Origin of the sequence: Pseudomonas sp. TH41 (genome assembly GCF_016650695.1) — a bacterium.
Classification (GTDB): Bacteria; Pseudomonadota; Gammaproteobacteria; order Pseudomonadales; family Pseudomonadaceae; genus Aquipseudomonas.
Map to the genome: position 1 here is coordinate 400,630 of NZ_JAEKFH010000005.1, position 56,729 is coordinate 457,358.

General features: G+C 58.8%; 52 protein-coding genes and 4 tRNA genes (1 of these 56 running past the window's edge). 18 read left to right on the forward strand and 38 right to left on the reverse strand.

Annotated elements, in window-relative coordinates; genetic code table 11:
- Positions 1 to 24 precede the first annotated feature (24 nt).
- Positions 25 to 183 carry a metallothionein gene (locus JFU37_RS20340; protein ID WP_201117945.1) on the reverse strand — a complete coding sequence of 53 codons (159 nt, stop codon included), beginning with the start codon at positions 181 to 183 and terminating at the stop codon, positions 25 to 27.
- Positions 184 to 396: 213 nt separating this feature from the next.
- On the opposite strand from JFU37_RS20340, the gene JFU37_RS20345 reads away from it, so the two are divergent.
- The gene (locus JFU37_RS20345; RefSeq protein WP_201117947.1) at positions 397 to 837 is read left to right on the forward strand and encodes a CBS domain-containing protein; all 441 of its coding nucleotides are present in this window, start codon (positions 397 to 399) and stop codon (positions 835 to 837) included.
- 122 nt (positions 838 to 959) lie between these two features.
- Here the strand turns inward: JFU37_RS20345 and JFU37_RS20350 are convergent, their stop codons facing one another.
- Positions 960 to 1,583: a glutathione S-transferase N-terminal domain-containing protein gene (locus JFU37_RS20350; RefSeq protein WP_201117950.1), complete on the reverse strand. Its 624-nt coding sequence runs from the start codon at positions 1,581 to 1,583 to the stop codon at positions 960 to 962.
- A 302-nt stretch (positions 1,584 to 1,885) separates the two neighbouring features.
- Between JFU37_RS20350 and JFU37_RS20355 the strand changes: the two genes are divergently transcribed.
- Positions 1,886 to 2,248, forward strand: a complete 363-nt coding sequence (locus JFU37_RS20355) for a hypothetical protein (RefSeq protein WP_201117952.1) — start codon at positions 1,886 to 1,888, stop codon at positions 2,246 to 2,248.
- 336 nt (positions 2,249 to 2,584) lie between these two features.
- Here the strand turns inward: JFU37_RS20355 and JFU37_RS20360 are convergent, their stop codons facing one another.
- Positions 2,585 to 3,676: a DUF1615 domain-containing protein gene (locus JFU37_RS20360; protein WP_201117954.1), complete on the reverse strand. Its 1,092-nt coding sequence runs from the start codon at positions 3,674 to 3,676 to the stop codon at positions 2,585 to 2,587.
- Between the two features lie 220 nt (positions 3,677 to 3,896).
- On the opposite strand from JFU37_RS20360, the gene JFU37_RS20365 reads away from it, so the two are divergent.
- Positions 3,897 to 5,426, forward strand: coding sequence for an FAD-dependent oxidoreductase (locus JFU37_RS20365; protein ID WP_201117956.1), 1,530 nt, complete (start codon positions 3,897 to 3,899; stop codon positions 5,424 to 5,426).
- Positions 5,427 to 5,523: 97 nt separating this feature from the next.
- Here the strand turns inward: JFU37_RS20365 and hemB are convergent, their stop codons facing one another.
- The 3 genes from hemB to JFU37_RS20380 form a co-directional block, all read right to left on the reverse strand.
- A complete protein-coding gene (hemB, locus tag JFU37_RS20370; RefSeq protein ID WP_201117958.1) occupies positions 5,524 to 6,498 on the reverse strand; it encodes a porphobilinogen synthase in 975 nt (324 codons plus the stop codon).
- A gap of 250 nt (positions 6,499 to 6,748) precedes the next feature.
- Positions 6,749 to 7,591 (reverse strand): PhzF family phenazine biosynthesis protein, encoded by an 843-nt coding sequence (locus JFU37_RS20375; protein ID WP_201117960.1) that lies wholly within the window; start codon positions 7,589 to 7,591, stop codon positions 6,749 to 6,751.
- 18 nt (positions 7,592 to 7,609) lie between these two features.
- Positions 7,610 to 8,323, reverse strand: a complete 714-nt coding sequence (locus JFU37_RS20380) for a glutathione binding-like protein (RefSeq protein ID WP_201117963.1) — start codon at positions 8,321 to 8,323, stop codon at positions 7,610 to 7,612.
- A 339-nt stretch (positions 8,324 to 8,662) separates the two neighbouring features.
- Between JFU37_RS20380 and JFU37_RS20385 the strand changes: the two genes are divergently transcribed.
- Entirely contained in the window at positions 8,663 to 9,337 is a 675-nt protein-coding gene (locus JFU37_RS20385; RefSeq protein ID WP_201117965.1) for a histidine phosphatase family protein, read from the forward strand.
- 92 nt (positions 9,338 to 9,429) lie between these two features.
- Entirely contained in the window at positions 9,430 to 10,485 is a 1,056-nt protein-coding gene (locus JFU37_RS20390) for a permease (protein WP_201117967.1), read from the forward strand.
- 118 nt (positions 10,486 to 10,603) lie between these two features.
- On the opposite strand, the gene mnmH is transcribed toward JFU37_RS20390, so the two are convergent.
- Complete coding sequence (gene mnmH / locus JFU37_RS20395) at positions 10,604 to 11,707, reverse strand: tRNA 2-selenouridine(34) synthase MnmH (protein WP_201117969.1); 1,104 nt, start codon at positions 11,705 to 11,707, stop codon at positions 10,604 to 10,606.
- Positions 11,707 to 12,741 (reverse strand): selenide, water dikinase SelD, encoded by a 1,035-nt coding sequence (gene selD, locus JFU37_RS20400; RefSeq protein ID WP_201117971.1) that lies wholly within the window; start codon positions 12,739 to 12,741, stop codon positions 11,707 to 11,709. The genes mnmH and selD overlap by 1 nt, the downstream gene beginning before the upstream one ends.
- 189 nt (positions 12,742 to 12,930) lie before the next feature.
- Between selD and zapE the strand changes: the two genes are divergently transcribed.
- Entirely contained in the window at positions 12,931 to 14,061 is a 1,131-nt protein-coding gene (zapE, locus tag JFU37_RS20405) for a cell division protein ZapE (RefSeq protein ID WP_201117978.1), read from the forward strand.
- A 197-nt stretch (positions 14,062 to 14,258) separates the two neighbouring features.
- A complete protein-coding gene (locus JFU37_RS20410; protein WP_201117979.1) occupies positions 14,259 to 15,572 on the forward strand; it encodes a leucine-rich repeat-containing protein kinase family protein in 1,314 nt (437 codons plus the stop codon).
- Between the two features lie 88 nt (positions 15,573 to 15,660).
- On the opposite strand, the gene JFU37_RS20415 is transcribed toward JFU37_RS20410, so the two are convergent.
- Positions 15,661 to 16,368, reverse strand: a complete 708-nt coding sequence (locus tag JFU37_RS20415) for a YebC/PmpR family DNA-binding transcriptional regulator (RefSeq protein ID WP_059406548.1) — start codon at positions 16,366 to 16,368, stop codon at positions 15,661 to 15,663.
- A gap of 233 nt (positions 16,369 to 16,601) precedes the next feature.
- Here JFU37_RS20415 and JFU37_RS20420 point away from each other — a divergent pair, with 233 nt between their 5' ends.
- A complete protein-coding gene (locus tag JFU37_RS20420; protein WP_201117980.1) occupies positions 16,602 to 17,924 on the forward strand; it encodes a type VI secretion system Vgr family protein in 1,323 nt (440 codons plus the stop codon).
- Between the two features lie 6 nt (positions 17,925 to 17,930).
- Here the strand turns inward: JFU37_RS20420 and JFU37_RS20425 are convergent, their stop codons facing one another.
- A complete protein-coding gene (locus tag JFU37_RS20425; RefSeq protein ID WP_201117981.1) occupies positions 17,931 to 19,322 on the reverse strand; it encodes an FAD-dependent oxidoreductase in 1,392 nt (463 codons plus the stop codon).
- A gap of 10 nt (positions 19,323 to 19,332) precedes the next feature.
- Entirely contained in the window at positions 19,333 to 20,658 is a 1,326-nt protein-coding gene (locus JFU37_RS20430) for an MFS transporter (RefSeq protein WP_201117983.1), read from the reverse strand.
- Positions 20,659 to 20,924: 266 nt separating this feature from the next.
- On the opposite strand from JFU37_RS20430, the gene JFU37_RS20435 reads away from it, so the two are divergent.
- Positions 20,925 to 21,797, forward strand: coding sequence for a LysR family transcriptional regulator (locus JFU37_RS20435; RefSeq protein ID WP_201117986.1), 873 nt, complete (start codon positions 20,925 to 20,927; stop codon positions 21,795 to 21,797).
- 103 nt (positions 21,798 to 21,900) lie between these two features.
- Here JFU37_RS20435 and JFU37_RS20440 read toward each other — a convergent pair whose 3' ends face one another.
- On the reverse strand, positions 21,901 to 22,764 hold the full coding sequence (locus JFU37_RS20440) for a LysR substrate-binding domain-containing protein (protein WP_201117988.1): 864 nt from the start codon (positions 22,762 to 22,764) through the stop codon (positions 21,901 to 21,903).
- A gap of 109 nt (positions 22,765 to 22,873) precedes the next feature.
- On the opposite strand from JFU37_RS20440, the gene JFU37_RS20445 reads away from it, so the two are divergent.
- The 3 genes from JFU37_RS20445 to JFU37_RS20455 all read left to right on the forward strand — a co-directional run bounded on the left by JFU37_RS20445 (position 22,874) and on the right by JFU37_RS20455 (position 25,823).
- Positions 22,874 to 23,983, forward strand: coding sequence for a 2-aminoethylphosphonate--pyruvate transaminase (locus tag JFU37_RS20445; protein ID WP_201117990.1), 1,110 nt, complete (start codon positions 22,874 to 22,876; stop codon positions 23,981 to 23,983).
- A 194-nt stretch (positions 23,984 to 24,177) separates the two neighbouring features.
- Positions 24,178 to 25,005 carry a phosphonoacetaldehyde hydrolase gene (gene phnX, locus JFU37_RS20450; protein WP_201117992.1) on the forward strand — a complete coding sequence of 276 codons (828 nt, stop codon included), beginning with the start codon at positions 24,178 to 24,180 and terminating at the stop codon, positions 25,003 to 25,005.
- Positions 25,006 to 25,262: 257 nt separating this feature from the next.
- Entirely contained in the window at positions 25,263 to 25,823 is a 561-nt protein-coding gene (locus tag JFU37_RS20455; protein WP_201117994.1) for a cytochrome b, read from the forward strand.
- 117 nt (positions 25,824 to 25,940) lie between these two features.
- Here JFU37_RS20455 and JFU37_RS20460 read toward each other — a convergent pair whose 3' ends face one another.
- A complete protein-coding gene (locus tag JFU37_RS20460; RefSeq protein WP_201117996.1) occupies positions 25,941 to 26,867 on the reverse strand; it encodes a 1-aminocyclopropane-1-carboxylate deaminase/D-cysteine desulfhydrase in 927 nt (308 codons plus the stop codon).
- Between the two features lie 149 nt (positions 26,868 to 27,016).
- A complete protein-coding gene (locus JFU37_RS20465) occupies positions 27,017 to 29,056 on the reverse strand; it encodes an oxidoreductase (RefSeq protein WP_201117997.1) in 2,040 nt (679 codons plus the stop codon).
- Between the two features lie 427 nt (positions 29,057 to 29,483).
- On the opposite strand from JFU37_RS20465, the gene JFU37_RS20470 reads away from it, so the two are divergent.
- Together JFU37_RS20470 and JFU37_RS20475 are read left to right on the forward strand one after the other, a co-directional pair.
- Positions 29,484 to 30,614: a carbon-nitrogen hydrolase family protein gene (locus tag JFU37_RS20470; RefSeq protein WP_201117998.1), complete on the forward strand. Its 1,131-nt coding sequence runs from the start codon at positions 29,484 to 29,486 to the stop codon at positions 30,612 to 30,614.
- Between the two features lie 3 nt (positions 30,615 to 30,617).
- Positions 30,618 to 31,658, forward strand: coding sequence for an AraC family transcriptional regulator (locus JFU37_RS20475; RefSeq protein WP_201117999.1), 1,041 nt, complete (start codon positions 30,618 to 30,620; stop codon positions 31,656 to 31,658).
- Positions 31,659 to 32,009: 351 nt separating this feature from the next.
- On the opposite strand, the gene JFU37_RS20480 is transcribed toward JFU37_RS20475, so the two are convergent.
- The 11 genes from JFU37_RS20480 to JFU37_RS20530 all read right to left on the reverse strand — a co-directional run bounded on the left by JFU37_RS20480 (position 32,010) and on the right by JFU37_RS20530 (position 42,484).
- Positions 32,010 to 32,840 carry a DUF2242 domain-containing protein gene (locus JFU37_RS20480; protein WP_201118000.1) on the reverse strand — a complete coding sequence of 277 codons (831 nt, stop codon included), beginning with the start codon at positions 32,838 to 32,840 and terminating at the stop codon, positions 32,010 to 32,012.
- A gap of 200 nt (positions 32,841 to 33,040) precedes the next feature.
- On the reverse strand, positions 33,041 to 34,912 hold the full coding sequence (locus JFU37_RS20485) for a SurA N-terminal domain-containing protein (RefSeq protein WP_201118003.1): 1,872 nt from the start codon (positions 34,910 to 34,912) through the stop codon (positions 33,041 to 33,043).
- A 234-nt stretch (positions 34,913 to 35,146) separates the two neighbouring features.
- The gene (locus JFU37_RS20490) at positions 35,147 to 35,419 is read right to left on the reverse strand and encodes an HU family DNA-binding protein (protein ID WP_002552737.1); all 273 of its coding nucleotides are present in this window, start codon (positions 35,417 to 35,419) and stop codon (positions 35,147 to 35,149) included.
- 151 nt (positions 35,420 to 35,570) lie between these two features.
- Positions 35,571 to 37,967 carry an endopeptidase La gene (gene lon, locus JFU37_RS20495; RefSeq protein ID WP_007946894.1) on the reverse strand — a complete coding sequence of 799 codons (2,397 nt, stop codon included), beginning with the start codon at positions 37,965 to 37,967 and terminating at the stop codon, positions 35,571 to 35,573.
- A gap of 198 nt (positions 37,968 to 38,165) precedes the next feature.
- Entirely contained in the window at positions 38,166 to 39,449 is a 1,284-nt protein-coding gene (clpX, locus tag JFU37_RS20500; protein WP_007946893.1) for an ATP-dependent Clp protease ATP-binding subunit ClpX, read from the reverse strand.
- 111 nt (positions 39,450 to 39,560) lie between these two features.
- A complete protein-coding gene (gene clpP / locus JFU37_RS20505) occupies positions 39,561 to 40,196 on the reverse strand; it encodes an ATP-dependent Clp endopeptidase proteolytic subunit ClpP (RefSeq protein WP_201118005.1) in 636 nt (211 codons plus the stop codon).
- Between the two features lie 93 nt (positions 40,197 to 40,289).
- Complete coding sequence (tig, locus tag JFU37_RS20510; protein ID WP_201118007.1) at positions 40,290 to 41,600, reverse strand: trigger factor; 1,311 nt, start codon at positions 41,598 to 41,600, stop codon at positions 40,290 to 40,292.
- A gap of 402 nt (positions 41,601 to 42,002) precedes the next feature.
- Positions 42,003 to 42,078 (reverse strand) — tRNA-His (locus JFU37_RS20515).
- Positions 42,079 to 42,156: 78 nt separating this feature from the next.
- Positions 42,157 to 42,241: transfer RNA gene (locus tag JFU37_RS20520), tRNA-Leu, on the reverse strand.
- Between the two features lie 58 nt (positions 42,242 to 42,299).
- Positions 42,300 to 42,375: transfer RNA gene (locus JFU37_RS20525), tRNA-His, on the reverse strand.
- Between the two features lie 32 nt (positions 42,376 to 42,407).
- Positions 42,408 to 42,484, reverse strand: a tRNA-Arg gene (locus JFU37_RS20530).
- A 274-nt stretch (positions 42,485 to 42,758) separates the two neighbouring features.
- Here JFU37_RS20530 and folD point away from each other — a divergent pair.
- A complete protein-coding gene (gene folD / locus JFU37_RS20535; RefSeq protein WP_046032567.1) occupies positions 42,759 to 43,613 on the forward strand; it encodes a bifunctional methylenetetrahydrofolate dehydrogenase/methenyltetrahydrofolate cyclohydrolase FolD in 855 nt (284 codons plus the stop codon).
- A 236-nt stretch (positions 43,614 to 43,849) separates the two neighbouring features.
- Positions 43,850 to 44,788 (forward strand): D-alanyl-D-alanine endopeptidase, encoded by a 939-nt coding sequence (gene pbpG, locus JFU37_RS20540; RefSeq protein WP_201118010.1) that lies wholly within the window; start codon positions 43,850 to 43,852, stop codon positions 44,786 to 44,788.
- 158 nt (positions 44,789 to 44,946) lie between these two features.
- Here pbpG and JFU37_RS20545 read toward each other — a convergent pair whose 3' ends face one another.
- The 3 genes from JFU37_RS20545 to JFU37_RS20555 form a co-directional block, all read right to left on the reverse strand.
- Complete coding sequence (locus tag JFU37_RS20545) at positions 44,947 to 45,162, reverse strand: hypothetical protein (protein ID WP_201118012.1); 216 nt, start codon at positions 45,160 to 45,162, stop codon at positions 44,947 to 44,949.
- A 19-nt stretch (positions 45,163 to 45,181) separates the two neighbouring features.
- A complete protein-coding gene (locus tag JFU37_RS20550) occupies positions 45,182 to 45,388 on the reverse strand; it encodes a DUF6021 family protein (RefSeq protein ID WP_201118014.1) in 207 nt (68 codons plus the stop codon).
- Between the two features lie 95 nt (positions 45,389 to 45,483).
- A complete protein-coding gene (locus JFU37_RS20555; RefSeq protein WP_201118016.1) occupies positions 45,484 to 46,212 on the reverse strand; it encodes a peptidase C39 family protein in 729 nt (242 codons plus the stop codon).
- Between the two features lie 166 nt (positions 46,213 to 46,378).
- Here JFU37_RS20555 and JFU37_RS20560 point away from each other — a divergent pair, with 166 nt between their 5' ends.
- The gene (locus tag JFU37_RS20560) at positions 46,379 to 46,540 is read left to right on the forward strand and encodes a hypothetical protein (protein WP_207201683.1); all 162 of its coding nucleotides are present in this window, start codon (positions 46,379 to 46,381) and stop codon (positions 46,538 to 46,540) included.
- 147 nt (positions 46,541 to 46,687) lie between these two features.
- Here the strand turns inward: JFU37_RS20560 and JFU37_RS20565 are convergent, their stop codons facing one another.
- Both JFU37_RS20565 and JFU37_RS20570 read right to left on the reverse strand, forming a co-directional pair.
- Entirely contained in the window at positions 46,688 to 47,437 is a 750-nt protein-coding gene (locus tag JFU37_RS20565) for a TerC family protein (protein WP_201118018.1), read from the reverse strand.
- Between the two features lie 29 nt (positions 47,438 to 47,466).
- Complete coding sequence (locus tag JFU37_RS20570; RefSeq protein ID WP_201118019.1) at positions 47,467 to 47,709, reverse strand: hypothetical protein; 243 nt, start codon at positions 47,707 to 47,709, stop codon at positions 47,467 to 47,469.
- A 344-nt stretch (positions 47,710 to 48,053) separates the two neighbouring features.
- Here JFU37_RS20570 and nhaR point away from each other — a divergent pair, with 344 nt between their 5' ends.
- Positions 48,054 to 48,953 (forward strand): transcriptional activator NhaR, encoded by a 900-nt coding sequence (gene nhaR / locus JFU37_RS20575; protein ID WP_201118020.1) that lies wholly within the window; start codon positions 48,054 to 48,056, stop codon positions 48,951 to 48,953.
- A gap of 6 nt (positions 48,954 to 48,959) precedes the next feature.
- Here nhaR and JFU37_RS20580 read toward each other — a convergent pair whose 3' ends face one another.
- The 8 genes from JFU37_RS20580 to JFU37_RS20615 all read right to left on the reverse strand — a co-directional run.
- Positions 48,960 to 50,114, reverse strand: a complete 1,155-nt coding sequence (locus JFU37_RS20580) for an MFS transporter (RefSeq protein WP_201118021.1) — start codon at positions 50,112 to 50,114, stop codon at positions 48,960 to 48,962.
- Positions 50,115 to 50,419: 305 nt separating this feature from the next.
- A complete protein-coding gene (locus JFU37_RS20585; RefSeq protein WP_201118022.1) occupies positions 50,420 to 50,929 on the reverse strand; it encodes a DUF1993 domain-containing protein in 510 nt (169 codons plus the stop codon).
- Positions 50,930 to 51,040: 111 nt separating this feature from the next.
- The gene (locus JFU37_RS20590) at positions 51,041 to 52,561 is read right to left on the reverse strand and encodes an ArnT family glycosyltransferase (RefSeq protein ID WP_201118024.1); all 1,521 of its coding nucleotides are present in this window, start codon (positions 52,559 to 52,561) and stop codon (positions 51,041 to 51,043) included.
- 3 nt (positions 52,562 to 52,564) lie between these two features.
- Positions 52,565 to 52,843, reverse strand: a complete 279-nt coding sequence (locus JFU37_RS20595) for a lipid-A-disaccharide synthase N-terminal domain-containing protein (protein WP_201118026.1) — start codon at positions 52,841 to 52,843, stop codon at positions 52,565 to 52,567.
- Positions 52,840 to 53,580 carry a glycosyltransferase family 2 protein gene (locus JFU37_RS20600; protein WP_201118027.1) on the reverse strand — a complete coding sequence of 247 codons (741 nt, stop codon included), beginning with the start codon at positions 53,578 to 53,580 and terminating at the stop codon, positions 52,840 to 52,842. The genes JFU37_RS20595 and JFU37_RS20600 overlap by 4 nt, the downstream gene beginning before the upstream one ends.
- A 46-nt stretch (positions 53,581 to 53,626) precedes the next feature.
- Positions 53,627 to 54,604 (reverse strand): NAD-dependent epimerase/dehydratase family protein, encoded by a 978-nt coding sequence (locus JFU37_RS20605; RefSeq protein ID WP_201118028.1) that lies wholly within the window; start codon positions 54,602 to 54,604, stop codon positions 53,627 to 53,629.
- Between the two features lie 288 nt (positions 54,605 to 54,892).
- A complete protein-coding gene (locus JFU37_RS20610) occupies positions 54,893 to 55,768 on the reverse strand; it encodes an SDR family oxidoreductase (RefSeq protein WP_201118029.1) in 876 nt (291 codons plus the stop codon).
- Positions 55,769 to 55,929: 161 nt separating this feature from the next.
- Positions 55,930 to 56,729 carry the 3' portion of an acetyl-CoA C-acetyltransferase gene (locus tag JFU37_RS20615; protein WP_201118030.1) on the reverse strand. Its footprint extends 349 nt past the window's final position, so 800 of the gene's 1,149 nt are visible here — the last part of the coding sequence; its start codon lies off the right edge, out of view; the stop codon is at positions 55,930 to 55,932.

Sequence of the window (56,729 nt, forward strand, 5' to 3'; positions counted from 1 at the left end):
GCTCGCTCCTACAATAGCCCCCCGTCAGCCGTGGGCACATTTGCAGCCCTTGCTGGAGCATTCCTCACCGTGTTCGTGGTGCTTGGCGCAACCTTCGCAGCAATAGTGCTTACCGTGGCGCACAATCGGATGTTCGCCCAGTTTGCATGAGCATTTGGGGCAGTCGCAGGTACGGTCGGTCATGGGTCAGACTCCAGTAGTGTGGTCGTCCGGTGCGACGGATGCGCACCGTAATATCAGTGTAGATACCGTCTCGTGCCCACCCGATAAAACGATGAAAGGCGAAGAAAAACCGCCAAATGGCGTTTTTTGAGCGTTATCTGCCGCTTTCTCCCTTGCCCTCAGCGCTCGGGTCTACGATTCTTCAAGGACAACGACAACACCTGAGAAACCGCCATGAAAACCGTCGCCCAACTGCTCAAGTTGAAAGATCAGAAGAATCAGGAAGTGCACCAGATCAAACCCGATCACATGGTGCTGGAAGCTCTGATGAAGATGGCCGAGAAAAACGTCGGCGCCTTACTGGTGGTGGAGAATGATGAAGTGCTAGGCATCATCAGTGAGCGAGACTACGCCCGCAAATTGGTGCTGCATGGACGTTCTTCGGTCGGCACGCCGGTTCGCGACATCATGGTGTCCCCGGTGATCACCGTGGACACCCATCAAACCGTCGATACTTGCCTGGGCATCATGTCCGATAGACGTCTGCGCCACCTGCCGGTGGTGGAAAACGGCAAATTGCTTGGTTTGCTCTCCATCGGTGACCTGGTCAAGGAAGCCATCGCCGAACAGGCCGAGCTGATTCGTCAGTTGGAGCAGTACATTCGCGGCGAGTAATGCCCCTCTCCTGTGGGAGCGAGCCTGCTCGCGATGGCGGCCTGACATTCGTCATTGATGTCGGCTGTGATGACCCCATCGCGAGCAGGCTCGCTCCCACATTGATGGATTGGCGGTGTTCTTCAGGCGGGCCAATGCCGGGCAAAGACCGGTGCCAACGTCGGGTGCCGGTCGATTCGCTCAAGCCATGCCGAAAAACCGGGTCGGGCACTGCGTAAATGCTCGCGACTGCCGGCCCACCGCGTGATCACTGCCGCCAACACATCCAGTGCCCCCGGCGTCTCATCGCCCAGATACAACTCGCCCGAAAACTGATCGGCAAACACCTCCCAACTCCGATGCAGGCGCCCACGGGTACCGGCCATGAGGTTCTGCCTGGACGACTCGTCCGCCTTGACCAGCCAGCGCTCGGGGTAATCGATGATGCCGATGGCCGGATAGCAATTGCTGACGATGTACACCAGGCCGCGAATCGCCTGATCGCGCTCGGCGGGCAGTTTTGGCAACAACTTCGATTGGGGAAACGTCAGCCCCAGGTGAATCAGGATTGCCGCGCTCTCGGTCAAAATGCTGCCGTCGGGCAATTGCAGCGTCGGAATCTGCTTGAGCGGGTTGAGTTTCTCAAGGGTTTGAGCCGCCTCCAGGGACGCTTGCGCGTCGATGAAGCGGTAAGGAATCTCGCAGAGTTCAAGGGCCGCTTCTATCGCCGCAGCGCCGGAGTTCTTGTGTCCGTAAAGCTGGTACATAAACACTTCCTTGGGACCACGAAGTGGAAAAGATCAAAAGACCGGAACCTGCGGCAACACCTACCCAAGCGCAGCAATCAACTGCGCCGTCGTGACAAGGCACCCGCCAGCTAACCAGTGTAGAAGCCGTGGCCGACCACACCGTCGCCACCCGACGACCGAACCATCACGCTCGCGTGGGATTCCTTCCACGCCCTATCATTGCTGTCGATGTTCACCATCACGTCAATGAAGTTCTCATAAAAAATCCGCGGCGTAACATCGGCTCCATACAAACCAACAACACCCCGGAGCACACTCTCATGAAACGCCAAACCCTTCTCAGCATCGCTTTCTCGGTTTTTGCAGTTAACGCTTTTGCCGCTGCCCCTGCTCACCCGGTTGTCGCTGAAGGCGGCTCGGATCGTCTGATTGAAAGTCGTGTGGTTGAAGGTGGTTCGGATCGTCTGATCGAGAGCCGTGTGGCTGAAGGTGGTTCCGATCGTCTGATCGAGAGCCGTGTGGCTGAAGGTGGTTCCGATCGTCTGATCGAGAGTCGTGTGGCTGAAGGTGGCTCGGATCGTCTGATCGAAAACCGTGTGGCTGAAGGTGGTTCCGATCGTCTGATCGAGAGCCGTGTGGCTGAAGGTGGCTCGGATCGTCTGATCGAGAGCCGTGTTGCATGAATGAATAGCTTGCAAGCAGCACTCAACGAGAAAGCCCGGCCTAAACAGCCAGCGAAAATTGTAGGAGCGAGCTTGCTCGCGATGGACTCAAGAGCGCCGCGCTTAGCCAGTAAACACGCATCATCGTTAACGACCATCGCGAGCGAGCTCGCTCCTACACGAAAAACCCGGCCTCATCAGCCGGGTTTTTTTATGCCTGTAATAATCTGGAACTCATGCAGTGTTCGGGCATGCGCCAAGATCGCAGCCTGCGGCAGCTCCTACAGGGATCGCGTACGACCACGCGGTTGTACCCCGCCCTTGTAGGAGCTGCCGCAGGCTGCGATCTTTTGATCTTCAACGCGCCTTCACCATGCACCGCTGATAACGCTCATCGACCCGTTTGGCAAACCACGCCGTGGTGAGTTTGCGGGTAATTTTCGGGCTCTCCAGCACGATCCCCGGCAGCACCGCACGAGGCAATGGCCGGCCTTCAGCCTTTTCGGCCAACTCGAAGACCCGCCGATAGAGTGTGCTGTCCTCGAAATCGATGCTTTTGCCTTCTTCCAGCTGATCCCGGATTGTCGGATTGCGCATGCCCAGTTGCTTGCCAAGGGTGCGCACTGCCAGCTCCGTGGTGCCCGGCATGATCGAGTCATAGCGGATCAAATCACCGTCCAGCGCAAGCGGTATGCCCGAGGCCCGACTCACTGCGTTCTGAAACGCGGCATTACGGCTGGCGTACCAACCGGCATTGAAATCGGCAAAACGATAAAGCGGCTGGGTGTAGCTCACCGGATAACCGAGCAAATGGGCGATACCGAAATACAGGCCACCGCGCCGCGTAAACACTTCATGACGGATCGAACCCTCCACCGGGTACGGATAATCCTTTGCGTGTTGCTCGGCAAATTCAATGCTGACCTGCATCGGCCCGGCGGTGTGCACCGGGTTGAAACCTGCGAACAACGTCTGGCCCATGGGCACCATGCCAATAAAGTCATCGAAAATCGCGCTGAGTTCTTTTTCACTGCGCGCCGCACTCAGTCGATCGCTGTAGCTTTTGCCGTTGGGTGAACGCACCTGCAATGCGCCGCTCACCAGCAGGCCGGGAATGTGAGCTTTGGCGGCCCGACGGTCGATCTCGTCGCGGGCGATCTTGCCCAGGCCCGGCACCGCTGGGTCTACCTGAAAAGTGGACTCTTGCTCGGAGACCGCCAATACCGAGCACAGGTTTTGCGTGGTCGGTGAGATTTTCTGGGCAGCAAATGCCGCATAAATGTCCGTGGCCCAGCCTTGGCGATCGACAGTCTTGGCGGGCAACAGGCGCACGATCTCCGCCTTGACCTCGTCGGGCTTGCGCGCCGCCGCTTCCTGAGGACGCTGAGTGCCGCAACCGGCCAGAACCATCAGCGCGGCGACACTCATGATCAATCGATTGGCTTGCATGTTGCTCCATCTAATCCGCTTAACCGGGGTCACCATACGTTTAATGCCATGACGCAGGCTATGACTGCTGGCGGTCTCCGGATGTTCCAGCCCCCCCTTTTCACAGCAGGTCTTCGTTCCCTTCGAGCACGCCCGCAAGGTCTTTTTCCGTTGGGCAGTCAGCCTGACCGTCCTCTGCGAGTGAACCATACTTGCTCCACAAACCGAGGAGGACGAGCGCATGAACCGTAGCGACGTATTGATCATCGGCGCCGGCCCCACCGGGCTGGTGCTGGCGCTATGGCTGAGCAAACTGGGGGTACGCGTGCGGATTATCGACAAGACGTCGACCGCCGGCACCACGTCCCGGGCACTGGCCGTCCAGGCACGGACGCTGGAACTCTACCGTCAGCTCGACCTCAGCGATGCCATTGTGCGCGACGGCCATCGCGTGGCAGCCGCCAATTTCTGGGTCAAGGGCGAACCCGTGGCGCGGCTGCCGCTCACCCGCATCGGCGAGGGTTTGACGCCCTATGCGTTCCTCGAGATTTTCCCCCAGGACGAGCACGAACGGCTACTGATAGACCGCCTGGAAGCCTTTGGCATCAGGGTTGAGCGCAACACTGAACTGGAAAGCTTCGAGGAAACCGGCGACGGTATCACTGCCCATCTGCGTCTGCCCGATGGCCAGCAGGAAACCTGCCAGGCCTGTTACGTCGCGGGTTGTGACGGTGCCCGGTCGATTGTGCGCAAGACCCTCGACACGGGATTTCCCGGCGGCACCTACCAGCAGATTTTCTACGTGGCGGATGTGCAAGCCAGCGGCCCGGCGTTCAACGGCGAACTGCACGTGGACCTCGATGAAGCGGATTTTCTCGCGGTGTTTCCATTGGCGGGCGACGGTCGTGCGCGGCTGATCGGCACCGTGCGCGATGAACGTGCCGAGCATGCCGAAGCCCTGCGATTCGAAGACGTCAGCAGTCGCGCTATCGAGCATATGAAGGTGCACATCGAACAGGTGAACTGGTTCTCGACCTACCGGGTGCATCATCGGGTGGCGGATCACTTTCGCAAAGGGCGCGCATTTCTGTTGGGCGACGCTGCGCATGTCCACAGCCCGGCGGGTGGCCAGGGCATGAACACAGGAATCGGCGATGCCATCAACCTGGCGTGGAAACTCGCCGCCGTATTGAGCGGTGGTGCCGAGGCTAAATTACTCGACACCTACGAAACCGAGCGCATCGCTTTTGCGCGAAAACTGGTGGCGACGACCGACCGGGTGTTCAGTTTCGTCACCGCCGAAGGCCGCATGGCCGATGTACTGCGCACTCGCCTGGCACCGTTCGTGATCCCCAAAATGGCCTCGTTCGAGACGACCCGCGAGTTCCTGTTTCGCACGGTGTCGCAGGTCACCCTGAATTATCGCGGGACGCCCTTGAGCACCGGCGTTGCCGGTCACGTTCATGGCGGTGATCGATTGCCCTGGGCGCACGACGGTGAAGGGGACAATTTCGAATCGCTGAGGTGTCCGACCTGGCAGGTGCATGTGTATGGCGACACCAGCGACGAAATGATCGCCTGGTGCGTCGAGCACCATTTGCCGCTGCATGTGTTTGACTGGCGGCCGGCGTTTGATGCAGCAGGCCTGGGGCGTAACGGGTTTTATCTATTGCGGCCGGATACGTACGTGGCGATTGCCGAAACGTGCTCGGACCCGAAAGTGATCGAGCGGTATTTCCGGGCTCACGGGATCAGGCCTTTTTTTGGCTGAACAGAACGTCAAAAGATCGCAGCCTGCGGCAGCTCCTACAGGGTGAACACCCTTCCCATGCAGGAGCTGCCGCAGGCTGCGATCTTTTGATCTTTTTTTAGATCCCTGCCAACGCCAGGTCCATCGCAAAGTAGGTAAAGATCAAATCCGCCCCTGCCCGCTTGATTGCGCCAAGACTCTCGCGGACCACACGCCCCTCATCAATCGCCCCCGCCTGCGCGGCGAACTTGATCATCGCGTACTCGCCGCTCACCTGATACGCCGACAGCGGCAAACGCGACACTTCACGAATATCGCGGATGATGTCCAGATACGCACCGGCCGGTTTGACCATCAGCGCATCGGCGCCTTCCTGCTCGTCCAGCAGTGACTCGCGCACTGCTTCGCGGCGGTTCATCGGGTTCATCTGATAGCTTTTGCGGTCGCCCTTGAGCGCACTGCCGCCGGCTTCACGGAACGGGCCGTAGAGTGCCGAGGCAAATTTGGTCGAATAGGCCATGATCGCGGTCTGGCTGAAACCGGCGTCATCGAGCGCCCGACGAATCGCCTGGACCTGGCCATCCATGGCGGCCGACGGGGCAATCACGTCAGCACCGGCACGGGCGGCGGCCACGGCTTGTTTGCCGAGGTTGATCAGGGTCTGGTCGTTGTCGACTTCGTGGTGGTGCAACACGCCGCAATGGCCGTGGTCGGTGTACTCACAGAAACACGTGTCGGACATCACGATCATCTCCGGCACCGCGTCCTTGGCGATACGCGACATGCGCGACACCAGGCCGTTGTCGCTCCAGGTGTCGCTGCCGTTGCTGTCCAGGTGATGGGACACACCGAACGTCATCACCGACTTGATACCGGCCCGGGCATAACGTTCGATCTCGCCGGCCAGTTTCGACTCTGGAATGCGCACCACGCCGGGCATGCTCTTGATCGGCACGAAATCGTCGATTTCTTCTTCGACGAAAATCGGCAGGACCAGGTCGTTCAGACTGAATTCGGTTTCCTGGAACAGGCTGCGCAGGCTCGCATTGCGGCGCAGACGGCGTGGACGTGCTTCGGGGAACTGACTGGACATGAAATTTCCTGAAAAACGGAGGACGAGACAAAAGTGGCAGGGGCGAAGCTTATGCCCGGTTCGCCGTCAGGTACACATCTCAAGTGCGGAACAAACCCTTACCGCTTTGGCAATAATCGATACTGTGTAGGAGCGAGCTTGCTCGCGATGGACGTCAACGATCACGCGTGCGATCTGGATAACCGCGTTGCTCTTACATTTCTCGCGAGCAAGCTCGCTCCTACACGGTCGAACGCAGGCTCGGCAGCTGCTACAAGGTTAACGTGCCGGTAATACACGTCACCACAGAACCGCCGATCCAGATCTCATCCCCCACCTGATCGACCTGAATTCGGCCGGCGCGGCCCATGGTCAGGCCCTGGCTGACAACGTACGACGCCGGCGCCAACCCTTCGCTGAGCAGCCATTGGGCGATTCCGGCGTTCAAGCTGCCTGTGGCGGGGTCTTCCGGCATGCCGTCGCCGGAGATGAACGCCCGCACTTCGAATTGCGCGTCATCGCCATCGCGTTCGGCATTCCACGGTGCAATCACCCCCACCGCGAGGCCCAGCATTTGCGAATGATCCGGCTGCAAGCCGAGTACCTGATTCCGATCCTCGACCATCACCGCCAGCCAGCCGGCGCCATTATCGACCCACTGCGCCCGGACAATCGCGCCCGACTCCAGCCCCAGTCCACGGCGCACACGCTCCACCACGTCAACCTCCACCGGCCCGGTTCTGATCAGTGGCGGCGCAAGAAACGCCAGTTCCGCGCCTTGCCTGCGGACTCGTACCAGCCCCACACCGCACTCCTGAATGATCTCTGCGCCCTTGGGCACACCACCGGCTTCCAGCCAGGCGTGGCAAGTGCCCAAGGTCGGGTGTCCGGCGAATGGCAACTCGTTCAGGGTCGTGAATATTCGTACCCGATAGTCGGCCCGGGGATCACGCGGTTCGAGCACGAAGGTGGTTTCACTGAGATTGCTCCAGGTGGCAAACGCCGCCATGCGCTCATCGCTGAGCTCATCGGCGCCGAACACTACCGCCAGCGGGTTGCCCCCGAGTGCAACGCGGCTGAAGACATCGACTTGCTTGAAATCAAAGCTACTCATGGCCGTCCCTGGTCCTGATCAAATGGAATCGTTTGGCTTGGGGATTTCCAGCCCGCGCTTCACCGCCGGCCGCGCCAGGAAGCGTTCCAGCACCCGCGTGACATTGGGGAAATTCTGAATACCCACCAGATCGCCGGCCTCATAGAAGCCGATCAAGTTGCGTACCCAGGGAAAGGTCGCAATGTCGGCGATGGTGTAACGCTCGCCCATGATCCAGTCGCGACCTTGCAGGCGCCCATCAAGAACGCTCAACAACCTTTTACTTTCATCGACGTAACGATCACGGGGACGTTTGTCCTCGTAGTCCTTGCCGGCGAATTTGTTGAAGAACCCGAGCTGGCCGAACATCGGCCCGATCCCCCCCATCTGAAACATCAGCCACTGGATCGTCTCGTAACGCGCCGCCGACTCCTGAGCCAGCAGTTGTCCGCTTTTGTCAGCGAGGTAAATCAGAATCGCCCCCGACTCGAACAATGCCAGGGGTTGGTCGTCCGGGCCATGAGGGTCGAGGATGGCCGGGATCTTGTTGTTGGGGTTCAGCGACAGAAACGCGGGAGACATTTGATCGTTGGTGTCAAAACCGACGCGATGCGGCTCGTAGGGCAGGCCGATCTCTTCGAGCATGATCGAGACTTTGACGCCGTTGGGGGTCGGCAGGGAGTACAGCTGAATCCACTCCGGGTACTGGGCCGGCCATTTTTGGGTGATGGGGAACGCAGACAGATCGGTCATGGGAGAATCCACGAAGAAATTGGAGAGTGTCGATCATAATGTAGGAGCTGCCGAAGGCTGCGATCTTTTGTCTTTATCAATGTTGCTGATGAGAAAGATCAAAAGATCGCAGCCTTCGGCAGCTCCTACACGTGTACTGTGTCCATAAATGCGCAATATCATGTCGATAACCTCTGCTGCACATTTTGCGGAATCGAACCAAACGGGCTTCAGAGGACTCTGAGTACCGCCCTTTAGGAAACGGACCGGCTTAACGACATGGAAAACACCCAGTGCTCGGAGCTTGCGGTGTAAAGGTTTGTCAGCCTTAATCGAATGCGCCGAAGAACCCTTTATTCAATGAAGAACCCTTTGAACTTCGTCCAACACTTCAAACATCGCGCGTATGTTGTCCTGTCTGCCCTGTTGGCTGCCGGCGCACTTTTCCTGTTCCTGGAATCCAGTGACAGTCGCGCGCAACCGGTAGACGGCACCCAGACGCTGGTATTCCTGCGCCACGCGGAGAAACCCGCCGGAGGCCTGGGCCAGCTCAATTGCCAGGGATTCAATCGCGCCATCGACCTGGCCACCTTGCTGCCGGAAAAATTCGGCAAGGCCAATTACGTGTTCGCGGCCAACCCGACGCGCAATGTCGAGGAAGGTGAACTCGACAATTCCTACAGTTACATCCGGCCTTTGATGACCATCAGCCCCAGCGCGATCAAGCTCGGGTTGCCGGTGAACATCAATTTCTCGGCCAACGACACCAGCGACCTGGCCGAGGAACTGCTGCTCGACAAGTATCACAACTCGGTCATCTACACCGCGTGGTCCCACGGCTATTTGCCGGAGCTGATCAACAAGGTCGCCGGGGAAGCCGTCGGCAAGAAACAAAACATCACCGACGACTGGGCGTCCAGCGATTACGACTCGCTGTACGTGCTTACCCTGACGTGGCACAACGGCAAGGCCAGTCTGGTCAGCCATAGCTACAAACAGGGCCTGGATAATGGTTCGCAGGTCTGTCCGACATAAGTCTCGGCCGCGTCCCACAAATGGTGGCGACTACGGGTTCCGGGGGCTGGACTATCCTGTACGCATCTCCCCCTCTCGAGCGGAACCTCTCCATGTCACTTTCAAGCGCAGCTGTCCCCTCCAGGGGTTGGTCGTTCTGGTGGAAACCCGCCCTGTTTATCCTGGTGGCCTGTATCGGCCTCTACTACGTCAAATGGTCGCCTTATTACGCGAAAGCATTCCTCGCGGCTGACAACCACAGCATCGGCGCCTCTATTCTCAACGATGCACAAACCGCTCCCCTGACTGCCGCGCTGACCTACGCCAAGGTGTATTTCCTGGCGATCTGGAAAGCTGCCGTGCTGGCGGTGATCCTTGGTTCTCTCCTGCAAGTACTGGTCCCGCGAGACTGGTTGCTGCGCCTGTTTGGCCGAGCCGGTTTTGCGTCGACCCTGCGCGGAGGTCTGTTCGCCCTGCCGGGGATGATGTGCTCGTGCTGCGCCGCCCCGGTGGCCGCCGGCATGCGCCGTTCGAATGTATCGGTCGGCGCGGCGCTGGCGTTCTGGATCGGCAACCCGGTGCTCAACCCGGCCACCCTGGTGTTCATGGGCTTCGTGCTGGGTTGGGGCTTCACGGCGTTGCGTCTGGTGGCGGGGATTGTTCTGGTGTTTGGTGTGTCGATGATCGCTCAGCGCATCGCCGGCCCTGAGGTGTTGCCGGAAGCCGCTGTCGAAGCAGTGGCCGACGCCAGCGAAAAGGATACGCAACCGTTCCTGACCCGCTGGGGCCGGACATTGTGGCAATTATTCTGGAGCACCATCCCTATCTACATCCTGGCAGTCCTGGTGCTGGGCGCAGTGCGGGTCTGGGTGTTTCCGCACATTGATGGCGCCATGGCCAACAGCCTGTTGTGGCTGGTGCCGCTGGCGATCATCGGCACGCTGTTTGTGATCCCCACCGCCGCTGAGATCCCCATCGTGCAAACCATGATGACGCTGGGCATGGGCATCGCCCCGGCGGTCGCACTGTTGATGACCCTGCCGAGCATCAGCCTGCCGTCACTGCTGATGCTGCGTAAGGATTTCGATGCCAGGGTGCTGGTGAGCGTGGCGTTGATGACCATGGTGATTGGTGTGGTCAGCGGGGTGATCGGGGCTGCGTTGCTCTAGATTTACTGCGCCTGTAAGGGCCCCTTCGCGAGCAAGCCCGCTCCCACACTGGTTTTGTGAACACCACAGAACCAGTGTGGGAGCGGGCTTGCTCGCGAAGGGGCCAGCAAAAACAACATCACCCTCGCTGACTAACACGCTCCCGAAGGTACTCAAGAACAGCACCCCGCTCCCCGGAAAACTCGATCCGTGCCCCCTTCTTCTCCCGCTGGAACGCATACATCGGGTCGTAATACTCGCAGAGTAACCCTTCAATCCAGCCCCGGTGCAGGTCCACTGCCCCGCTGCTCGCCTGTTCCGCCAGCGCGTCTTCCATCAAAATCAGCATCCGCCGATGACGTTCGCCGCCCAGTCGTTTTTGAACATTGTTCAGACTCGCCAACAAGCGCTCGGAAAATAGCGAGAAGCCTTCATCGCCATAGACGCCAATGAACTCGGCACACAAATCCACCACGTAATCGCGCAAGATCCTCTCGACTCGCCCTTCCAGGCTGTCTTCAAGCCAGACCATCGGAAACTGCTGCATGCCCTGAAACAGTGGCAGCGGCAAGGCGCAACTGCCGACCATGCGACTCTCGTCTTCCAGTACAAACTGTTCGATGCCGTGGTTGCGCTTCTTCAGCACGTCCACCGCCAGCCGGTTTTCAAAGTCGATGTTGGAAGGTTGGCCCGTCGCGCGTTTGCCGAAACTGGAGCCTCGATGATTGGCGTGACCTTCAAGGTCCAGCCCGTTGCTCAACTGCGTGAGCACTTCGGTCTTGCCGGTGCCGGTCATGCCACCCAGCAACACGAATTCGCATTGGGCAACCGCCTGATCGATCGTCTCCAGCAAGAAAGTGCGCATGGCCTTATAGCCGCCACCAACCCGCGGGTAGTCGATACCCGCCTCGTCCTTGAGCCACTGCTGGACGATCTGCGAGCGCAAGCCGCCGCGAAAACAATACACATAACCCTCAGGATGCGCCCGGGCAAAATCGGCCCAGGCCTGAATACGTCCGGCCTTGATTTCACCCGACACCAATTGATGCCCCAGCGTAATGGCTGCTTGCTGACCGTGGTGTTTGTAACACGTGCCAACCCGTTGTCGCTCCAGATCGTTCATGAGCGGCAGGTTGATCACGCCGGGGAAAGCGCCTTTGTGAAACTCGACCGGCGCGCGGGCATCCATCATCGGCCGATCGTTGAGAAAGATGTCGCGGTAATCGGTGAATTCGATGGGCATCAGAACACCTCGACCGCGCGGCTCTGTCGCTCAACCAATTCGCCGATCGGCGCCAGGGTCAGACCCAACTCGGCGGCCACCTTGAGGAATTGCTCATTGCCCTCAGGGGTGACGGCGATCAGCAACCCACCGCTGGTCTGGGGATCGCAGAGCACTTGTTTATGCAGCTCCTGGAGACCACCGACCTTGCTCGCGTAGCTGTCAAAATTGCGCAGCGTCCCGCCCGGAACGCAACCCTGCTCAAGGTAATACTCGACACCCGGCAGGCGCGGCACACGGTCATATTCGATACGGGCAGACAGGTTGCTGCCGTCGGCCATTTCCACCAGGTGGCCGAGCAGGCCGAAACCGGTGACGTCGGTCATCGCGGTCACGCACTCGAGTTTGCCGAAACGGCTACCGGGTTTGTTCAGGGTACACATCCAGTCGCGGGCCAGACCGATGTCGCCATCGCGCAATTTTCCCTTTTTCTCGGCGGTGGTGAGGATGCCGATTCCCAGGGGTTTGGTGAGATAAAGCAGGCAACCGGCCGTGGCGGTGTCATTGCGTTTCATGTGGCGCTTTTCCACCAGCCCGGTGACCGCCAGGCCGAAAATCGGCTCCGGCGCATCGATCGAGTGCCCGCCGGCCAGCGGAATGCCTGCTTCGTCGCAGACCGAACGCCCACCGCGTATGACTTCACGGGCAATCTCCGGGGCCAGCACATTGACCGGCCAGCCGAGGATCGCGATCGCCATCAACGGATCGCCGCCCATGGCGTAGATATCACTGATTGCATTGGTGGCGGCGATGCGGCCGAAATCGAACGGGTCGTCGACGATCGGCATAAAAAAGTCGGTGGTCGAGACGACACCACGTTCTTCATCAATGGAATAGACGGCTGCGTCATCGCGGGAGGCATTGCCCACCCAAAGTTTCGGATCAAGGTTCTGCGCCCCGCTGCCGGCCAAAATCACCTCCAGCACCTGGGGAGAAATCTTGCAGCCACACCCTGCACCGTGGCTGTACTGGGTCAGGCGGATCGGCTCGTTCATGGGGGCACCTCGTGAAGTCAAGGTGACCGATTCTAGCAGAGCCCGGCTGCGCGAACCTCTGCGCACCCGCAAGCCGCGATCTTTTGCGCCGGACACACTGCCCGCAGTGGTCGGGTTATTCCTCCTTTGGTTACACTACGCCGCCGCAGCTCGGGGAGCTTGCCTGAAGATTACGGGGGTGACATCACAGTGGCCGCACGACCGCCCAACCGATCGCGATTCGCACCGCGCTGGTCCACGCTCCGCCGTCTCTTCGGCACAGGTTCGGCTACCACCGCCAGCGGCGCCGCGTCCGGCCGCGTCATCCACGATTACTTCCGTCACAAAGCCCATTCCCAGGGATACACCCTCAGCCATAGCCAACAGCGCGTGATCGACTGCATGGCGCAGCATGCCTCGGTGCTGTTGGGCACGTCGACGAAGACGCTTCCCGGCCTTTACCTGCATGGGGCCGTAGGTCGCGGCAAGAGCTGGCTGCTCGACGGTTTTTTCCAGGCCATCCCCCTCGCGGAAAAACAGCGCCTGCACTTTCATGAATTTTTCGCCCAACTGCACCAGGGCATGTTCCGTCATCGCGATCAGCCGGACGCGCTGGCAACGTCCCTTGATGAACAGCTGCGCGGTTGCCGGGTGCTATGTTTCGACGAGTTTCACGTCCACGACATCGGCGATGCAATGCTCATCACGCGGCTGTTCAAGGCCTTGTTTCGCCGGGGCATCCTGCTGCTGGTCACGTCCAACTACCCGCCGGAAGGCTTGCTGCCCAACCCGCTCTACCATGCGCGCTTCAAACCGGTGATCGACCTGATCAACGTGCGAATGCAGGTCATGGAGGTTGGCGGCCCGCACGACTACCGCAGCCAGGTCAGAACCCACGCACAGCAACTGTTCACCCGCGGCCATTACGTCTGGCCGGCCACGGTAGCGCAGCGGCAGGCATTGAGCCTGCCTGAACCCACGCCGACCGCCATCGAGCTGGCTGTCGGGACACGGCATCTTCAAGCCCGATATTGCGAGGGGCGGACCCTCGGCATGACCTTCAGCCAGCTGTGCGACCGCCCGACGGCGGTGATGGATTACCTGGAGCTGTGCCGCCGTTTCGATCACTGGATCATCTTTGATCTGCCCGACCTCGCCGATTGCTCGATCGCCGCGCAGCAGCGCTTCATCAATCTGATCGATGTTTTGTACGATCAGGACAAGCATTTGATTGTGCTCGGACAGCGATCGCTATGCGAAAGCCTGGGCGGCGATGCCATCGACCTGGCGCGCACGCGTAGCCGGTTGGGGCAGTTGGTCGAGGTCCGGGAAGCCGTTTGATCGATATTTTCCGGTTTGAGCGGCCGCCCCCTTCGCGAGCAAGCCCGCTCCCACAGTTGATCTGTGGCGTTCACAAAACCAATGTGGGAGCGGGCTTGCTCGCGAAGGCGGCCTGACAGGCAATACACTTTTCCCGCTATCATGTCGCCCATTTCGGGGCCTTCAAGCCCTCTTCCCGATTAAAAGTGAATCTGTTCATGGATACCCTCGCACAACTGCGCGCCGGCACGCTGACAGGCACTACCCGCCTGGACCTCGTTTGCGGACTGACGGAGTTCCCTCGGGAAATCTTCGACCTGGCGGACTCGCTGGAGGTGCTCAACCTCAGCGGCAATGCCTTGAGCAGCCTGCCGGACGACCTGCATCGCCTGACCCGTTTGCGCGTGCTGTTCTGCTCGGACAATCTGTTCACCGAACTGCCTGCCTGTATGGGTCAATGCACCGCGCTGACAATGATCGGCTTCAAGGCCAACCGCATCGAAAAAGTGCCGGCTGCCGCCCTGCCGCCGTTACTGCGCTGGCTGATTCTCACCGACAACTGCATCACTGAGCTGCCGACCGAGCTGGGTGAACGCCCGCACCTGCAAAAACTCATGCTGGCCGGTAACCGCTTGCAGCGCTTGCCCGAAAGCTTGCGTCACTGCCATCGACTCGAACTGATCCGCATCGCCGCCAACCAGTTGACCGAGCTGCCCGAGTGGTTGCTGTCCCTGCCGAGCCTGACCTGGCTGGCCTACGCGGGTAACCCGCTGGAAACCGAAGCCGATGCGGCCGCCCTTGAAGCGACGGCGAACATCCCTTGGTCGGAGCTGCGCCTGGAACAGCAACTGGGCGAAGGCGCTTCGGGGGTGATTCATCGGGCGACGTGGGATCGACCGGGGCAATCGGCCGTGCAGGTCGCGGTCAAGCTCTACAAAGGCGAAATGACCAGCGACGGCTCACCGTTGCACGAAATGAACGCCTGTATCACCGCCGGCCTCCACCCGAATCTGATTCGGGTCGAAGGACGGATCGTCAAGCATCCACAGGCCCAGGCCGGGCTGGTGATGCAACTGATCGATCCGAGCTACCGCAACCTCGCCGCACTGCCAAGCCTGGCGTCCTGCAGCCGGGACATCTATGCCAACGACACCCGTTTCAGTGCTGGCGTGGCATTGCGAATCGCCAATGGCATCGCCTCGGTGGCCGAACACCTGCACCAACAGGGCATCACCCACGGTGATCTCTATGGCCACAATATTTTGTGGGACGAGTCGGGTGATTGCCTGCTGGGGGACTTTGGTGCGGCGTCTTTCCACGCCACGTCGGACAGCCTGGAAAGCCGTGCATTACAACGGATCGAAGTGCGCGCGTTTGGCGTGTTGCTGGGGGAATTGCTGGAGCGGATCGACTCGGGGCTGAGCGATGAAAGTCGTCTGCAGCTAGAGGCGTTGCAACAGCGTTGCTGTCAGCCGGAGGTGCTGGCGCGGCCGGGGTTCAGTGAGATTGTGCAAGCGCTTCAAATCGGGTGATGTGCAAAAAAGATCGCAGCCTGCGGCAGCTCCTACAGGGTTTTGTGTACACCTGTAGGAGCTGCCGAAGGCTGCGATCTTTTGATCTTTAACCAGCCAACCCGACAAACATGTCCTGCACGTCATCATGGTTATCGAGGCCTTCCAGGAACGCTTCGACTTCAGCCATTTGCTCATCGCTCAACCCGGTGACCGGGTTCTTCGGCTGATAGCCCAACTTGGCCGACAACACGGTGAAACCTTGCTCAGGCAGGGCTTTTTGCACGGCATCCAGGTCTGCAGGCTCGGTCAGGAACAGGGTGGTGCCTTCTTCTTCACCCGGCTCGAAATCCTGGGCGCCCGCTTCAATGGCCGCCATTTCCGGATCGGCGTCAGGGCTGTCCGGGGACGCCTCGATCATGCCGACGTGGTTGAAGTCCCAGGCCACCGAACCGGAAGCGCCCAGTTGGCCCTTGCGGAAGGCGACGCGGATTTCGGCGACGGTGCGGTTGATGTTATCCGTCACGCATTCGACGATCAGCGGCACCTGATGCGGGGCAAAACCTTCATAGGTCACGCGATGGTATTGCACGGTCTCGCCGAGCTGGCCCGACCCTTTCTTGATCGCACGTTCCAGGGTTTCACGTGGCATCGAAGCCTTTTTCGCTTGCTCGACCACCAGGCGCAGGTGCGCGTTGGTGGCGACATCGGCGCCGTTGCGCGCAGCAATAGTGATTTCTTTCACCAGTTTGCCGAAGATCTTGCCCTTGGCGTTAGATGCCGCTTCTTTGTGTTTAACCTTCCACTGTGCGCCCATTTACTCACTCTCTTATCTGTGGCGCCGAGACATCTATTGGCCGACGCATGGCGCCAAGTTTATACGGCCTAAAGTTGGCAATCGACCACAAATTCTGACTTATACACCGGCACAACGGATCGACATCTTCCCCAGCGGTTGTAGGGCGATTCTGAAAAGTCGATTTACGGTGTCCCTAAACGGCAAGGGTTTCGTACCCTCTGCACCCGTATTCCCAGGCAGAAGCGCAATCGATGCACAACGACAAGGAAAGTCCCCTCACCCTGACACTGCTCGACGACGAGTTGAGTTTGCAGGTGTTGCAGTTCAGTGGCCATGAAGCCCTCAACCAGCCTTATCGATTCGACATCGAAGCCATCGGACTGGCACCGACGATCAGTCTTGATCGTCTGCTGCAACTACCGGTGTTCCTGAGCCTGGGGGATGGCACAGGCATTCACGGCATCCTGCACAGCGCCAGCCGCGAGCATCGCGGCCCACACCGAACCGGCTACCACCTGGTGTTGGTGCCTTACATTCAAAACCTCGACCGCCAGCGTTCCCGCCGGGTATTTCATCAACTCGGTGTGCCAGCCATCCTGCGTCAGTTGCTTGAAGAAAACGCGCTGCCCGAAAACAGCTATCGGTTTGAACTACCGAGCGCGCGCTATCCCATCCGGCCATTTTGCATTCAGTTTGATGAAAGTGACCTGGCGTTCCTGCAAAGGCTCTGTGAAGAAGAAGGCATCCACTTTCACTTCGAACATCGGCGCGACGGCCATGTGCTGGTACTGGCGGATGACAGCCTGAGTTTCCCCCAGGAGCCACTGCTGATGCCTTTTCAGGGCGATACGCCTCATCACCTGAATGGGCCGGTGATCAGTGAATTGTTCCAGCGTCACACCTCACCGCCACTCGCCGCGCACTCCGCCCCGCAGCCACTGCAACGTGAGCAACCCAGCCGTCGAATACTGGAGCGGCTGCGCTGCCTGCATTGGCAGATCCAAGGTCAAAGCAACCAGAGTCAATTGCGCAGCGGGCGAATCGTACAAGTGTCTGAACATCCGCTCCCCAGCTTCAACGATCAGTGGCTGCTGACCGAGATTCGGCATCAGGGTCAACAACCGTCGATTCTCGCCGACGACCGCATCGACATTGCCCGGCGTTACACCAATCGGTTCACCGCCATTCCGTGGTCAACCGTGTTCAGGCCTGCGCTCACACATGCCAGACCGCGCATTCCGGGCTTTCAGACAGCCAGGGTGCTGGGCCCTGCCGGGCAACCTTCGCCGCTGGATGAACGCGGGCGGATACAGGTCAGGTTGTGGCCAACACCTGCGTCCGATGCCGGCGAATCCTCCGGCATCTGGCTGCCCGTTGTGCTCGCAGCGCCTGACGGTCGGATCGATCCTTCCCGGCTGCCCCTGGGTGGCTGCGAAGTGCTCATCAGTTTTCTCGACAGCGACCCGGACCGTCCGGTGCTGTGCGCTGCCGCGAGCACCCCGCCAGCACCTCGAATCGCTTACGAGCCCCGCAACGATGGCCGATTACTGCTCGATTGGCTGATCAACCGCTAGGCGTACTCAACCCTTGTCAGCCTTGCCGGCCGCGGCGGCGAATTTCGCCAGGCGCACATCGAGATGCCGTGGCCGACGCCCGTGATCCTCGGCGCGCTCCTTGCGGCGGATGGCGTTGCGCACCATCAGTGAACCGAGATAACGGATCGGCTCCGGTGGAAAGAAGCCCAACGGGCCGTTGACCAGCGGTGAACGCGTCCACGCATTGTCCAATCCCTGAACCATTGAAGCGAGAATCTGCCCGCCCATATGACAGGGCCCGACCCCGCTGCCGGAATAGCCGAAACCGTAGAACACGTTGCCGCTGGCACTCATCTGGCCGAAGAACGGCAGCCCCGTCACCGAGCGATCTGACGGACCGTTCCAGGTGGCCTCGACCTTGACCCCGGCAAACGCCGGAAAGAACTCGGCGAGGCTGTGCTGCAACAGCCCCGCATACGGCGACGGCTGATCAAACACGGGCAACATCCGTCCACCATAGGCAAAGGTGTTGCCGCCCTTGCCGAGCATGATTCGACCGTCCGGGGTGTTGTGGTAGTAGTGCACGAAAATTCGCGAATCGAGCACGGTCACGCCACTGGTCAAGCCGATTTCATTGAGCAGGTCCGGGCGCGGCTCAGTGATCAGCATGTCGCTGGAAACGATCGCCACACTGCGCTCGAACTGCGGGAATGCGCGGGCCATCCACGCGTTCATCGCCAACACCACCCGGTCCGCACGAACGGTGCCGTTCGGCGTCCGGATGCCGGCGGGCGCGCCCTCCTCCAGCCCGGTCATCGCGGTGTTCTCGTGAATCCTCACCCCGAGTTGCAAGGCAACCCGGCGCAACCCGCGCACCAGTTTTCCTGGTTGCACGCTGGCGGCGGCTGGCGAAAACCAGCCTTCCAGATGCTTGCTGGAACCGGCCATGCGTTGCACATCGGCCACTGGTCGTTGGCTGAAGGAGTTGATCCCGTTGCGCTCCAACGCCGCAATCACGGCGTCGGTCGAACCGCATTGCGCACGGTTGGTCGCGGTGTAGAGCGTGCCGTCGAGGCGGTAGTCGGCGTCCACCGCGTACTGTTCGCAGAAGGCGCCGATGGCATGGATGCTGCGCTCGGATTCCTTGACCAACCGCACCGCCTCTTCGACGCCGAACAACCTTTCCAGCGTGAAATACTTGGCCGACCACGACAGCGCACAACCACCGTTGCGCCCGCTGGCGCCAGCCCCGCAAATGTCCGCTTCAATCAGCAGCACCTCCAGTTCAGGGTTCTGCTCCTTGAGCATGATCGCGGTCCACAATCCGGTGTAGCCGCCGCCGACGATGCAGACATCGGCGCGGGTATCGCCCGCCAAGGGTTTGCACGGCGCGCAGGATTCGGCCTCCAGCGCCTGTTCCAGCCAGAAAGGTCTCATCGGTAAATCCTCAGGTACGCAGGGGTTTGACGCTCATCGGCCGGTTCGGCACGAACGCGTTATCAGCACGCAAGCCAGCCGGGCGGCTGTTCCAGTGCGGGATCAGCACGAAGGCAGAGAACATCGCGCAGCCGGCGAAGACGATGAACACCGTCACCGAATCGAAGTAACCTGGCAGCAAACCGCCGAGAATCGCCCCGACCGAGCCGCAACCGTTGACGAAGCCTGCCGCCGTGGCGCCGGCCTTCGCGGTGCCGAAATCAATCGCCGCCGCGCCGCTGATCATCGAGTCCGGGCCGTACAGGGTCAGGCCCATGACGAACAGCAGTGCCACCACCAACACGACGCTGCCGGTGTGCAAAGCGCCCATGAACAGCGCCAGCGAAACGGTCAACGCCAACAGGCTGAGCACGCAGGCGGGCATCCGTCGGGCGCCGAACACTTTGTCCGAGGCCAGGCCGAGCAGGATGGGCCCGAGCAACCCGGCCAGTTCGAACGAGGTCGGAATGATCGCCGCGCCGACCTTGCCCACCGTCGGCATCTGCTCGAAGACGATCACCGGTCCCCAGAGCAAAATCGCGTAGCGCGCCGGTTTCAGCAGAAAGTAGGCGAAGCCGAGCACCAACACGGTACGGTTGCGCAGGATTTCCTTTAACGGCTCCAGAACACTGATTTTGCTTTGTGCATAGGCCTCATCGGCCGTCAGCTCCGGCTCCGGTTCCACCGCCGGCAAGCCGACATCTTCCGGTTTGTTACGTTGAAAAATAAAAAACAGCACGGCGACCAGCCCAACCACCGCCGCACTGGAAATGAACGCCGCATGCCAGGTGCCGATGAGCGTGTACGCCCACCAGCCGGCAAACGGCGAGGCCACCAGCCCGCCAAAGGCGTAGCAGGAGCTCCATAATCCGAGTACCCGCCCGCGTTGCTCGGCGGGAAAGAAACTCCCTATGTTTTTGCACAGCCCCGACCATCCCGTGGACTGCGCCAGCCCCTGAATCAGCATGCACGTGGCGAAGATCGGTAACGTTGCGAAGCTGCCCATCACCAGCGCTGCCGCCGCCGAAATCAGCAACCCGCCGAGCACCACGACCCGTGGGCCAAAGCGGTCGGCAACGATGCCCCAGGTGAATTGCCCGATGGCGTAAGCGGCGAGGTAGATCGCGTCGAGGTTGGCCATGGCCATTTTGTCGAGCATGAAGGTGGGGTCTTCAGCGATCCCCAGTTTTGCAACGGAAAAGGCTTTGCGGGTGAAATAGAACGCGGCGTAAGCGAGCCAGGTGATCGCGAAGATCTGCACGCGCCAACGCTTGATGGTGCCGATGTGATTGTTCATTGTGGTTCTGACCTCAGGGTGTGAGTGTGCCGGCAGAATTGGAAGAAAACGCCTGTGTTTTTATTGTTGAGCACTGCGATATCGCCCTGTCCCTGGGGCGTTACCGGTCAGATGAGGCCTGCAGTTGCACGCACAGGCTCATGGCCCCGGATGCTGTCGACTGACCAGTCACCGGGGCTGAGAGCGATAAAAACAATTACTGATTAATAAGTGAAATCGATTTATCGTATTTCCAATATAAGCTCAGCTTGTTACTGGAGGTTTCGATGTCGGTTTCCCACGCCCAGCTCAAAGCCTTCCACGCGGTCGCCGTTCACGGAAGCTTCACCAAAGCCGCCGAGCGGTTATTCCTCACGCAACCGGCCGTTTCCGACCAAGTGCGCAAGCTCGAAGAGCGTTTCGGTGTGCTGCTGTTTCACCGCAACAAACGTTCGGTGCGCCTGACCGATCTGGGCGAGCGGTTGTTGGGCATTACTCAACGGCTTTTCGTCATCGAGGCCGAAGCACAGGAGTTGCTTCAAGACTCCCAGGCGTTGCAGACCGGCAGCCTGATTCTGGCGGTGGATGCGCCGGTACATGTGCTGCCGCAAATCGCCCGCTTCTGCGAACGCTATCCCGGCATCAGCGTGAAGATCGAAACCGGCAACACCGATGAATCATTGTTCCGGCTGTTCAACTATCAGGCCGATCTGGCGTTGTTGGGGCGTGATGTCAGCGACGAGCGACTGATCTCGCTGCCGCTGCGCAATGACCCGATGGTAGCGTTCGTTTCGCGCAATCATCCGTGGGCGGATCGTGAATCCATCTGCCTGGCGGACCTGGATGACACGCCTCTGGTACTGCGGGAAATCGGTTCGGTGACGCGCCAGACCCTGGAGGAGGAAATGGCCCGGGCGGGGTTTCGGATTCGACCGGCGATTCAAGTGGAGGGCCGAGAAGCAGCACGAGAAGCGGTGGTCGTGGGGATTGGCGTCGGCGTGGTGTCGGCAGCGGAGTTCGGTGCGGATTCGCGGGTGTGTGCGTTGCCGATCACCGACTGCACGCGGCGGCTGACGGAGACGTTGGTGTGCTTGCGCGAGCAGAGTTCGCGGCGGGTAGTGGCGACGTTTCTGGAGATGGTTCGCGAGAGTCTGGTGTAGGCAGGTCCGGCCCCTTCGCGAGCAGGCTCGCTCCCACAGGGGTTATGTGAACGCCGCAGATCCAGTGTGGGAGCGAGCCTGCTCGCGAAGGCCGCACCTCGGTCTACCTGTTTGGCGCCAAACCAAAAAACGCCTGTATCAAGCGCAAATCCCGCCGCCGTTCCATACAACCGATCATGTGCCGATTCACCAATCCGTCGCCGATAATCGGCACCGCTACGACGCGGGGATCGTGACTGACTTCCACCGACGACACCACGCCCACCCCCAAATCTGCAGCAACGGCCTCGGTCACCGCTTCACGACTGTCCAGCTCCAGCAACACCCGTGGATTGACCAAGGCCCTCGCGCAGGCCTCATCAAACGTCCGGCGGGTGATCGAACTCGGTTCGCGCAACACCATGATGACCTGATCCAGCTCCTTGAGCGGCACCCCCTTAGAACGCTGCGCCCAAGGGTGACTGTCGGGCACCAGCGCACAAATCCGTGACTCGCTCAACGCTTGTAGATGCAAGCCTTTGCGCGGTTCGACTTGGGTGAGCACCGCCACGTCGGCATGCTCGGACAACAACGCCGCCAGGGTTTCCTGAGCATTGCCCAGACGAAGATTCACGGTGACCCCGGGATACCGCGCCCGCAGACTGGCGAGCATCGGCATGACCATGTGCGGCCCGTCCGCCGCCACTTCCAGACGCCCGGTCAACAACTGCCGGTTGGCCTCCAGCATCACCTGCGCTTCTTCGGCCAGGCCGAACATCGCGCGAGTGATCGCGGCCAGTTGGGTGCCCTCTTCCGTCAGTTCCACCCGTCGCGCGGTGCGCCGCAACAAGGTGATTTGGTAGTGCTCCTCCAACGCTTTGATGTGCCCGGTGACCGCCGGCTGGCTGATGAACAACCGCGCGGCGGCCCGGGTGAAGCTGCCCTCACGGGCCACCGCATCGAAGGCGCGGAGCTGGAACAGGTTCATGAATAACCCTCACTGATGGCTGGCATAACAACAAACAATTTGATTGATAGCACGGCAAATTGCAATTTAAGTCCCGTAGCTTCATCCCATCGATTGCGAGGACACGAGAATGAGTACTGCCGAACCCATCCTGCTCACCCCCGGCCCGTTGACCACGTCGGCCCGCACCCGTCAGGCGATGATGGTCGACTGGGGTTCTTGGGATGACCGCTTCAATCAACTGACCGCCAGCCTCTGCGAGCAATTGCTGGCGATCATCAACGGCGGTGAAAGCCACCACTGCGTGCCATTGCAAGGCAGCGGTACGTTCGCAGTCGAAGCGGCAATCGGCACCCTGGTGCCACGGGACGGCAAAGTCCTGGTGCTGATCAACGGCGCCTACGGCAAACGCCTGGCGAAAATTTGCGAAGTCCTCGGCCGTTCCTTCAGCACCTTTGAAACCGCCGAAGACGAACCGACCACCGCCGCCGACGTCGACCGCCTGCTTCAGGCAGACGCCAGCATCACCCACGTCGCGTTGATTCACTGCGAAACCAGTACCGGCATCCTCAACCCGCTGCCGGAGATCGCCCACGTCATCGCGCAACACGGCAAACGCCTGATCATCGACGCCATGAGCTCCTTCGGCGCGCTGCCGATTGATGCGCAACAGGTGCCATTCGACGCGCTGATTGCCGCCTCGGGCAAATGCCTGGAAGGCGTGCCGGGGATGGGTTTCGTCTTCGCACGCAAAGAAGCGCTGGCGAATGCCGCCGGCAATTCGCACTCGCTGGCGATGGACTTGTTCGACCAGCACACCTACATGGCCAAGACCGGTCAATGGCGCTTCACTCCGCCGACCCACGTGGTGGCTGCGCTGCATGAAGCGCTGCTGCAATACAACGAAGAAGGCGGGTTACCGGCCCGGCATCAGCGCTACGCCGACAATTGCAAAGTGCTGTTGGATGACATGGCCAAACTGGGCCTGCGCAGCTTCCTGCCCGCCGCGATCCAGGCGCCGATTATCGTCACCTTCCACGCGCCGAAAGACCCGCGCTACCAGTTCAAGGAATTTTACGAACGCGTCAAGGCCAAGGGTTTCATCCTCTACCCAGGCAAACTGACCCAAGTCGAAACCTTCCGCGTCGGCTGCATCGGACACGTCAACCAGACCGAGATGCACGCGGCCGTGGCGGCGGTCGCCGAAGTGTTGCTGGAAATGGAAGTACTGGAAATCTAAACCACAGCGCCTGTAGCAGCTGTCGAGCCTGCGAGGCTGCGTTCGGCTGCGAAGCAGTCGTAAACCCTGTCAGCGTGGTCTACCTGAAACACCGAGGTGGGCGGTTTTACGACTGCTTCGCAGCCGAACGCAGCCTCGCGGGCTCGGCAGCTGCTACAGAGATCACCATTCCCCAACTACAGGATTTGATCATTATGAACTACGCAAACCCAACCAAACTGCAAGCCGCGATCCTCGACTGGGCCGGCACCGTCGTCGACTTCGGTTCTTTCGCGCCGACGCAGATTTTTGTCGAAGCCTTCGCCGAGTTCGACGTCCAGGTGTCCATCGAAGAAGCTCGCGGGCCGATGGGCATGGGCAAATGGGATCACATCCGCACGTTGTGTGATCAGCCGGAAGTCGCCGAACGCTATCGCACTGTGTTCGGTCGCACGCCGACCGATGATGACGTCACCGCGATCTACAAACGCTTCATGCCGCTGCAAATCGAAAAAATCGCCGAGCACTCGGCTTTGATTCCGGGGGCGCTGGATACCATCGCCAACCTGCGCCAGCAAGGCATAAAGATCGGTTCCTGCTCTGGCTACCCGAAACAGGTCATGGACAAAGTGGTTGAACTGGCCGCCACCAACGGCTACATCGCCGACTACGTGGTCGCCACCGACGAAGTGCCGAACGGCCGCCCATGGCCCGCCCAAGCGTTGGCCAACGTCATCGCCCTGGGCATCGACGATGTCGCGGCGTGCGTGAAGATCGACGACACGGTGCCGGGCATCCTCGAAGGTCGTCGCGCCGGCATGTGGACCGTGGCGCTGATCTGCTCGGGCAACGCGCTGGGCCTGGACTACGAAGGCTTTCGCGCCCTGAGCAGCGACACCCTGGCCAGCGAACGCAAGCGTATCCATGCCATGTTCGAAGGCTCACGGCCGCATTACATGATCGACACCATCACCGATTTGCCGGAAGTGATCGCCGATATCAATAAGCGTCTGGCCAACGGCGAGATGCCGCAAACCAGTTGATCCAAAGCGCAGAGGCCCCCTGTAGGAGCTGCCGAAGGCTGCGATCTTTTGATCTTTAGCGTCCCCACTGACGCCCAAAATCAAAAGATCGCAGCCTTCGGCAGCTCCTACAGGGGTAGTGCGTTTTTTCTGTCTACTAACTGAACCAGAGTATTCGGCGTTCGATTACCTCAGGCAAACCCGGTGAAACAGGATTACAGTTAACGCACACCGTCGAACAAGAGCGGTGGCTCGACCTGACCTGTGAGGAACACCGTATGCCATGGAAAAACTCCGACTCGCGCTACAGCACTGTATCGATCATGCTGCATTGGTTGATGTTGGTGCTGCTGGTGCTGGTTTACGCCTGTATTGAATTTCGCGGGATCTTTCCCAAAGGCAGTGGCGGACGAGCGCTGATCACCGAATCGCACTTCATGCTGGGCTTGACCGTGTTTGTGCTGGTCTGGTTCAGATTATTCGCCCGCAGCCTGGGCCCCGCACCGCAGATTTTCCCCGCCTCCCCTCACTGGCAAACCACACTCGCCAAGCTGATGCATTGGGCGTTGTACATTTTCATGATCGCGATGCCGATTCTGGGCTGGCTGGTCACCAGCGCCAAGGGACAGCAGGTGATGTTCTACGGCTTTGACCTGCCATTGCTGGTTTCGGAAGACAAGGCACTGGCCAAGCAAATCGAGCACTGGCACGTACTCGGCGGCACCATCGGTTACTGGCTGATCGGCCTGCACGCGGTGGCCGGGCTTTATCACCATTACGTGGTGGGCGACAACACACTGCTGCGGATGATGCCCAAGCGGGTGAGTCGTAATACCTGAAGCCAACGAATACCTGTTGTAGGAGCGAGCTTGCTCGCGATGGTAGGTCAGTTATAAAGGTGTCGACTGACACACCATCGCGAGCAAGCTCGCTCCTACATTGGCACGAAGCGCGCTTCAGAATTGCGAAGAAAACCCGCGGCGGCCCTGTAAACCGCCGGTGTGGATGAAGATCAGGCGCGTTCCCTTGTCGAATTTTCCGGCGTCGACTTGCTGCTTGAGCATCAGCAGTGCTTTACCGGTGTACAGCGGTTCCAGGGCAATGCTGCTAGCCAATTCGGTCTGTTCGATGAATTCGAGTAACAGCGCATCGACTTTGGCGAAGCCTCCCCGGCTGGCGTCGAACAGTTGGTAATCTGAATGCTGCAAACCCGCCTCTAGCACAATCGATTCGACCTGCTGCGCCACGCCGTGATCGTCGGGCACCGCCAACGCACCGTAAACCGGGTGCTCTCCCGCTTCGGCCAGCACCAGGCCGGCCAGCGTCGTACCGGTTCCACACGCCAGCCACCAACCGTCGTAGCCGCTCCAGCCCAAACCGCTCAGTTGCTTGTGGACCCTTGCTTTAAGCTGCATGCAGCCTATTGCACCCTGCAAACCGCCGCCGCCTTCAGGCACTGGATGCAGATCCGGATACTGCGTCTGCCATGAGTGCCAGAACCCCGCTTCATGCCGCGCGCGATACCCGCCATAACCCAGCCAGTGCAACTGCATGCCGAAGGCCTGCAAGTCGTTCACCGTTGGCGTTTCTTGCGGATGACCGCGCAGCAGGCCGACGGTGCTGAAACCGAAACGCTTGCCTGCAGCCGCCAGTGCGTGGAGATGATTGGAGTGAGCACCACCCAGACTGATGATGCCTTTGGCACCGGCGAGGTCAGCCGTCTTCAGGTGTTCGATGAGTTTGAACCACTTGTTGCCGCTGATCAGCGGGTCGATCTGGTCCAGGCGCAGGATCGCGACTTCGATGCCGGCAGTGTTGAGCCAGTCGAGGTGAAGGGGTTCTAAAGGGGCTTGGGGTAGCCCGTTCGGGGAGGGAAAAAGCATGAGCTCTGCGCGATCTGGAAAAGAACTGAGTCTACCAGCCAGCGCAAACACTGTAGGAGCTGCCGAAGGCTGCGATCTTTTGATCTTAGCCTTTAAAAGCAAATCAAAAGATCGCAGCCTTCGACAACTCCTACAGGGACTTGTGAACGTTAGAGTTCAGCAGCCAACCGCGAACCCTGGTTGATCGCGCGCTTGGCATCCAGCTCCGCCGCCACATCCGCGCCGCCAATCAAATGCACGTTCAACCCCGCAGCCACCAAGCCGTCTTGCAGTTCACGCAGCGGATCCTGCCCGGCGCAGATCACGATGTTGTCCACCGGCAGCACCTGCGGCTCGCCGGTTTCGCCGATGCGGATGTGCAAACCTTCGTCGTCGATCTTCAGGTACTCGACGCTGTTGAGCATCTGCACCTGCTTGTTCTTCAGACCGGTGCGGTGAATCCAGCCTGTGGTCTTGCCCAGGCCGTCGCCGACCTTGGATTTTTTGCGTTGCAGCAGGAACACTTCACGGGCCGGCGCATGCGGCACAGCCTTGATACCGGCAACACCGCCGCGTGCTTCAAGGTGCGTATCGATGCCCCACTCTTTCCAGAACGCTTCACGGTCCAGGCTGGTCGCAACGCCTTGATGGACCAGGAACTCCGACACGTCAAAACCAATACCACCGGCGCCGATCACCGCGACACGCTTGCCCACCGGTTTGCGCTCGAGGATCACGTCGAGATAACTCAACACCTTGGCGTTCTCCACGCCCGGAATCGCCGGAGTTCTTGGGGCAATGCCCGTGGCGAGAATGATCTCGTCGTATCCGCCTTCAACCAGTTTTGCCACATCGACACGGGTGTTCAGGCACAGCTCAACGTTGGTGGTCTGCAGTTTGCGGTTGAAATAGCGCAAGGTTTCGAAGAATTCTTCCTTGCCGGGCACACGCTTGGCGATGTTGAACTGGCCACCGATTTCGCTGGCCGAATCGAACAGCGTCACCTGATGACCCCGTTCGGCAGCCACGGTGGCGGCGGACAAGCCCGCAGGACCGGCACCGACCACGGCGATCTTCTTGATCTGCCGCACGGGCAGATAGTTGAGTTCGGTTTCATGACAAGCCCGCGGGTTCACCAGGCAGCTGGTCAATTTGCCGCCAAAGGTGTGATCGAGGCAGGCCTGGTTACAGCCGATGCAGGTGTTGATTTCATCGGCACGCCCAGCGGCAGCCTTGTTGACGAAGTCCGGGTCGGCCAGGAACGGCCGCGCCATCGAGACCATGTCGGCATCGCCTTCGGCAAGAATCTGCTCGGCGACTTCCGGGGTGTTGATACGGTTGGTGGTGATCAGCGGAATACTCACCGAGCCGCGCAACTTGGCCGTGACTTTGCTGAACGCCGCACGCGGCACCTTGGTTGCGATGGTCGGAATCCGCGCTTCGTGCCAGCCAATGCCGGTGTTGATGAGGGTCGCACCGGCGTGCTCGATGGCCTTGGCCAGCGTCACGACTTCTTCCCAGGTGCTGCCGCCTTCCACCAGGTCGAGCATCGACAGGCGGAAGATAATAATGAAGTTGGGACCCACGGCTTCACGGACCCGGCGAACGATTTCCACCGGCAGACGCATGCGGTTTTCGTAGCTGCCGCCCCAACGGTCGGTACGGTGGTTGGTGTGAGCCGCGAGGAACTGGTTAATGAAGTAACCCTCGGAGCCCATGATTTCGACGCCGTCGTATTCGGCTTTTTGCGCCAGGGACGAACAGGTAACGAAATCGCTGATCTGCTTTTCGATGCCTTCCTCGTCCAGCTCGTTGGGTTTGAACGGGTTGATCGGCGCCTGAATGGCGCTCGGTGCAACCTGTTTCGGGCTGTAGGCATAACGGCCAGCGTGAAGGATCTGCATGCAGATCTTGCCGCCCGCCTCGTGCACTGCGCGGGTCACGATCTGGTGCTTGAGCGCTTCTTCTTCGGTCGTCAACTTGGCCGCACCGGAATACACCCCGCCCTCGTCGTTCGGACCAATGCCGCCGGTCACCATCAGGCCGACACCGCCGCGGGCACGTTCGGCAAAGTACGCCGCCATGCGCTCGAAGCCGCCGGGCTTTTCCTCAAGACCGGTGTGCATCGACCCCATCAGGGTGCGGTTGCGCAACGTGGTAAAACCCAGGTCCAGCGGGGCCAACAGGTGCGGGTAATGAGCGGCGGCCATCGGTAACTCCACAACGAGCGATCACGGAAAAAATGCAGGTGCTCTACGGCTAATGTCAGTCAGTTAAGAAAATCTCAGGCGAAACACGCTCTTGGTAGCAGCTGGCGAAGCCTGCGTTCGGCTGCGCAGCAGTCGTAAAACCTGAGCACGAGGTCTTCCTGAAACACCGCGCTGCCTGATTTTACGACTGCTGCGCAGCCGAACGCAGGCTTCGCCAGCTGCTACAGATCGCGTTACGGCTTAACTGATTGGCATTAGGCTCTACGGCCCCTGTCAGTCATGTTCGACAGATTAAGAGCCGCATCGCAGTCGCTCAATGACCGTAACTGACAACTTATTGATCCAAATGCACAGCAGCCCTTGGCAAGCGCCGGTATGAGCCCTACCCTAGTCGCGAACCCTGCACGCGGCCGTTGACTGTTTTCCCATGCGCAAACTTCTGTACCTGACCTGCTCCATGGCGTTGATCGCCGTCCTCACGACCTACGCAATGTGGGCCGCGGACCGTCCGGTGGGTCATTACTTGTCGGACCTGCGGATCAATCTGGCGGTGGATCAGGGGACGCCCGCCGATCGCGGCAATCTGCTGGGCATCCAGCCCGAGCTGTTTCCCACCGATTATCAAAGTCCCGAACGCTTGCACCGCAAACTCGCCGCTTACTTGCAGAAGGCTCAGGATCAGGGCTTGTTGAATGAAAAAACCATCGTCGTATTGCCGGAACATGTCGGCACCTGGCTAATGGTCAGCGGCGAGAAAGACGAGCTGTACCAAGCCACCACGCTCAAGGAAGCCATGAACTGGCTGGCGGTGAGCAACCCCTGGAAGTTCCTTCGCGCGTGGATCAGTGCCAAGGGCGACAGCCGGCTGGAGGACGCTCACCTACGGATGAAAGCCAAGGGCATGGCCAAAGATTACCAGGCGCTGTTCGGGAGTCTGGCGAAGGAGTTCCACGTAACCCTGGTGGCGGGTTCCATTGTGCTGCCCGAGCCCAGCGTCATCGACGGCACCCTGAAAATCGGCCGTGGCGCGCTGTACAACAGCAGCGTGGTGTTCGACCGCGATGGCCGACCCATCGGCCAGCCCCAGCGTCAGATGCATCCAATTTTCGATGACCATGACGTTATCGAGGCCAATGGCGAACACACGCTCAATGTCGTCAACACCCCGGCCGGGCGCCTGGGCGTGTTGATTGGCAGCGACAGCTGGTACCCCGACAACTACCGCAAACTCGACGAACAGGGCGTGCAATTGGTGGCGGTCCCGGCCTACGTCAGCGGGCGCGGCACGTGGGACAAACCGTGGCGCGGCTATAAGGGACTGTCGACGCCAGGTTCGGTCAGCCTCAAAGCCGGCGAGCTCAGCGAAGGCCAGGCCTGGCATCGCCTGACCCTCACCGCTCAACCGCCCAGCAGTCGGGCAATCGCCGGCATGAGCGTGTTCCTGCGGGGCCAGTTCTGGGATCAGGGCAGCGCCGGCCAAAGCTTTCTCAGCAGCAACGGACAGCAATTTGCCGACGGCAACGCCCGTGGTGCGCGCTTGCTGAATCTCTGGTTGTAGGCAATGAAACCGCTGCCGATGCGTCTCGGTGATCTTTCGGTAGGCTTCGTCCATAGCCTGGCCGACGCCGTGCGCAGTCACGGCGTAGACCCATTGCCACTGCTTGAACAATATGGCCTGGACGCGGCACGCCTTGGCGAAGCCGGCGCCCGGCTTTCGATCCCGCGCTACATGCGCCTGGGCCACGGCGCCATTCAGCTGACCGACAACCCTGCCCTGGGGTTGCGCATGGGCCAGCTCAGTCGCCTGAGCCAGTCCGGCCTGGCCGGAGTCACCGCCGCACAGGCGCCGACGGTGCGAGAAGCGGCACGCTGCCTGATTCGCTTCGAAGCCTTGTATGGTTCCAACTATCGAGGGCAATCGACCTTTCACGAAGACGCCGCAGGTGCCTGGCTGAGGTTCTATTCCATCAGCCCGTACAACGCCTATAACCGTTTCGTGGTGGATTCGATCATTGCAGGCTGGTTGCAGCATTTATCCAGCGTGAGCCCTGCCCAGCTGCGCGCCGAACGCATTGAGATCGAGTTCGAAGCGCCGCAGTACCGTGAGGCTTATGCCGTGCTGGGCGACTGTCCGATTCAGTTTGGCTGCGAGCACAATCAACTGCGCTTGAGCCTGGAAAGCCTCGCCCAGCGCAACCCGGAGCACTGTCCGAGCACCTGGCGGCACTTGCTGCAACTGTGTGAGCGGGAACTGGAGCAACTGACACGCACCCGCAGCCTGCGTGAACGCATCACACAGTTGCTGGGGCCGTTACTCAATGGTGGCCGGGAACCCGACCTGGAAGAGGTGGCGGCACGCCTGAAGCTGCCCACCTGGACCTTGCGCCGCAAACTCGCCGAGGAAGGCACGCAGTTCCGCGCGATTCTCAACGACACGCGTCGCGACCTGGCCATGACCTATATCCGCGACACTGAACTGGCATTTGGTGAAATCGCCTACTTGCTAGGCTTTGCCTCAGCCGAAGCATTTCAACGAGCCTTCAAACGGTGGAATGGCCAGACACCCGGCGAGTTTCGCCGTAGTCATCGCCAATCCGCCTGATGCTATAGCTCGGTAGCATCTTCGGCCGGTTCCAGCGGGTCCAGTTCAAACGCCTGAAACTCGAGCAGCTCTTCTTGATAATCGTCCATTTTTGAATCCCCCACAGCTCGTTGAAAAATCGTCTGAATAAATGACCAGCGCCCCAAGCATAAAGTGCCCACGTGAACGAAAAATGACGCAGGCACGACGCTAAGCAGCCACTTGATAAAAAGTAGCAGCCAGTCAGGGATTTATCACAGGATTTTTTTCGATACAGGCTGTAGGACAACGGCCCGGCTTGATGCAGATCAATCTTGAAGGCAACTACGGGTTCGGTATCGTCTGACCCGAACCCGTAACACCAGTGACGGACTACTGGCCGGTGACAGGCATGGCCGGAATCGGCTCGGTCGGCGGCGCCATGTTGCTCGGGTTCGCCGGTGGAGTAACGGCTTCCGTGGACGGCGTCGACTCGTTGTTTTCGGTCTTGGCAATCGGCGCAGCTTCAGGCGCAGGCGTCACTGGCTCCGAGGCTGCGGGAGCGGATTCGGCAGGGGGCGGCGCAGGTTCTGCCGCAGGTGCCGGCGTTGGCGTTGGCGCAGCCGGTGCAACCTTGGGTTCTGGCACGCCCAGATCGGTTTTCGGCTTCTCGATGATGTGCGCGGCTTTCTTCGCTTCTGGCGGCAGGAACAACTCGACCAGCGTGAAGAAACGTTCGTAGAACTTCGCCGAGGATACGGTTTCGCTGGCGACCTTGACCATTGAGTCGTCGGACGAGCCAATGGGCATCGACACCGAACCCAGCACACCCACACCGACGCTGGCGGAGTTGTTGGTCTTCTTCAGCGCATAACGATCCTGCAAGGCGTTGGCGAACATAGTGGCGTGATGCCCCTCGCTGCCGTCATCGGCACAGACCACACTGAAGCTGATCTCCATATGGGTCTCGCCGGTCTGCTGGAAACTTTTGTGTCCGCTGACCAGTTTCGGGTCGCCGCTGGTAATGATGTAGCCCTGGCTGAGCAATGCCCGACGAGCGGCTTCGCACGTCTGCACATCAGTCACCGGGTAACTACGCGAAAACGTGCCGGAGTCGTTGAAGTTCTCATGCTCATAGATGGCGGACTTTTTCGACGAGCAACCGGCCGCGACGGCCAGCACCAACGCCAGCCCGGCAACACGCATGGGAAATGAATTAAACATTGAACATCCTGAGGGAAACGGTCCGGGGCGTATTGTGCAACAGATCGATGCTGAGTGCCGCATCGATTGTGTCTTAAAAGAGTTACACGGCTATTGACCCCTGTTTGCGGGGAATGTCGCACAAAAAAACGACGTACGGATAACAAAAGACCCCGGCCTTTCGGCCGGGGTCTTGGTGCAGCGCAAAACTCAGTCTGACATCAGTAGCGCTTGATGTCGGCCTGGCTTTCCAGCTGTTTGCGGTAAGCCGCAAAGTCTTGCTGGCCAATACGCGAAGCGAGATAGCGACGGTATTGAGCCTTCTCTTCATCGGTCGGTGCCGCCGAGTCGTTCACGGCGTTCAGACGCACGATCACCAGGCTACCATCGGCCAGGGTCACGTTGCTGAAGGTTGGCTTGTCCTTGGCCGCCGGCTTCGGCATGCGGAACAGCGCTTGCAGCACGGCTGGGTCGACCCCTTCCTGGCCACGAGTGGCTGCCTGGGTCACTTTCCAGCTCTGACCGTCGATCGCCTTGTCCAGCGGTGTCTTGCCTTCGCGCAAGCTGACAATCAGCTGTTCAGCCTTGGTCTTGGCGGCAGCACTGGCGTGCTCCTTGGCCAATTGCACTCGGATGCTCGCATTGACGCTTTCAAGCGGCAATTGCGCAGGCTTCAGGTGTTCCTTGGCCCGCAGCACGACCACGGTTTCAGGGTCCAGCTCGATTGCGGTGCTGTTGGCGCCTTCATCCAGCACTTCAGGACTGAATGCAGCGGTGACCACGGCACGGTTAGCCGCAATACCTTCGCCACCTTCACGGCCGAACGGCTTGGACGTATGAATCGTCAGCTTCAGGTCCTGCGCCGGCTGGGCCAGATCGGACGATTCGAACGTAGAGTCTTCCAATTGCTTGGTCGCCTCGACAAAACGTTGCTCGACCTGCTGAGTTTTCGCCTCGCGAGTCAGTTTGTCTTTCAGGCTGGCGAACGTCGGCACTTCAGGTGCTTCCACACCCAACAGCTTGATCAGGTGGAAACCGAAATCGGTGCGAACCGGCCCGGAAACCTGATCCTTGGCCAACGCATAAAGCGCTTTTTCGAAGGCTGGATCGTAGACGCCAGGACCTGCATAACCGAGGTCACCGCCGTTGTTCGCCGAACCCGGATCCTGGGAGAATTCCTTGGCCAGAGCCTCGAATTTCTCACCTTTGGCCAGACGCGCCTGGACCTCTTCGATCTTGGCCTTGGCTTGCGCCTCGGTCACTTTATCGTTCACTTCGATCAGAATGTGCGCAGCCCGGCGTTGCTCGGACAGGTTCGCAATTTCTTTCTGATACGCCGCTTGCAGGTCTTCGTCCTTGACGCTGACCTGATCGAAGAAGGAAGCCTTCTTCAATTCGAGGTAATCAATGACGACCTGATCCGGTGTCATGAACTCCTTGGCGTGTTCGTCGTAGTAGGCCTTGACCTCATCGTCGGTCAGCTTAACAGCCGCCGGGTCAGCCTTGACGTTCAGGAAAGCGAAATCGCGGGTCTGTTTTTCCAGACGGGCGAACGCCAGCACCTGTGCATCAGTGACGAAACCGCTACCCGCCAAACCGGCGCGCAACTGACCGATCAGCATTTCCTGAGCCAGCATCTGGCGGAATTGCATGCGGCTGTAGCCGAGTTGACGAATGACCTGATCGAAACGCTCACGACTGAACTTGCCATCCACCTGGAATTCAGGCGTTTGCAGGATCACCTGGTCCAAAGCCACTTCGGAAAAAGCGAATTTCGAGTTTTCTGCGCCTTGCAGCAGCAGTTTGCGATCGATCAGGCCTTTGAGGGCCGATTCGCGCAGCATTTTTTCATCGAGCAAGGAAGCGTCGAAATCTTTGCCCAGCTGTTGCATCAGCTGACGGCGTTGCATATCGACCGCCTGGCTCAGCTCGTTCTGGCTGATTTCTTCGCCGTTGACCTTGGCCGCATCATTGGTGTGCGTCGTGGCCTTGAAAATGGCGTCGAAACCGGTCAAAGCCATCAGTGCAACGACGACACCAATGATGGTTTTGGCAATCCAGCCTTGTGAATTGTCCCTGATATTCTGCAGCATGCGTCCCCCAGAAACGGTTGAACTTCAAAATTAGGCAACCGTGGAGCGTGGGTAGAATCCGGATAGAAGAAAGGCGCATCCGAGGATGCGCCTTCTCGTAACTGGCGGAGCGGACCGAGGGTTCGAACTTGCGACCCTCGGTGGTCTCAGATCGGCAACTTGTCGACTGGACTACCGCTCCGCTGCCAGGTCAGGCATGACCCCGACCCGGATAGGCAAAAACCTGAATCGAACTTAGTTGACAGCTTCTTTCAGTGCTTTACCGGCTTTGAAACCTGGTTTTTTGGCTGCTGCGATTTCCAGTGTCTTACCGGTCTGTGGGTTACGACCAATGCGAGCTGGACGATCAGTTACGGAGAAAGTACCGAAACCAACCAGAACAACAGAGTCGCCAGCCTTGAGAGCGCCAGTGACGGATTCGATTACAGCGTCCAGCGCACGGCCAGCAGCAGCTTTCGGGATATCAGCGGATGCAGCGATAGCATCAATCAGTTCCGACTTGTTCACTCTAAGTCCCCTTATATCTATTTGAGTATGATTCTAAGTTTTTTGGTAAAAACAAAAACGAGTGCTGAATGGCCTACAGACACTACAAAAGAGCCGCTTTATAACAAGGGCTCTAAAAAGCTGTCAAGGAAGCCCCTCAGGCAAATGCGTACTAATGCGTGCTAATTCTTTCCTTAGAGTCAGACTCGCGTTTTTCATCCTTCGCAACAATCTCTGGAACCACATCCGGCAAGGGCTCCGGCGCGTATTGCAGCGCAATTTGCAGGACCTCGTCAATCCATTTAACCGGTTTAATCTGCAGATCTTGCTTGATATTGTCAGGAATTTCCTTCAAATCGCGCACGTTCTCTTCAGGAATGATCACGGTCTTGATCCCGCCACGGTGAGCAGCGAGCAGTTTTTCCTTAAGACCGCCAATCGCCAATACCTGCCCACGCAATGTGATTTCGCCCGTCATGGCGACATCCGCGCGCACAGGGATCCCTGTCAATGCCGATACCAACGCCGTGCACATGCCTACACCGGCGCTAGGGCCGTCCTTCGGGGTCGCCCCTTCCGGCATGTGGATGTGCGTGTCACGCTTCTCGTGGAAGTCGAGAGGAATCCCCAGGCTCTTCGCACGACTGCGGACAACGGTCAACGCGGCGGTGATCGACTCGACCATCACGTCACCCAATGAACCGGTCTTGATCAACTGGCCTTTGCCCGGTACGACAGCGGCTTCGATGGTCAGCAATTCGCCGCCCACTTGAGTCCACGCCAACCCGGTAACCTGACCGATCTGATCTTGCGACTCCGCCAGGCCGTAACGGAATTTGCGCACGCCAAGGAAGTGTTCCAGCATCTCCGCAGTCACCTTCACCGAGAAGCGTTTTTCCATCGCGTGCTCTTTGACTGCCTTGCGGCAAACCTTGGCGATCTGGCGCTCCAGGCCACGTACACCGGCTTCGCGGGTGTAGTAGCGAATGATGTCGCGAATCGCCTCGGCGTCGAATTCCAGCTCGCCTTTTTTCAGGCCGTTGGCCGTAATCTGCTTGGGCGAAAGGTATTTGACGGCGATGTTGATCTTCTCGTCTTCGGTGTAACCCGGCAGACGAATCACTTCCATCCGGTCCAGCAGCGCCGGCGGGATGTTCATGGAGTTCGAGGTGCAAAGGAACATCACATCGGACAGGTCGTAGTCGACTTCCAGATAGTGATCGTTGAAGTTGTGGTTCTGCTCCGGATCGAGCACTTCCAGCAATGCCGAGGCCGGATCGCCACGCATGTCGCTGCCCATTTTGTCGATTTCATCGAGCAGGAACAGCGGGTTGCGCACTCCCACCTTTGTCATCTTTTGAATCAATCTTCCTGGCATCGAACCGATATAAGTACGGCGATGACCACGAATTTCCGCTTCATCGCGCACACCACCGAGGGCCATGCGCACGAATTTGCGGTTAGTGGCGTGAGCAATCGACTCCGCCAGAGAGGTTTTACCCACCCCAGGAGGACCGACCAGGCACAACACCGGACCACGAATTTTCTTCACGCGTTTTTGCACGGCGAGGTATTCGAGGATCCGTTCTTTGACTTCTTCCAGACCGTAATGGTCGGCGTCGAGGATGTCCTCTGCACGAGCCAGGTCCAGGCGTACCTTGCTCTGAGCCTTCCACGGCACCTGAACCAGCCAGTCGATGTAAGAACGCACCACGGTCGCTTCAGCAGACATTGGCGACATTTGCTTGAGCTTGTTCAGCTCGCCCTGGGCTTTGGCCAAGGCATCTTTCGGCAGACCCGCGGCATCGATGCGCTTTTTCAGCTCTTCGATTTCGTTGTGGCCTTCGTCGCTGTCGCCGAGCTCTTTCTGAATGGCCTTCATTTGCTCATTCAGGTAGTACTCGCGCTGGCTGCGCTCCATTTGTTTTTTGACGCGACCGCGAATCCGTTTTTCGACTTGCAGCAGATCGATCTCGGCATCCAGCAACGCCAAAACGTGCTCGACCCGGGCCGACAAATCAATGATTTCGAGGATTTCCTGCTTCTGCTCGATCTTCAGGGCCATGTGCGCAGCCATGGTGTCGACCAGGCGGCCTGGCTCGTCGATGCTGTTAAGCGACGACAGGACTTCAGCGGGGACTTTCTTGCCCAGCTGCACATATTGCTCGAATTGAGCCAACAGGCTGCGGACAAATACTTCCGACTCGCGTTCAGGCGCGTCGACTTCGTCGATCAATGAGACTTCGGCACGGCAGTGGCCGTCCACTTCGCTGAAGCGCTCCACGGCGCCCCGCTGCTCACCTTCAACCAGAACCTTGACCGTGCCGTCAGGCAGCTTGAGCAGCTGCAGCACAGTAGCGATTGTACCTACGCGATAGAGTGCATCTTCACCGGGATCGTCGTCAGCAGGGTTTCTCTGAGCCAGCAGAAGGATCTGCTTGTCGCCCGTCATCGCAGCCTCGAGGGCTTCGATGGATTTCTCGCGCCCCACGAACAGCGGGATAACCATGTGCGGATAAACCACAACATCACGCAATGGCAGGAGAGGCAATTCGATGGTTGTCTTCATGATTTCGCCTCTACGGCGGCCATAAGGCCGTAAACAGATGGATGTAAGCTTGAAACCAAGATGGGGGCTGGTTTGGAAAAAAACAAGCGGATTAAAAAACCGCTTAAAAAGATCGTCCGCACGCGGCCCGAGCCTTCGGCAGCTCCTACAAAAGCAAAGGGGCCCGAAGGCCCCTTCTTTATTCCAGCTGCGTGACGCTTAAGCGTCTGGCGCGGCCTTGGCAGCCGGCTCACTGTTTTCGTAGATATACAGTGGCTTGGACTTACCTTCTATAACGCTTTCATCGATCACTACTTTACTCACCTCGGACTGCGAGGGAATTTCATACATAGTGTCGAGCAATACACCTTCGAGAATCGAGCGCAGTCCACGGGCACCGGTTTTGCGTTCCAGGGCACGTTTGGCGACCGATTTCAGAGCGTCGGCCCGGAATTCCAGGTCCACACCTTCCATCTCGAACAGCTTGGCATACTGTTTGGTCAGAGCATTTTTCGGCTCGGTGAGAATCTGCATCAAAGCAGCCTCATCAAGCTCGTCCAGCGTGGCAAGAACGGGCAGACGACCGACGAACTCCGGGATCAGACCGAACTTGACCAGATCGTCAGGTTCGACTTCACGCAGGGACTCACCGACTTTCTTGCCTTCTTCCTTGCTGCGCACTTCCGCGTTGAAACCAATGCCACCCTTGGTGGAACGGTTTTGAATAACCTTTTCCAGACCGGAGAACGCACCACCACAGATGAACAGGATGTTACGGGTGTCGACCTGAAGGAATTCCTGCTGCGGATGCTTGCGACCACCTTGAGGCGGAACGGAAGCGACCGTGCCTTCGATCAACTTGAGCAGGGCCTGCTGCACGCCTTCACCGGAAACGTCCCGGGTGATCGACGGGTTGTCAGACTTGCGCGAGATCTTGTCGATCTCATCGATGTAGACAATGCCCATCTGGGCTTTTTCTACGTCGTAATCGCACTTCTGCAGCAGCTTCTGAATGATGTTCTCGACATCTTCACCTACGTAACCCGCCTCGGTGAGGGTGGTTGCGTCGGCGATGGTGAACGGAACGTTCAACAAGCGGGCCAGTGTTTCGGCAAGCAGGGTTTTACCCGAGCCTGTCGGGCCGATCAGCAAGATGTTGCTTTTGCCGAGCTCGACGTCGTCATTCTTTTTGTCACGCTGGTTCAGACGCTTGTAGTGGTTGTATACCGCTACGGCCAGAACCTTTTTCGCACGCTCCTGACCAATCACATACTGATCAAGGATGCCGCTGATTTCTTTAGGCGAAGGCAATTTATGCGCGCTGCTTTCGGCCTGGGCTTCCTGCACCTCCTCACGGATGATGTCATTGCACAGGTCGACGCACTCGTCGCAAATAAAGACCGAGGGGCCGGCAATCAACTTACGCACTTCATGCTGGCTTTTGCCACAGAAGGAGCAATAGAGCAGCTTGCCGTTGTCCTCGCCGTTGCGGGTGTCAGTCATTCGTTCGATCCAAATCCGATAGGCTTGCAACACAAGATGAAGGCTATTGCGGGCTTTTTCAAGCCCGCTGGTGATCGGAGCAGCCGACCACCCCTTTTTGAGCTGCTTATTTTAAGCGGGGCGCTGGCTGATCACTTCATCGATCAACCCGTACTCACGTGCGGCTTCGGCACTCATGAAGTTATCGCGATTGGTGTCGCGCTCGATTTCTTCAAGAGTGTGCCCGCTGTGCTGGGCCATCAGCGTGTTGAGACGCTCGCGAATGAAGAGGATTTCCTTGGCATGGATTTCGATATCCGACGCCTGGCCCTGGAAACCGCCCAGTGGCTGGTGAATCATCACACGCGAGTTCGGCAAGCAGTAACGTTTGCCAGCGGCACCTGCTGTCAGCAGAAACGCGCCCATGCTGCACGCCTGACCGATACAGGTGGTCGACACGTTTGGCTTGATGAACTGCATGGTGTCATAGATCGACATACCCGCCGTCACCGAACCGCCCGGGGAGTTGATATAGAGATGGATGTCCTTGTCCGGGTTTTCCGCTTCAAGGAACAGCAGTTGCGCACAGATCAGGTTGGCCATGTAGTCCTCTACCGGGCCAACCAGAAAAATCACTCGCTCCTTGAGAAGGCGCGAGTAAATGTCGTAAGCGCGCTCGCCACGAGCAGACTGCTCGACAACCATCGGGACCAGGCCGCCTGCGGCCTGGATATCAGAGTTCTGCTGAATATACGAATTACGGAACATGCTCTGCAGTCACTCCCAAATAGTTATGTCTTGAATACGCATAAGCCAGCACGAAGGCTGGCTTATGGTGTGTACTTCTTACAGCAAAAACGATCAGTCGGCTTGTGGAGCTTCTACCGGCTTGACTGCTTCTTCGTAAGAGACCGACTTGTCGGTCACGCTAGCTTTCTGCAGAACAGTATCCACAACTTGTTCTTCCAGCACAACCGAACGGACTTCGTTCAGTTGCTGGTCGTTCTTGTAGTACCAGGACACAACCTGCTCAGGCTCTTGGTAGGCCGAAGCCATTTCCTGAATCATTTCACGAACGCGGGCTTCGTCAGGCTTGAGGTCGAACTGCTTGACCACTTCAGCCACGATCAGACCCAGCACAACGCGGCGCTTGGCTTGTTCTTCGAACAGCTCGGCCGGCAGTTGGTCAGGCTTGATGTTGCCGCCGAACTGCTGAACAGCCTGCACGCGCAGACGGTCAACTTCGTTGGACAGCAGAGCCTTAGGCACTTCGATCGGGTTGGTGGCCAGCAGACCGTCCATTACCTGATTCTTGACCTTGGATTTGATCGCCTGACGCAGCTCGCGCTCCATGTTCTTGCGAACTTCAGTGCGGAAGCCTTCCAGGCCAGTTTCCTTGATGCCGAATTGAGCGAAGAATTCTTCGTTCAGTTCTGGCAGTTTTGGCTCGGAAACAGTGTTCACCGTCACGGTGAACTCAGCGGTTTTGCCAGCCAGGTCGAGGTTCTGATAGTCCTCTGGGAAGGTCAGGTTCAGAACGCGCTCTTCGCCGGCTTTAGCGCCAACCAGACCGTCTTCGAAACCAGGGATCATGCGGCCGGAACCCAGCACCAGCTGAGTGCCTTTGGCGGAACCGCCAGCGAACACTTCACCGTCAACCTTGCCGACGAAATCGATGTTCAGCTGGTCTTCGTTCTGAGCGGCGCGATCAGCCACTTCGAAACGGGTGTTCTGCTTGCGCAGCACGTCCAGCATTTTGTCCAGATCGGCGTCAGCCACGTCAGCGCTCAGGCGCTCTACGGTGATACCGTCGAAACCGGCAACGGTGAACTCTGGGAACACTTCGAAAACTGCGACGTATTCCAGGTCTTTGCCAGCTTCAATCGACTTAGGCTCGATCGAAGGAGCGCCAGCCGGGTTCAGCTTCTGCTCAACAACGGCTTCGTAGAAAGAGGACTGGATCACGTCGCCCACTGCTTCCTGACGTGCATCAGCACCGAAACGGCGCTTGATTTCACTCATTGGCACTTTGCCTGGACGGAAGCCAGCAATCTTGGCCTTTTGGGCAGTCTGCTGCAGACGCTTGTTGACCTGAGTCTCAATGCGCTCAGCCGGCACGGTGATGCTCATGCGGCGCTCAAGAGCAGAAGTATTTTCAACAGAAACTTGCATGGATATTCCTCGTTGCACAGACGTTAGCCGGCCGTTTCCGACCCCAGAATCAAGGGCATGCATTCTAGTGGGTCAAACTCAAGAAGTCACCCTACTGAAAACGGGTAAAAAAGCAGCAGGCAATTTATTAGGCGGGGACAAACGGTTGTGCCTCGCCCTGTTAGCAAATACATCCAATCATGCCAGGGCTCTGCATCAATCCTTCTATATATAGAAGAAGCTGCCAATCATCTCCCTGACAGCCGATCTTGCGAGCAAGGCCGGCGGGCGGCGGCGCATCATCGAGAAACATAAATACGACGAAACCCCCACCCCTGCGACCCAGAACCTGCAGTCGCTGAACACTCGAACCGCTAAAACAAAAAAGGCGCCAGACTGTTAAATCTGGCGCCTCTCGAAATATGGGGTGGACGAAGGGGATCGAACCCTCGACAACGGGAGTCACAATCCCGTGCTCTACCAACTGAGCTACGCCCACCATATTGCCTTACAAAGAAGCCAAACAACTCCCTTGCTGCGCTCCAGCCAAGCCAGTCGGCCTGAGTGAAGCTTTATTTGGTGCGGATGAAGAGACTCGAACTCTTACGCCTCGCGGCGCTGGAACCTAAATCCAGTGTGTCTACCAATTCCACCACATCCGCAGTTTGAAGCTGTTAAAGCAAAGGCGCCAGACTGTTAAATCTGGCGCCTCTCGAAATATGGGGTGGACGAAGGGGATCGAACCCTCGACAACGGGAGTCACAATCCCGTGCTCTACCAACTGAGCTACGCCCACCATATTGCGCTACTTGTGCCAAAGCTGCCTAATGGCGCACCCGGCAGGACTCGAACCTGCGACCATCCGCTTAGAAGGCGGATGCTCTATCCAGCTGAGCTACGGGCGCCTTATTAATCTGTACTCTTGGAGGACTACAAACTAAGTGCTTCCAGCCTCACGAAACCGTAATCCCGCTTGACCTTCTCATCCAGTGCTAGGCTGTGCCCGACAAGTGCGACGAATAGTATAGAGCACCCTAAAGGCCGTCAAATCCTTTTTAAAAAAAATTCATTTAATTAAAGGAGTTAGGGGAATTTGCAGACCAAGCGCCTTTGCCCTCACCTCATGACATGCGAGAATGCGTTCTCTTTTTTTCCCCTCTCGATGGTTAATCACGCGCAATGACTGCACAACTAATCGACGGCAAATCGATCGCCGCCAGCCTGCGCCAGCAGATCGCCAAACGCGTCACCGAGCGTCGCCAGCAAGGCCTGCGCACACCCGGTCTCGCGGTGATCCTGGTCGGCAGCGATCCTGCCTCTCAGGTTTATGTCTCGCACAAGCGTAAAGACTGTGAAGAGGTCGGCTTCATTTCCCAAGCCTACGACCTGCCTTCCGAAACCACTCAAGAAGCACTCACCGATCTGATCGATCGACTGAATGACGACCCGGCGATCGACGGCGTTCTGCTTCAGCTTCCTTTACCGGAACACCTGGATGCCTCCAAATTGCTGGAACGCATTCGTCCGGACAAGGACGTCGACGGTTTCCATCCTTATAACGTCGGCCGCCTGGCCCAGCGCATTCCACTGCTGCGTCCGTGCACGCCTAAAGGCATCATGACGTTACTGGAAAGCACCGGCGCCGATCTTTACGGCATGGATGCTGTCATTGTTGGCGCCTCCAATATTGTCGGTCGCCCGATGGCGATGGAATTGCTGCTGGCGGGTTGCACCGTGACCGTCACCCATCGCTTCACCAAGGATCTGGCTGGCCACGTCGGTCGTGCCGATCTGGTGGTGGTCGCCGCCGGCAAGCCGGGGCTGGTCAAGGGTGAATGGATCAAGGAAGGCGCGATCGTGATCGACGTCGGCATCAACCGCCAGGAAGACGGCAAACTGGTCGGTGACGTGATCTACGAAACCGCCCTGCCCCGCGCTGGCTGGATCACTCCGGTTCCCGGTGGTGTCGGCCCGATGACCCGCGCTTGCCTGCTGGAAAACACGTTGTACGCCGCCGAAACCCTGCACAGCTGAGTGTCGACGCAGACGTAGACAACGAGTCAAAAAACCCCGCCCGTGGCGGGGTTCTTTTTGCCCGCAGAAAAAGATCGACCATCCGCCGGAAAATGACTTTTTTTTCATATTTCCAAGGACTTTCACCCCTTACTTGAACAACCATCGACAGTTATTCAGCCATACTCCAGAATGTCGCGCTTTTCCGAAATAGCCCGTTACAAAACGGCTTATCAACACATTACGAGTCTGCCAGCGTGAAAATCCGTCTATCCATCCTGAGTCTATTTTTTGCATTTACAGGGACTTTCATCGCACCAATGGCCAACGCTGCCGACACGACATCGGCGCCCCGAGACACTTCACATTTGAAGATCGCTTCAGGCAGCGCATTGCTGATGGATCTGCAGACCAATAAAGTCATCTATGCCAACAATCCTGACGTGGTTGTGCCGATCGCTTCCGTCAGCAAGCTGATGACGGGCCTTGTGGTTGTCGAAGCCCGACAGAATATGGATGAGTACATTTCCGTGAATATTGGCGACACGCCGGAAATGAAAGGCGTGTTCTCCCGCGTCAAACTCAACAGCGAATTGCCGCGCCGGGAAATGCTGCTGATCGCCCTGATGTCGTCGGAAAACCGTGCCGCCGCCAGCCTCGCCCATCACTTCCCGGGTGGTTATGTCGCGTTTATCGCGGCCATGAACGCAAAGGCCAAGGCGCTGGGCATGACCAATACCCACTTCGTTGAACCAACCGGTCTCTCCCCGCGCAACGTGTCCACTGCCCGTGACCTGACCAAACTGCTGATCGCCGCGCACAAGTACCCGATCCTGACCGAGCTGACCACCACCAAGGAAACGTCCGTGCGGTTCCGTAAGCCCAACTACGTTCTGGGTTTCCATAACACCGATCACTTGGTCAACAAGCCAAATTGGGACATCAAGATCACCAAGACCGGTTTCACCAACGAGGCTGGTCACTGCCTGGTACTGGTGACCAGCATGGGCAACCGCCCTGTTGCGCTGGTGATTCTCGACGCCTTCGGCAAATACACGCACTTTGCGGATGCCACGCGGATCCGCAGCTGGGTCGAAACCGGCAGGAGCACGGACGTGCCGTCGGTGGCGTTGCAATACAAGGCAGAAAAGAACCTCAAGCACCGCCAAAGCGGCGTAATTGAAGCGTCGAAGTAAGTCAGGCAGACAACAAAAAGAAGCCCCGAATAGGTCTACCGTGTGGGAGCGAGCTTGCTCCCGATGGCCTCAAGAGCGCTGCGTTTAGCCAATAAACACGCGTTATCGTTAACGACCATCGCGAGCAAGCTCGCTCCTACAGTGAACTCCATTTGGCATTAATCATTCGGCAGCGGCATCTGGTCGTCATCGGGAATGCCGTCGCCGGCACTCGGATCCCTTGTGCCTTGCCGATGCTCTGTTGGCACCACCAGAGGCCTGGCCAAAGGATCGCGCAACGGGCTGTCCGGATCCATCACCGGATCAATGTCGTCTTCGGGGGTTGTTGGAACACTGTCCGGACGTTTGTCGTCAAAACTCGAATCAGTAGACATACACACCTCACACTGAACGTCAGGGTTTCAGGTTAGCGAGCGGGTCATAAGGCTTGGCCGGAGCCTTGCCTTTCTCGCCCGGCTTTATATCTCTAGGCGCCTTGGCAGGTCCGATGGGATCGACCTGAGGATCGGCGAGGTCCGGTGAATCAGGATCAAAACCCAATTCATTGCCTGAAGAATGTTCAGACGAATGCGGGCCCGAGGGTGAAGTGGAATGTGCCATGGACACCTCCTTGATTCTGCCCCGGAAGAATCCGGGGCCTTATCCGTAAGAGGCCGACCGCGCCTTGCAGTGCCATACAAATGACGAACGGGAACTTATTGCGCGGTCAGTGCCTTCTTCGCTTTGGCGGCGGCCTGCTCCTGCCCTGCCTGGGCAAGATCATTCGCAGCCTTGAGCCACCGCGTCTGATCGACGCTGGCCGGAATCTGCGTGGGCGCCTGGATCAAAACGGCCCAGCCACCGGCATCCTTGAAAGCCGATTCAAATGAACTGAAGCTCATCAGGTACCGGCGATTCATCCCGGCGCGCAGCAACACTGTCTTCTTCTGACGGTTGTAGCCAGCAAGAATGGCGTAACGGGGTTCCGCCCAGAACGCCGAACCATCGGTAAAACGCACCATCACCGGAAAACCGGCCGCGACCTGGGTCAACAATGCGGGCAGATTGCTGTCGAGGGGATAGACCACCATGCCGTACTCGCGGGCAAGGTTCTGAATGTTCTGCTGCAACTGCGCTTCGGCGCCCGGCAAATGCAAGGGCTTTTCGAGCAAGCCCGGGGTAATCACAACGCCTTGCTGGGACAACATGCTGGCCAGCACTTGCGGTCCGCTTTGATTGGCCACGCCCCGGTAGAACCTGCCGCTGAGTTCGACACGCTCCGGCAGGCGCTTGATCTCAGGCGCAACGCTCCCCGCACAACCCGCCAGACCTGCAACGCAGCCCACAATCAGCGCCGCCGATAGAATTCGAGAAAATACCCGCACCTTCATCACTCTCTTGATCAGACGCCAGGTATTCGCGCTCCCGGCTTGGCTGTCGATCATAGGACGCCGCGCGGCGGCGGTATAGCCTTAAACGACAGTTGATTGCATTCGATAGAGCGAACTGGTTGGTGATGCCGGCCTTTGGTCAATCGCCTGAAATACAGCAGCGACTAGACTGTCACTTGCAAAGAGTGTGTGCCCGCAGCAGGGCAAAGAGGAGGCACTGATGAGCCTGACAATGACCATTGTGATGTTGATTTCCAGCTGGCTGGCCGTTGCCGCCGCCATGTTGTGGGGAGTCCTGCGAATTGCGCGTCGGCACCATCACCACCCCGTTCAACCAGCAAAACCGGTAAAGGCACTTGGCCGTCACGCCAGCGCCCACTGACACCCACAAATAAAAACGCCTGAATGCGATCCTTGTAGGAGCTGCCGCAGGCTGCGATCTTTTGACTTTAATTCTTCAAGATCAAAAGATCGCAGCCTGCGGCAGCTCCTACAATGGGTTCAGGCGGCCATTTTCATTTATAGCGGGTCAAGCTTCAGCAGAGAGGCGTTTCTGCCTGGCCCGACGCGACATCATGTTCAGACCCTCGATCGTCGCCGAGAACGCCATGGCCGCGTAGACGTAGCCTTTCGGTACGTGGGCGCCGAAACCTTCAGCGATCAGCGTCATGCCGATCATGATCAGGAAGCCCAGCGCCAGCATCACCACCGTCGGGTTGTCGTTGATGAACTTGGCCAAAGGATCAGCCGCCAGCAACATCACCAGCACCGACACCACCACCGCAATGATCATGATCGGCAAGTGCTCGGTCATGCCGACCGCGGTAATGATGCTGTCGATGGAGAACACCATGTCCAGCATCAGGATCTGACCGATTGCAGCCGCAAAGCCCAGGGTCACACCAGAAGTAGCCGACTTCGGATCTTCCGGCGCCGGGTCCATGCTGTGATGGATCTCGGTGGTCGCCTTCCACAACAGGAACAGGCCACCGGCAATCAGGATCATGTCCTTCCACGAGAAGGCCTGGCCGAAAATTTCGATCACAGGCTCAGTCAGCTGGACGATGAAAGCGATCGTGCTCAGCAACGCCAAGCGCAAAATCAACGCCATGCCGATACCAATGCGCCGCGCCTTCTGCCGGTGCTGCTCGGGCAATTTGTTGGTCAGGATCGAGATGAAGATCAGGTTATCGATGCCGAGCACGATTTCCATGACGATCAAAGTGGCCAGGGCGACCCACGCGGTGGGGCTGGCGGCAAGTTCTACTAAGTATTCCATGGGTCAGTCCTGACTCGCTGTAAGACGGTTTAGATTTCCTGGGACGAAGCGTCGGTTTTCTCTTTGTCTTCGCCCGGTGCTTCTTTCTTGCTGATCAAGCTGCCAGTGGCATCGCTGAGTGCTTGCTCGGCGGCTTTGTGGGTATCGTCAATCGCTTGTTTGGCGGTTTCGGCAGCCTTGCCCATCAGTTGCTGCGCGCTTTTCTCGGCCTGGTCACAACCGGCCAGTACCAGTAAAGACGTAATCAGCAGCGCCGTGGTTTTGAGCTTCATGATGCTTTCCTCGATAGAACAATCCGGGTCGAAACGATGGCCCGTTGATAGCGACGCATTCTAGGCAGGCGAACACTTCAGGAAAATTCGTATTTTTAGCGGGTATACTTCGGTTTTAACGAATTCAGATCTGATAACTCGAATATCGCGGGTACGGGTGCATGTGCATGTGCATGTGCGGTTGCGGTTGCGGTTGCGGTTGCGTGTACGTGTACGCGTAGGAGCTGTCGAGTGAAACGAGGCTGCGATCTTTTGATGTTTTTTTTAAGAGCAAGATCAAGAGATCGCAGCCTCGTTTCACTCGACAGCTCCTACAGAGGATGTGAAACGGGGATTTCAATAACGTGCTTAATTATCGACAGCTTCATTACTTCTGGGTGGTGGCCAAGACAGGCAGCATCGTGCGTGCGTGCGAGCAGCTGAACCTGACACCGCAAACCATCAGCGGGCAGATTTCGCTGCTCGAACAAACCTATGGCATCGAGCTGTTTCGCCGAGTCGGCCGCCAGCTTGAACTCACCGAGGCCGGTCGCCAGACCCTGCCCTACGCCGAGCAAATGTTTCAGCTGGGCGGTGAACTGGAGTTGATGTTGCGAGCACAACCCAATGAGCAGCAAATTCTGTTTCGGGTGGGGGTGGCGGACGTGGTGCCCAAATCCATCGTCTATCGCTTGATCGCGCCGACCATGGAGCTCAGCGAGCCGCTGCGCATCACTTGTCGCGAAGACAAACTCGAACGCTTGCTCGCTGACCTGGCGATCCAGCGTCTGGACCTGGTGATTTCCGACAGCCCGATGCCGTCGCACCTCGACATCAAGGGCTACAGCCAGAAACTGGGTGAATGCGGCATTAGTTTCTTCGCCACCACGGAACTGGCGGCACGGTATGGACAGGATTTCCCTCGCAGCCTGCACGGTGCCCCCCTGCTGATTCCCGGGCCGGAAACCGTCGTGCGCAGTCGCTTGCAGCGCTGGTTTGCCGAGCAGCAGATTCAGCCGCGAATCGTCGGTGAGTTCGACGACAGCGCGCTGATGCAGGCCTTCGGCCAATCCGGCAGTGGGATATTCATCGGCCCGAGCGTGATTGCCGATGAGGTGAAACGCCAATGCGGCGTCGAGGTGATCGGCCAGACTGACGCGGTGACCGAGTCGTTCTATGCCATTTCGGTGGAACGCAAGGTCAAGCACCCCGGCATTGTCGCCATTACCGAAGGTGCCCGGCGCGAGCTATTTACCGAAATTTGAAAGCCTTCAGGCGCAGATTTCACGCGGTTTGAAGGTCATCAACGCGATCGTCAGCAGGATCGAGACCAGAATAAATCCGGCGGCCGCGAAACCAAGTCCTTGCAGGCCAACACCGTCGATCACCCGACCGCCGACCATGGCGCCCAGGCCGATCCCGAGGTTGGCGCCGGCAATGTTCAGCGACGCGGCAAAGGCTGGCGCTTCCGGCGCAGCCTTCATCAAACGCACATGACTGACCAGGAACAACGCCGCCTGCGTTACGCCCCAGATCCCCAGTGACGCCGCCAGGCCGACGGGCGAATGAATATTGGGCACCAGCGCCACCATGCCGGCGATCATGAACGCGCAGAACATCATCGAAGCAATCAGCGGATGGCGATCCACCGCGCGGCCGCCCAGCGAGTTGCCGATCAAACCGACCGCGCCGAAGCCCATCAAACACCAGCCGACCACGGCGCCGTCGAATCCGGCCAGGCGTTCAAGGATATCCGCCAGGTAGGTGTAAGCGGTGAACATGCCGCTGAACACCAGGATCGACAACAGCACATGGCCCAGCATCAACGGGCTGCGCAGGATCTTGAACTGCGAGCGGAAGCTCACCTGATGCTGGTGCAGATTGGTTTTCGGCAGGTAGATAAACAGCAGTAAGGCCTTGGCAAACGCAATCACCGCCAGTATGCCGAAGGCACTGCGCCAGCCGAATGCATCGGAGATCAAGGTGCCCACCGGAATGCCAAACACCGTGGCGCAAACAATGCCGAAACCGATCTTGGCGATGGCGCGTCCGGCGTAATCCGGCCCGACAATGTCCACCGCTGTCTCGCTGGCCAATGCCCAGAACACCGGAAGCCCGAGCGCCGGGATCAAACGGGCAACGGCCATCACCCAGATGTTCGGTGCAAACGCTGCGAGGGTGTTGGCCAGACCGAACATGATCAGCACCGAAATGAACAACTTGCGCCGTTCGAACCGGGCGAAATACGCCGTGAGAAACGGTCCGAACGCAGCGACGGTGAAGGCGAACAACGTCACCAGCAATCCCGCTTGCGGGATGCTGACTTCAAGGTCTCGAGCGATGGCCGGCAACAGGCCGACGATGATGAACTCCGTGGTCAGCACCGTGAAACCGGCGGCGGACAACAGAAGGATGGGCAACAGCATGCAAAACTCCAGAAAACGCCAACACCAGCGATAGCCCGAGGGCCCACTGGCAGTACATGAAAATGAGGTTGGCGGATCTTAACAGAGTGTTTCCGATCAGGGTTGCACGAACCTGCTTATCTCGTTGATCGCCCGGGCCGGCAGATCCCCCCATCCTTGTAGGAGCGAGCTTGCTCGCGAAGGTGGGTCAGCCGACACCTATGTAGCTGACACACCTTCGCGAGCAAGCTCGCTCCTACAGACATGGGGCACGAAAAAGCCCGCCAAGGCGTGAACCTTGGCGGGCTTTTTTGTATCTGGACGGTTTAGAACGCGCCCATGTAATCGCGCTTGCCCACTTCCACACCGTTGTGGCGCAACAGCGCATAGGTGGTGGTGACGTGGAAGAAGAATTGCGGCAAACCGTAGCTCAGCAGGTAAGCCTGACCGGTGAAGCGCTTCTCTTTCGGCGTGCCCTGGCGGGTGATGATCTCAATGCCTTCCTTGCCGTTGATCTGTTCAGGCTTGATCTCGCCGATGAAGGCCAGAACCTTGGTCAGCAACGCTTGCAGCTCGGCGAAGGTGGTTTCGCTGTCGTCGTACTTCGGCAGCTCGACTTCAGCCAGACGCGCGGAAACGCCCTTGGCGAAATCAACGGCGATCTGCACCTGACGCACCAGCGGGAACATGTCCGGGTACAGACGGGCTTGCAGGAACGCGTTCGGGTCGATGTTCTTGGCCGTCGCGTGGGCTTCGGCCTTGTTCAGCACATCGCTCAGGGCGGTGAGCATTTGTTTGAAAACCGGGACAGAAGCGTCGTACAGGGAAATAGTCATGGCAGTCTCGTGTGGTGACAGGAGGAAACGTCGGCCGATTATAGCCATGCTCGCCCCTCCTGCGAGGTGTCTTTTATCCGGTGTTCACCTGAAGGATCAGGGGCGGATTGCTCAGGTTTTTTCGGGTCCCCAGCTGAAGCGATAGACATGGCCAGGCTGTCCCGGATGGCATTTGCCGTTATCGGCCTCGGCACCGACAATCGACCATTGCGCACGGGAGGTTTCACCCAGTTCACGGGCGGTCTGAGGGTTGAAACACTGGCTCAGCAACTCGTCCGGAACCAATGCGTAGGCCCGAGGGTGTTCGCGCAGCCATTGAGCGGCCTGCTCGACCGTAGAGTCGGCCATACCGAAATGCACGATCGGCTGGCGGGCGTAGAGCCAGTGGCCTTCGCGCCAGTTGACCAGTACCAGCTCTGCGCCATCGGTCAGGGTCGCTGCCTGCGCCATGATCTCTACATGCGGATTGGGACCGTCCTTGATCGGCTCGATGAAACCGCGGGCGATCCATAGCACAAACCAGGTCACGACCAGTGCCTTGAATACCTGTCGACCACGCGGGCGCTGGCTGAACCAGCGTTTGAGCAACCAGGGAATCAACGGTGCAGCCGCCAGCACCAACCCGGGCAGCGCCGGATAGATGTACAACTTGCGTTTGCCGGCGCTGATGCAAAAAAACAGTACGACCAGTGCGACCCATCCCAGCAGCACCAGCATTCGACCGTCATGCTTGCGCAGTTGCTTGCGCCAGGCGGGAACCAGCCACGGCAGCGCGAGCACCAACGGCAGCCAGTACTGAGGGATGACATTGGTGAAGAAATACCAGAACGGTTCGCGATGGTCCCACGAGGCGGCATAGCGCCCTGCCGTCTGGCGCAGCAGGATTTCTCGCGCGTAGGCGAGTTCCTCGGCGCCGCCGTTCAGCACAATGGACAAGGCCAAGGGCAGCAACCAGATCGCGATGGCGCCCAGCATGATCAAAAACCCGAGCAACCACTTGCGCTTCTCGCCCGGCATGGCCACCACACCCGACCAGTCTTTGCGCACCGCGTAAGCATAGGGAATCAGCATCAGCGCCGGGAGAAAACCCACCCCTTTGGTAATCACGCCAATACCCATGGCCGCGCAACCCACGTAAAACCAGCGCCAGGCGGGGCCGAGCAGCAGGTGACGCGCCAACCCGTACATCCCGACGGAGGTGAACAGAACCAAGAAACTGTCGATCTGGCCGGTCTGCAGGATGCTGTAGGTTTGATAAGTCGCCAGGTACAACAGTGCCGCTATACGGCCGATACGCTGATTCCAGAGCCTGCGACCCAGGTCATAGACCGCCGCCGTGACCGTCACGGCCGACAGAAGGCCCGGAATATAAAGGGCGATAGAAGGCTTGCCGGTGAGCCAGGCAAAAAACGCCACCGTCCACATGAACACCGGCGGTTTGTCGCCGTAGATCTCCGCCGCACGGTGGGGAATCAGCCACGAACCGTTGTGCAGCATCTCCAGCGCAACGCCGAGGAATCGCTCCTCGTCGACATTCTGCGGCACACGCAGCCCAAGTCCCGCGCCGATCAATAAAAGAGCAAGCAGCATCAAGCCAAGGCATTCGACCCTGGGTGATAAGGATCTGCGCATGATTTATTCCTTCGGATGTTTGCTTTTGGCAATCAATTGCAGGTTGCGAAAATAGACGATGGAACCGAACGCCTGACCGGCGATGAAGACCGGGTCTTGTCGGTAAATGGCATAAAAAAGCAGCAGGGTGCTACCGACGATGCTCAGGTACCAGAAGCTCACCGGAATCACGCTGCGTTTCTGGTATTCGCTGTACAGCCACTGCAGGACGAAACGACCGGTGAAGGCTATCTGACCCACAAAGCCGATCACCAGCCAGAGGGTTTCGCGGGAGAGGTTCATCCTTCGATCTCCTGCGCATTCGTATTCAGACGCGTGCGCTTGATCAGCCACCAAACGCCGATCAGGTCGAGAATGCCCACCAGGGCGCGGTCGATGTTGCCGTATTTGGAGACACCGGCCGTGCGCGGTCGATGGTTGACCGGATGGACGATCATTCGGCCGTTGTGCCGCTGGATCAGTGCCGGAATGTACCGATGCATATGGTCGAAGTACGGCAGGCGCAAAAACGCCGCACGCTCGATCACTTTCAGCCCGCAACCGGTGTCCGGGGTATCGTCCTTCAGCATGCGGCGACGCAGGGCGTTGGCAAACCGTGAGGCCCAACGCTTACTGGCGGTATCCCGACGGTTGACACGGTGCCCAGCCACCAGTTGCACGTCGACGCGAGTCTGCTGACCGCGCACCAGCGCCAACATTCCCGGAATATCCGCAGGGTCGTTCTGACCATCGCCATCGAGTGTGGCCAGCCATTGCCCCCGAGCGGCGATCGCCGCGTGATAGAGCGAGGTACTTTGCCCCAGCGAACGTTCATGATGCAGGATACGCAACTGGCTCAGGCCGTTGTGCTTGATCTGCCCCAGTTCATGCAAGGTGGCATCGGTACTGCCATCGTCCACGACGATGATTTCGTACGATTCATCGGCCAAAGCAACACGGACTTCTTCAAGCAACAGCTTGAGATTGTTCGCTTCGTTCTTTGCGGGAATCAGTACGGATACAAAAATGTCATGGCTCATATAGGCCCTCGATTACTTTGGTCTTTTTTTATAAAGGGCGAACAGTTCATATTTGATAGAACTGGCGATACCACTTCACAAATTCCTTCACACCGGTTTCAACCGCCACCTGCGGACTGAAGTCGACCCATGTGGCCAGTGCCGAGATATCGGCCCAGGTCTTGACCACATCGCCAGCCTGCAACGGCAACAAGTTGCGCTGGGCCTGCATACCCAGCGCGTCCTCCAGGCATTCGACAAAATCCAGCAGCGCCACCGGCATGCCGCGCCCGATGTTGAACAACCGGTTGGCACCTTCGGCCGCCCCGTCCGCCACCGGCGGTCGTAGGCGCAGACGGGCAATGCTTTCGACAATGTCGTCAATGTAGGTGAAATCGCGCGCCATCAGCCCCTGGTTATAGATATCAATCGGCAGGCCTTTAAGCATCGCTTCAGTAAATTTGAACAGCGCCATGTCGGGCCGTCCCCACGGCCCGTAAACGGTGAAAAAGCGCAAACCGCTGGCCTTCAAGCCATACAAATGGCAGTAAGTTTGAGCCAACAATTCATTGGCTCGCTTGGTGGCGGCATAGAGTGAAATGGGATGATCGACAGCATCCTCGACACTGAACGGCATTTTGCTGTTGGTGCCATACACCGAGCTGCTCGAAGCATAGATCAAATGCGCGGGACGATAGTGCCGGCAGGCTTCCAGCACATTGAGAAAGCCCACGAGGTTCGTTTGCGCATAAACGTCGGGATTGTCCAGCGAATAACGAACGCCCGCCTGCGCGGCCAAATGCACGACTTCTGAAAAACCATAATCGCTGAACAACGCCATCAATGCCGGCTTGTCGACGATGTCCAGCGTCTGGAATCGAAAGCCCGGCAAGGACTCCAGTTCTTTGAGACGCGCGCGTTTGAGCGACACGTCGTAGTAGTCGTTGAGGTTATCGATGCCGACTACTTCATGCCCGTCGAGACATAAACGCCTAGCCGTGTGAAACCCGATGAAACCAGCGGCGCCAGTGACCAGAATGGTCATGACGCGTACGCGCGAATCAGCGCACTGTGCTTGGTCAATGTCAACGTCAACTTCATGCCTTGCTCCATACTACCGTTAATAAGGCCCGTGACGTCGCCACTCCAGGAAGCGCGCAGGATCCTGCCTTGAGGACCCGGGTCCGCGGCCATACATTCGGTGCCTACCGAATTATAAAAGCGATACTAACAAATCATTAATGATTTTTGATAGTTGCCTGCAGAGAGCAAAGAAATGTGTTGCCATCGGCGTTTGCCAATCGGTGAAGCGTTCCTCCGTCTTTTTATCCGGTCAACTGCCGTAGACTTTCGCCGCCGGAACGACCTGTGCCACCAGTTGGGTGACCGCTTCGCCCATCTCGTCCACCGCCCATCGGCCGTTACGGTCCAGTTCCGGGCCTCGGCGCCAGCCGTCGGCAATCGACAACTTGCCACCCTCGACCTCAAACATCTGCCCGGTGATTTCGCGAGAAGCCTCGGACCCGAGCCAGACCACCAGCGGTGCGACGTTTTCCGGGGCAAAGTAATCGAAACCCTCTTCAGGCTTTTTCATGGTGTCGGCGAACACCTGCTCGGTCATGCCGGTGCGCGCCGCCGGGGCCAACGCGTTGACGGTAATCCCATAGCGCCCCAGTTCAGCAGCCTGGACCAATGTCAGCGCCGCAATGCCGGCCTTGGCCGCCGCGTAGTTGGACTGACCAATGGAGCCCTGCAAACCTGCGCCGGAGCTGGTGTTGATGATCCGCGCGTTTACCGTGGCACCGACCTTGGCCTGTTCGCGCCAGTAACGTGTGGCGTGGCTGGCGATACAGAAATGGCCTTTGAGGTGCACGGCCACCACGGCATCCCAATCAGCTTCGGTGAGGCTGGCGAACATGCGGTCGCGGCAGATGCCGGCGTTGTTTACCACCACGTTCAGGCCACCGTAGGTTTCAATCGCCTGACGCACGATCAACGCCGCATCGTCATAGCGGGTGATGTCGTTGCTGTTGGCCACGGCGCTGCCGCCCTGCTCGAGAATTTCGCCGACCACGGCCAGCGCCGCTTCACGGTTGATGTCGTTGACCACCACTTTGGCGCCCTCGGCGGCGAAGGCCAGTGCGTAGGCGCGGCCCAAACCGCCACCGGCGCCAGTGATGATCACGATGCGGTTCTCACAGATGTTCATGTTGCTATTCCTTCACATTATTCGCTCGTCGACACAATCCCCTGTGGGAGTTGGCTTGCCTGCGATGCAGACGCCGCGGCGTGTCAGGTCCACCGCAGTGATCCCATCGCGGGCGAGCCACGCTCCCACAGGATCAGTGTGCATCCCGGAATCGGGTCAGCTTACAAGCGTTCGATAATTGTCACGTTGGCCTGGCCACCGCCTTCGCACATGGTCTGCAAACCGAAGCACCCACCACTGCGTTCCAGTTCATGCAGCAGGCTGCACATCAAACGGGTGCCGGTGGCGCCCAGGGGATGGCCAAGGGCAATCGCCCCGCCATTGACGTTGGTCTGCTCATGGGGATAACCCGTCTCCTTGAGCCACGCCATCGCCACCGACGCGAAGGCTTCGTTGATCTCCACCCGGTCAATGTCTTCCAGCTTCATGCCGGCGCGTTTGAGCGCGTAAGCGGTCGCCGGGATCGGTGCGGTGAGCATCCAGATCGGGTCGTCGGCGCGCACGCTCAGGTGGTGGATGCGTGCTCGAGGCGTCAGCCCGTAACGCTTGAGCGCCGCTTCGGAGACAATCAATATCGCGCTGGCCGCGTCGCAGGTCTGGCTGGAGACCGCCGCCGTCACCCGATCACAGCCAAACAGATATTCCAGTTCGGCCATTTTCGCCAGGCTGGTCTGGCGCGGCGTTTCGTCGTGTACGACCCCGGCCAGCGGCACGATCTCGCGGTTGAACCGCCCTTGCTCGATGGCCCGCAATGCTCGCTGATGCGACTCCAGTGAATAGGCCTCCAGCTGCGCCCGGGACAACTCCCACTTCTCGGCGATCATTTGCGCCGAACGAAACTGCGTCGGCGGTTGCGCACCGTAGCGCCGGACCCAACCTTCGGAGCCGCTGAACGGGTCGCGAAAGCCCAGCGGTTCAGCGGCGATCATGGCCGAGGAAATCGGGATCTGGGTCATGGTTT

What these genes read in the sequence shown, in the direction of transcription:
- JFU37_RS20340 (WP_201117945.1), bottom strand. Translation starts at nt 183, where the DNA reads ATGACCGACCGTACCTGCGACTGCCCCAAATGCTCATGCAAACTGGGC.
- JFU37_RS20345 (WP_201117947.1), top strand. Translation starts at nt 397, where the DNA reads ATGAAAACCGTCGCCCAACTGCTCAAGTTGAAAGATCAGAAGAATCAG.
- JFU37_RS20350 (WP_201117950.1), bottom strand. Translation starts at nt 1,583, where the DNA reads ATGTACCAGCTTTACGGACACAAGAACTCCGGCGCTGCGGCGATAGAA.
- JFU37_RS20355 (WP_201117952.1), top strand. Translation starts at nt 1,886, where the DNA reads ATGAAACGCCAAACCCTTCTCAGCATCGCTTTCTCGGTTTTTGCAGTT.
- JFU37_RS20360 (WP_201117954.1), bottom strand. Translation starts at nt 3,676, where the DNA reads ATGCAAGCCAATCGATTGATCATGAGTGTCGCCGCGCTGATGGTTCTG.
- JFU37_RS20365 (WP_201117956.1), top strand. Translation starts at nt 3,897, where the DNA reads ATGAACCGTAGCGACGTATTGATCATCGGCGCCGGCCCCACCGGGCTG.
- hemB (WP_201117958.1), bottom strand. Translation starts at nt 6,498, where the DNA reads ATGTCCAGTCAGTTCCCCGAAGCACGTCCACGCCGTCTGCGCCGCAAT.
- JFU37_RS20375 (WP_201117960.1), bottom strand. Translation starts at nt 7,591, where the DNA reads ATGAGTAGCTTTGATTTCAAGCAAGTCGATGTCTTCAGCCGCGTTGCA.
- JFU37_RS20380 (WP_201117963.1), bottom strand. Translation starts at nt 8,323, where the DNA reads ATGACCGATCTGTCTGCGTTCCCCATCACCCAAAAATGGCCGGCCCAG.
- JFU37_RS20385 (WP_201117965.1), top strand. Translation starts at nt 8,663, where the DNA reads ATGAAGAACCCTTTGAACTTCGTCCAACACTTCAAACATCGCGCGTAT.
- JFU37_RS20390 (WP_201117967.1), top strand. Translation starts at nt 9,430, where the DNA reads ATGTCACTTTCAAGCGCAGCTGTCCCCTCCAGGGGTTGGTCGTTCTGG.
- mnmH (WP_201117969.1), bottom strand. Translation starts at nt 11,707, where the DNA reads ATGCCCATCGAATTCACCGATTACCGCGACATCTTTCTCAACGATCGG.
- selD (WP_201117971.1), bottom strand. Translation starts at nt 12,741, where the DNA reads ATGAACGAGCCGATCCGCCTGACCCAGTACAGCCACGGTGCAGGGTGT.
- JFU37_RS20410 (WP_201117979.1), top strand. Translation starts at nt 14,259, where the DNA reads ATGGATACCCTCGCACAACTGCGCGCCGGCACGCTGACAGGCACTACC.
- JFU37_RS20415 (WP_059406548.1), bottom strand. Translation starts at nt 16,368, where the DNA reads ATGGGCGCACAGTGGAAGGTTAAACACAAAGAAGCGGCATCTAACGCC.
- JFU37_RS20420 (WP_201117980.1), top strand. Translation starts at nt 16,602, where the DNA reads ATGCACAACGACAAGGAAAGTCCCCTCACCCTGACACTGCTCGACGAC.
- JFU37_RS20425 (WP_201117981.1), bottom strand. Translation starts at nt 19,322, where the DNA reads ATGAGACCTTTCTGGCTGGAACAGGCGCTGGAGGCCGAATCCTGCGCG.
- JFU37_RS20430 (WP_201117983.1), bottom strand. Translation starts at nt 20,658, where the DNA reads ATGAACAATCACATCGGCACCATCAAGCGTTGGCGCGTGCAGATCTTC.
- JFU37_RS20435 (WP_201117986.1), top strand. Translation starts at nt 20,925, where the DNA reads ATGTCGGTTTCCCACGCCCAGCTCAAAGCCTTCCACGCGGTCGCCGTT.
- JFU37_RS20440 (WP_201117988.1), bottom strand. Translation starts at nt 22,764, where the DNA reads ATGAACCTGTTCCAGCTCCGCGCCTTCGATGCGGTGGCCCGTGAGGGC.
- JFU37_RS20445 (WP_201117990.1), top strand. Translation starts at nt 22,874, where the DNA reads ATGAGTACTGCCGAACCCATCCTGCTCACCCCCGGCCCGTTGACCACG.
- phnX (WP_201117992.1), top strand. Translation starts at nt 24,178, where the DNA reads ATGAACTACGCAAACCCAACCAAACTGCAAGCCGCGATCCTCGACTGG.
- JFU37_RS20455 (WP_201117994.1), top strand. Translation starts at nt 25,263, where the DNA reads ATGCCATGGAAAAACTCCGACTCGCGCTACAGCACTGTATCGATCATG.
- JFU37_RS20460 (WP_201117996.1), bottom strand. Translation starts at nt 26,867, where the DNA reads ATGCTTTTTCCCTCCCCGAACGGGCTACCCCAAGCCCCTTTAGAACCC.
- JFU37_RS20465 (WP_201117997.1), bottom strand. Translation starts at nt 29,056, where the DNA reads ATGGCCGCCGCTCATTACCCGCACCTGTTGGCCCCGCTGGACCTGGGT.
- JFU37_RS20470 (WP_201117998.1), top strand. Translation starts at nt 29,484, where the DNA reads ATGCGCAAACTTCTGTACCTGACCTGCTCCATGGCGTTGATCGCCGTC.
- JFU37_RS20475 (WP_201117999.1), top strand. Translation starts at nt 30,618, where the DNA reads ATGAAACCGCTGCCGATGCGTCTCGGTGATCTTTCGGTAGGCTTCGTC.
- JFU37_RS20480 (WP_201118000.1), bottom strand. Translation starts at nt 32,840, where the DNA reads ATGTTTAATTCATTTCCCATGCGTGTTGCCGGGCTGGCGTTGGTGCTG.
- JFU37_RS20485 (WP_201118003.1), bottom strand. Translation starts at nt 34,912, where the DNA reads ATGCTGCAGAATATCAGGGACAATTCACAAGGCTGGATTGCCAAAACC.
- lon (WP_007946894.1), bottom strand. Translation starts at nt 37,967, where the DNA reads ATGAAGACAACCATCGAATTGCCTCTCCTGCCATTGCGTGATGTTGTG.
- clpX (WP_007946893.1), bottom strand. Translation starts at nt 39,449, where the DNA reads ATGACTGACACCCGCAACGGCGAGGACAACGGCAAGCTGCTCTATTGC.
- clpP (WP_201118005.1), bottom strand. Translation starts at nt 40,196, where the DNA reads ATGTTCCGTAATTCGTATATTCAGCAGAACTCTGATATCCAGGCCGCA.
- tig (WP_201118007.1), bottom strand. Translation starts at nt 41,600, where the DNA reads ATGCAAGTTTCTGTTGAAAATACTTCTGCTCTTGAGCGCCGCATGAGC.
- folD (WP_046032567.1), top strand. Translation starts at nt 42,759, where the DNA reads ATGACTGCACAACTAATCGACGGCAAATCGATCGCCGCCAGCCTGCGC.
- JFU37_RS20545 (WP_201118012.1), bottom strand. Translation starts at nt 45,162, where the DNA reads ATGTCTACTGATTCGAGTTTTGACGACAAACGTCCGGACAGTGTTCCA.
- JFU37_RS20550 (WP_201118014.1), bottom strand. Translation starts at nt 45,388, where the DNA reads ATGGCACATTCCACTTCACCCTCGGGCCCGCATTCGTCTGAACATTCT.
- JFU37_RS20555 (WP_201118016.1), bottom strand. Translation starts at nt 46,212, where the DNA reads ATGATCGACAGCCAAGCCGGGAGCGCGAATACCTGGCGTCTGATCAAG.
- JFU37_RS20560 (WP_207201683.1), top strand. Translation starts at nt 46,379, where the DNA reads ATGAGCCTGACAATGACCATTGTGATGTTGATTTCCAGCTGGCTGGCC.
- JFU37_RS20565 (WP_201118018.1), bottom strand. Translation starts at nt 47,437, where the DNA reads ATGGAATACTTAGTAGAACTTGCCGCCAGCCCCACCGCGTGGGTCGCC.
- JFU37_RS20570 (WP_201118019.1), bottom strand. Translation starts at nt 47,709, where the DNA reads ATGAAGCTCAAAACCACGGCGCTGCTGATTACGTCTTTACTGGTACTG.
- JFU37_RS20580 (WP_201118021.1), bottom strand. Translation starts at nt 50,114, where the DNA reads ATGCTGTTGCCCATCCTTCTGTTGTCCGCCGCCGGTTTCACGGTGCTG.
- JFU37_RS20585 (WP_201118022.1), bottom strand. Translation starts at nt 50,929, where the DNA reads ATGACTATTTCCCTGTACGACGCTTCTGTCCCGGTTTTCAAACAAATG.
- JFU37_RS20590 (WP_201118024.1), bottom strand. Translation starts at nt 52,561, where the DNA reads ATGCGCAGATCCTTATCACCCAGGGTCGAATGCCTTGGCTTGATGCTG.
- JFU37_RS20595 (WP_201118026.1), bottom strand. Translation starts at nt 52,843, where the DNA reads ATGAACCTCTCCCGCGAAACCCTCTGGCTGGTGATCGGCTTTGTGGGT.
- JFU37_RS20600 (WP_201118027.1), bottom strand. Translation starts at nt 53,580, where the DNA reads ATGAGCCATGACATTTTTGTATCCGTACTGATTCCCGCAAAGAACGAA.
- JFU37_RS20605 (WP_201118028.1), bottom strand. Translation starts at nt 54,604, where the DNA reads ATGACCATTCTGGTCACTGGCGCCGCTGGTTTCATCGGGTTTCACACG.
- JFU37_RS20610 (WP_201118029.1), bottom strand. Translation starts at nt 55,768, where the DNA reads ATGAACATCTGTGAGAACCGCATCGTGATCATCACTGGCGCCGGTGGC.